The organism is Aquimarina sediminis (assembly GCF_002895435.1).
Taxonomy (GTDB): Bacteria; Bacteroidota; Bacteroidia; order Flavobacteriales; family Flavobacteriaceae; genus Aquimarina; species Aquimarina sediminis.
In genome coordinates this window covers 57,672-115,342 of the sequence record NZ_POYJ01000003.1, presented here as the reverse complement: position 1 = coordinate 115,342, position 57,671 = coordinate 57,672, and the positions used below count along the sequence as shown (strand labels likewise).

Genomic DNA, 57,671 nt, shown 5'->3' with positions numbered 1-57,671 from the left:
ATATCCAATTGATATTCTTTTACCAAAAACACTAATAAGTCCTGAACAGTAACATCGTTAAACCCGTTTACAACAGTAATATTATTAAGTTCATTCGACAGATTAATATTAATCTTATGTACCTGAGATACTGCTCGCAAAAAATTAAGTAATGAGGTATTTGATATATTTACATTTACTTTTTCTGTTAACCCGGGGATATCTACATTAAGAAGCTGCAACTTGTTCTCTATGGTAGAAACCCTGGTATTATTTTGCCCTTGATTCTGAAAATTTTCTTGTGCAGAAATTTGCATCCCTACCGCAAGAGCAAAAATTAGTATCAGTTGTTTTATTTTCATCTTTATTTTCTTAGTCCTTTTTAATTCTCTGATATGATTTGCTATCCATTTTGATGACATAGTCGATTTCATACTATTTAATTATCTGCCAGCAAAGCATACACCTCTTCTACCGAAGTTTCTCCATCGGCGACCATGCGTATGGCGTTATCTTGTAATGTGTTTATTTTTCGTTTTTCTATATAGGCATCTATCTGCAATTCATTATGTCGAATTGCTGTTTCTAATTCTTTGGTAATAGGCAGTATTTCATATATCGCTTTACGCCCCATATACCCCGTATGATAACAATGATTACATCCTACTGCGACATAGTGTTGTTCCATTTTTTTGGGGATTTCGAAACCCTGAGGAAAATCTCTTGTTTCTGCATGTTTCTTTGTTTTACAATGTGGACAAAGTTGTCTTACTAATCGTTGGGCGATACTCATGGCTATCGTATTAGCCAGTAAAAAAGCAGGTACTTTCATATCAATCAATCTGGAAATCGTTGCCCATGCAGAATTGGTATGTATAGTAGAAAGCACCAAATGTCCTGTTAATGCCGCTTTTATGGCCATCCCTGCTGTACGGTCATCTCTGATCTCTCCTACCATAATAATATCAGGATCCTGGCGTAAAAATGCTCGTAATGCTGCCGGAAAATCAAACTCGATATCTTCTCTAAGCTGTACCTGATTGATCCCTTGCAGTGTATATTCTATAGGATCTTCGATCGTAAGAATATTAGTAGTTTCTTTATTTAGTTCTTTTAAGGTAGCATAAAGAGTGGTCGTTTTACCCGATCCTGTAGGTCCAGAAATCAATATAATCCCTTGTGGTTTTTTTATGGCTTCACGATATTCTTCTATTTCTTCTTCTGTAAAACCTAAATCGTTTAGTGATACCTCCTGAGTATTGCGATTAAGCAATCTAAGTACAATTTTTTCTCCATACAAGGTAGGCATGGTAGATACCCTGATATCAAACTCGTCTGTTCCTTCTTTAAATGTGATTCGCCCATCTTGTGCTAATCGTTTTTGTGAAATATCAAGACCTGATTGTATTTTAATCTGGTTAACCAGCTGTGGATATTCGGTATTAGAGATGGTATACTGCTCTTTTAGTTTTCCATCTAATCGAAAGCGCACTCTACATAACTTCTCGTAGGGCTCCATATGGATATCACTACTGCCAAAATCCTTGGCTGTAGCAATCAGTTTTTGTAAAAACTGATCTTCGTATTGCAATTTTTCGCTAGAAGAAACAGTAGTTTTTCTATAATTAAAGGTTAAATAGGATTGTATCTCTTCTTTGGTTTCTAGCGCAATATCTACAGGACAACCTAAAATAATAGTCAACTCATTTTGTAAACCTTTTATATCCTGATTATCTGTTTTTAACTTAAGTACTCCTTCTTCTTTAGCAACAGGTACTATCCTATAATGAAATGCTTGATTGGATGTAATCAATTGCTTTAAATCTACAGGTATTTCATATGTTTTTACATTACTCATATCAGATATAAAGTTAAAATGTTAGTACTCCAATATGCTATACATATTACGCCTAAGAACACCGACATATACCCAGCGAGTGGAATTGTATTGTGTTTTGCACTTTTTTTTACCACTAACCATGCAACAAGTGAAAAAAGCAACGAAAACACCAATAGGATTATAAAGGTAACTGTTGGAAACCCCACTCCCAGAGCCAGAAAAAACAAAAGATCCCCCACTCCAAATACTTCTTCAAAAAAAGGTCGTTTTATTTTTATCAAAGTATATAAGTATAATATTCCCATAATAACAATAAGAACTCCCAGATTGATCAACACGGCATACAGAAAATTAATATGATTTACATTTTGATAATGTAAAAGACCTAGTAAGCCGATCAAAACAGGAAAGACAAAGCCATAGACTTTTCTATCTTTAAAATCTTGATAGGCAATTATCCCCAGAATACCTATGATTATTATTTTGACTAGAAGCATTAGTCCTTTATAATTTGTTTTGGACTACCGTCTTCACTGATTTCCCACACATTAAATACACCATCACCATCAAAATCCACTACAGCAGTTGCTCTAGCCTTAAAATTAGATATGGTAGCTTCTAATACCTCATAACTATAATTGGCAGTTCCGCCAGATTTTACTGTTTTTGGAGCCTCGTAATTAAGCTCTGTAAAATCCATAGAATATTTAGAATTAAGGTAACGATATTGGGTTTGCATATTACTGATCGTCTTAAGCTGAATTTTTGCTTCTTGCGCTTTGGTTTGCGCGATCAAAGGCAAAAAATTAGGCAATGCTATTAATAGCAATATTCCTATAATTGCCAGTACCAATAACATCTCTTGCAGGTTAAAGGCCTTTATTTTGGCGGGTAGGACTTTTTTCATTTATTTTTATTGTTTTTAGAGCCCGATAGGGCCTTTACATTTTTATTGGTTTACTAAATCTAATCATTTGCTTTATGAGCGCATTTTTAGGATGTATTCTAAAACATCTTCCATTCTAAAAAATGGTTGTAAAAATAAGGTTTAAAAAAAAATATAGTTCCATAAATCTTTATGACATCCTCTATTTATAAGCTTTAATTATTATTCAATCTCTGTCTTCTTCCCATGTTAATGATTCATTCTTTGGCTTTAATAACAGGTTAGCAACTATACTTATTTTAATATTGCTACTCTCGCATACTCTATATCATTAATAATAGTACTATCTCTTAATGTTACAACCTCTATATATGTTACCATAAATGTTGTTAAAATTTGTTCTGCATGTGTTTTTACACTCTAATATGAACACTATTGCTATTGATTTATGTGGCAATGATAAAACATATGAGTTTCATTTTTCAGGACTGAGCGAAAAAATTGAAAAAAAATTAGAGTTAAACCCAAATTATGCACATAATAGTGAGAATATAAATTTTCAAAACATTACTATCCATAAAACTCAATCCTTGTCATTCCTTGATATAATTGCATTCGCAAAGGTTATTCATTTTTGGCACGGCAATTGTTTATATGATAACCAAAGAAATTAATAATCTAAAAATAATACGATATGAAAACCGAATACACGATTAGAGTAACCTTAAATTTTAAACCTTTTATTAACTTTTTAAAAGAACTTCCGGCTTCTTCGAGTTATGCAATACACCGATAGGCCATGAGAAGACATAAAGCTACACTCACCTCACGAAGGTGGGTATATAAAACCTAAAAAGCGAGATCAATAGTTGACTCGCTTTTTTGTTACCCTTATCTTTTTAACTTATTATAATAGTACCATCTTAATAGCTATCAAGACTATGATTTAGTTTACTATTCTTCTGATTGGCTACAACTAATCCTTTCTCGACTCAAAAGTGCAGTTAGCATACTCGCCACTACCAATTTATGTTCAGGTAATACGTCTTCTTTTATCCAGATATAAGTTGAGAATGCGGTCCAGTTCTTTTCGAATACTCCGCTTTGATATCCGGCAATGATTTTATCTTCCAACCTAAAAGTATTGCCCTCTAGCGTCATTTTATTTCCTTTTTGATCTGTAATCTGCAACTCATGATTATAGTTTGCTACATCCTGAATAAAACTCCATTTATTACCCAAACTATCCTGCGGAGTGATGGTTCCCATAAAAAAGTGAGTTCCATTTGTATTATCTATTTCAAAAATATCTCCAAGTTGTAATTCAAATCCTTTTCGGGTACATATCTCCAAAAGATGAACATCTGCCATTTTTCCATCTGCCGTTTTTTGAGTAAATCTGGTTTTTTGGCTTTTTTCGGTATTTACGTTTATATCGGGAAATAACAAAGCTTCACTTCCTTTGGTCCATCCTCTTTTTATTTTAAGTGCTTCATATTCTCCATAGGTAACATTTCTATTAGGCATCCACCCATCTAGCCCTTTAACTTTCATTTTTATGGCGTCATATTCATCTGGTACTTTATTGGGATACATTTTTGCATTTAAACCTTTACATGCTGTTAGTTGTATTAAGATTCCTATCAGAATCATCATATATACGTATTTCATTCTTTTTAAAATTTTAGTTATACCCCCAGTATGAAACGAATAGGATCACATTTCTTACTTCGAGATTGACGCTCAAAGTTTATGCCACAAAAAAGTATAGCTAACTCATTTTTTTGGCGTAGACCCAAATGTCTAAATAGTTTGATATAAAAACTAAATACTGTTTAACACGCCCTACAGACCGTCTACCTACACTCATCAGGGTGTCATGAACGGGTTTTAGGGCATTGGACACCCCCTACAGGGTGTTAAGAACGGGGTAACACCCGTCTCAAAGCCCCTATAACCACAAGGACAACGACCTACGAGGCGTCTTTTACTACCTACTGACCGTTATGATACAGGTTCTTGGGCGTTTTACCCCAGAATTGATCTGTTTTAAGGATATATTTGCTCACAATGGAAATTCATAAGTGTGATTATTGTTTTGGTACAAGTCTAAGCTAAAACAGCCATAACCTATTTCACAAGATCATGACTGTCTTTTTTATTTTCTTACTCTTGCACTACCAATCTGATATGGTACTAGTTGCAAACTAGCACAAGCGATCACTCTTACGGGAGTTGGAGAATTCATAATCTAACATTTTCATATTCTTCGAATTCATCAAGTCTTTCATTAAACTTTTTAAAGATAATACTCCTAAATACTTTAGAGTAATTCGTTGATAGATACTTTATAAATTCATTTTTAATAGATAATGAAATTTCTCCTTTTTCAAGACAAAAACAGAATCCATTATCTACATTACCCCCTATAGATACGTGAGAACTTTCAGCAAAGGAAATGAAATCATCAATCATATAATCTTCATCTATTACTACTTCATCTCTAATAATTAAACTAAAACAAATTTCATTCATCCTTTTCTTATTTATTCCATATCGTTATCTATTCTTGAAATTTTTGTAGAGTCTACATAAACTTTAATATTATCAGAATGAGAGCTTGTAGTAGGATAATAATAATAAACCACAAGTTTTTTATCGGAAGACATACTATCTATGTATGTACCATTAGGTTTCCCCATAATTCTTATTAAACTATCAATAGGCATTCCTTCCTTTAGCTTCAATGATTTTTCATAGTTATCATTATCTTTCTGGCAAGAAACTAAAAGTAAAAAAATGAATAAATAAAAAAAGGGTTTAATCATATGTTATAATAAAGCAATTGTGATATTGACAAAATACAACCCAGGCTTGTTATGAAACTTATAATTTCTACTCATACTGCCAAAATACAAACAGTAAGTTTCATTTTTTAAAACTATATACTTTATCTTAAAAATAAAACAGCCATAACTTATTTTACAAAATCATGACTGTATTTTTTTCCTTATATTTCAAGATTAAAAATCCTCCCATACCGAAGTATGGGAGAATCTTGGGAATTGCAAAAAATCAGCAAATAGCTGAAAACAAAAACGGGGTAACCGTACCCTACACAATCCAAAATTTTATCCCGACATAGTCCTACCCTGGTCAGGATTAAAAAATTGGATGTTTTATTGATACTGTTATTATGTTTTAGCATATCGATGTTGTGTTTTTTGACAATTCTGTAATCATTTACTTTGCAATAATAATGCACGCCAGTTTCAAAAATTGAAACTGGCGAATTTTTTTTTATTTTTTTTCTAATCCCTAAAAAAAGCTCCAAACACTGGTTTTTAAAGCCTATACTTATCTATTTATTTGCTGTTTTTAATAAGTTTTCTGATATTTTTCCTCCAAACCTTATAGAATTAAGATTCTTTTAACCTCTATGTCTTTTATTTTACTTTCCTTAATAAATACCTTTACAAAGGTGAGATCGTAATATTTACTTTCTCTTTTTTTACAGTATATTTTCAAATAGCACATACATGCAACATCAAAAACACCTCTTTGATCTCTCTGATGACATCACCTATTTAAATGGTGCTTATATGGCTCCTCAATTAAAATCAGTAACCCAAATTGGTCTTGCTGCAGTTACCCAAAAAGCGAGACCTAACGAAATTGTTGCTGAAGATTTTTTTTCTAAAAGAGAAGTGTTAAAACAACGATTTGCTACTTTGATAGATGCACCTGATCATAATAATATAGCGATCATCCCCTCTGCTTCCTACGGTATTGCCAATGCTGCTCAGAACACTCCAATACAACAAGGAGATGAAATCATACTGGTAGATGAGCAATTTCCAAGTAATGTATATGTATGGCAGGAAGTTGCAAAAAAGAAGGGGGCAAGGATTACCGTGGTCAAACCTCCCAAAAATTTTAAAGACAGAGGTAAACTCTGGAATAAAAATATCCTGAATGCCATTACCAAAAAAACTGCAGTAGTCGCCATGCCGAATATACATTGGGCTGATGGCACTTTATTTGATCTAAAGGCTATACGCGAAAAAACCAACGCAATAAATGCTTTTTTGATTATTGATGGTACCCAAAGTATCGGGGCTCTTCCTTTTTCTATCTCAGAAATAGCCCCAGACGCCCTAATCTGTGCAGGTTATAAATGGCTATTAGGTCCTTATTCCACTGGCGTAGCCTACTACAGTGATTCTTTTAACAACGGCACCCCTATAGAGCATAACTGGATGAATCGTTATAATAGCGAAGATTTTGCAGGGCTAACCCAATATGAAGATCGCTATCAGGAGAAAGCAGCCCGATATTCTGTTGGCGAATCCAGCAACTTTGTATTAACTCCCATGTTAATTCGTGCTATCGAACAATTGATAGAATGGTCTCCCTTGGCAATCCAGAAATATTGCAAAACAATATCTACAACCGCTGTACAACAATTAAAAGAATTAGGTTGTTTTATAGAAGATGACCCTTACAGGGCGCATCATCTTTTTGGTATCTATCTGCCGGATCATATCAATTTAGAAAAGCTGAAGTCTACTTTAAAACAAGAAAATGTTTTTGTCTCTTTTCGAGGGACGGCTATGCGTGTTTCTTCTAATGTATATAATTCTTCGGCTGATTTTGATAAATTAATTAAACAATTCGGCTAAGAATTTTATGATCCTTTTGCCAGAAATTGATATAGCACTTATATTTGTTACAAAATCTGCTACGTGAGTGCAACTTCAATCTCGCAAACTTTTTTACAGTCTCTGCAACTGCAGAAACTAGGAAAAGCTATTGCCCAAACCGAAACAAAAACACATATTCAAGGTCTTATTGGATCATCATTATCCTTTGTGATAGAAAATAGTTTTAGACAAAGTGAAAAGCCATTTCTATGTATTTTTAATGACAAAGAAGAGGCTGCCTATTATCTTAATGATCTAGAGCAATTACTTGGTGATAAAAATGTATTGTTCTATCCAGGTAGTTATCGCCGTCCTTATCAAATCGAAGAAACTGATAATGCTAATGTCTTACTTAGAGCAGAAGTACTTAATCGTATTAACTCGCGAAAAAAACCAGCACTAATTATCACGTATCCAGATGCATTATTTGAAAAAGTGGTGACCCGAAAGGAACTCGAAAAAAACACTTTAAAAATCAATGTAAATGATACGCTCTCGCTCGACTTTGTAAATGAAGTACTGTTCGAATATCAATTTCAGCGAGTTGATTTTGTTACCGAACCAGGTGAGTTTTCGGTTCGTGGAGGGATTGTCGATGTATTCTCTTTTAGTAATGACGAACCCTATAGAATTGAATTTTTTGGAGATGAAGTAGATAGTATCAGAACTTTTGATGTAGAAACTCAACTGTCTACCGATCAAATCAAAAAAATCTCAATCATCCCAAATGTAGAGAATAAAGCCCTGCAAGAAACCCGTGAGAGTTTCCTGAAATACATCGCTTCAAAAACAGTCATTTTTGCAAAAGATATCGACCTACTTTCTGCTAGAATTGATAAAAATTTTCAAAAAGCAGAAGAAGCCTTCACTACACTATCCAAGGATATTAAACATAGTACTCCCACAGAACTTTTTGCCACTTCGGCACTTATAAAAAAGCAGTTATTGGATTTTACATTGGTCGAAATCGGCGCCCGCCCATTGACCAAAGCTGACTATGCTATTAAGTTTGAAACCAAACCTCAGCCATCATTCAATAAACAATTTGATTTGTTAATTCAAAACCTGAATGAAAATCATGAGGCTGGTTATAAGAATTATATCTTTTGTGTAAGTGAACAGCAAGCCAAACGTTTTCATGATATTTTTGATGATGCCGACCTCGATGTAAAACAATATGAAACAATTGTTTTTTCGGCATTTCAAGGGTTTATAGATCACGACCATCAGATCGTTTGTTATACGGATCATCAGATTTTTGAGCGTTATCATAAGTTTAATCTTAAAAATGGATATGCAAAAAAACAAGCAATAACCCTAAAAGAACTCACCAATCTCGAAGTTGGTGATTATGTAACTCATATCGATCATGGGATTGGAAAATTTGGTGGATTGCAAAAAATAGACGTCGAAGGTAAAAAGCAAGAAGCCATTAAGTTAATCTACGGAGAAAGAGATGTATTATATCTAAGTATTCATTCGCTTCATAAGGTTTCTAAATACAATGGTAAAGATGGTAAGCCACCGCATATTTATAAACTAGGTTCTAAAGCCTGGAAAACTTTAAAACAAAAGACCAAGGCTAGAGTAAAACACATTGCTTTTAATCTGATTCAGTTATATGCCAAGCGAAAATTACAAAAGGGATTTCAGTATAATCCTGACAGCTATTTGCAACATGAGCTAGAAGCATCTTTTATCTATGAGGATACGCCTGATCAGAGTACTGCCACCGAAGCTGTAAAAACAGACATGGAGAGCGAACGCCCAATGGATCGTCTGATTTGCGGTGATGTCGGTTTTGGTAAAACTGAGGTAGCCATCCGCGCTGCTTTTAAAGCTGTTGACAACGGAAAACAGGTAGCAGTCTTAGTACCAACCACTATTCTGGCCTTTCAGCATGCAAAAACCTTTAGAGAACGTCTTAAAGATTTTCCGGTTACGGTAGAATATATCAATCGTTTCCGTACAGCAAAACAAAAGAAAGAAACGCTAGAAGATCTCGCTACTGGCAAAGTAGATATCATTATTGGCACACATCAATTAGTGAATAAGAATGTAAAATTTAAAGATCTTGGTTTATTAGTAATTGATGAAGAACAAAAGTTTGGAGTCTCTGTAAAAGATAAACTCAAAACCATAAAAGAAAATGTAGATACACTCACTCTAACAGCTACACCTATACCAAGAACATTGCAATTTAGTTTGATGGCAGCTCGGGATTTATCTACAATTACCACTCCACCACCCAATAGGTATCCTATTGAAACTAATGTCATACGATTTACCGAAGAAACAATAAGAGATGCCGTAAGCTATGAAATCCAACGTGGGGGTCAGGTATATTTTATTCATAACCGAATCGAAAATATTAAAGAAGTGGCAGGAATGGTACAACGATTGGTGCCTGATGCCAAAGTAGCTGTGGGTCACGGACAGATGGAAGGGAAAAAACTAGAAAGCCTTATGCTTTCTTTTATGAACGGAGAATTTGATGTTCTGATATCGACCACAATTGTAGAAAGCGGTCTGGATGTCCCTAATGCAAATACTATCTTTATTAATAATGCCAATAATTTTGGGCTTTCTGATCTACACCAAATGAGAGGACGTGTAGGTCGAAGCAACAAAAAGGCATTTTGCTATTTTATAACTCCTCCCTATTCTGCAATGACCGACGATGCCCGAAAACGAATTACCGCACTAGAGCAGTTCTCTGAGCTAGGAAGTGGTTTTAATATCGCCATGAAAGATCTCGAAATACGAGGAGCGGGTGATTTATTAGGAGGAGAACAAAGTGGTTTTATTAATGAAATTGGTTTTGAGACTTATCAAAAAATTCTAAATGAAGCTATAGACGAGCTTAAAGAAAATGAATTTGCAGAATTATATAAGGAAGAAGCTACAGAAAAAGTATACCTAAAAGACACACAAATAGATACTGATTTTGAATTACTGTTCCCTGATGACTATATCAATAACATTACTGAAAGACTTAGTTTGTATACCGAGCTTAATGCAATTAAAACAGAACCAGAATTACAAGCCTATGAAAAACGACTGGTTGATCGATTTGGAGAATTGCCAGATCAGGCTATCGATTTATTAAATTCTGTTAGGATCAAATGGATCGCTACTTCTATCGGAATCGAAAAAATTATTATGAAGCAAGGTAAATTGATTGGATATTTTATTAGCGATCAACAGTCTGGTTTTTACCAGAGTCCTGCATTTACCTATGTGCTTCATTTTGTACAGAAAAATACTGCATTATGCAAAATGAAGGAAAAAAATACCCGAAACGGATTGCGACTATTACTAACTTTTGAAAATATCAAAACAGTAGATAAAGCATTACAAGCACTACAACCTTTTAACACCCAAACAGAAACCAATAATTAATGGTATAACTACAAATAAACAAGTCAGAAAAAGCATATTAAAACTTATACTCCATAACTCCAATAATAAAGAGTCTACCACAATAGTTGTCAATAATTTACGCTATATTTAAGCTACACAAACTAAACTTTTACACAAATGAAACAAGGTAGCTTATTTTTAGTATTAGGAATTATGATGGCTTTCTTTATCTCTTGCGAGAATGAAACCAATCGTTTTAAAAATGACATTCCCACCGAACAGAGTATCGAAAACACAGATCAGAAATCTCATTATGGTAATCAGGAATATTTTCTGGTTGCTAATCGAGGGGCATCTACAATTAGTGTCTTTAATGCCAAAACCACTGATTACATAACAGATATTGCACTACCAGATCTAGGAGCGCAACCCACCTATCTAGCGCATAGTAAGAGAAACAATGCGATATATGTTGGAGATTTTGCAAATAAAAAGATTGTTTACTATGATGCACGTTCCTTTGCATTAAAAGGAGAGATTGCAATCGAAGAAGGTGCTTTTCATCTATGGATTAATAATCGGGTAAACCAACTGTGGGTAAACAATATTGTCTCTAAGGCAACTTCGGTAATTGATTTAAATTCTAACACTGTTATTAAAACTCTTCCGCTCCCTAAGGATGAAATCCCTGAGCTAACAGAAAATGCAGTACAACACGATGTAACCATTTCTCCCAGTGGCTATGCAGCTTATGTAACTATCTTGGATGGTCCAAAAAGTTATGTAGTAATGTACGCTACACATAATCAAAAATATATAAAGCATGAAGTTGTAGGAGGAGATGCCCATTTATTACCGGTAGGAACTAAATTATACGTACCTGCTCAGGAAGAAAATAAAATAACTGTTTTTAGTAGATTCAATTTAGAGAAGCTGGGAGAAATTCCTTTTAGCTCTACACATGGTGTAGCCCACAGTCGTCGATTTGTATTTACTACAGGAATCGCAGATAACAAAGTAGGTGTAATCGACAGGTACACCAATACAATTGTTTCAGAAATTAATACCAATTACAATGTGCCTCATAATTTGGCAACTAACAGAAAGGGAAACATTCTGTTTTTATCGCATTCTGGAGGTTCTGCTACTCAGGTTGTTTTTTATAAAGTAAAAAGAAATGGTACTTTACAAAAAATATCAGAATATGACTCGGGATTAAATCCTTTTGGAGTACTTAGGTACTAAACTACACATTCTGAGACTTTAAATTCTATACAACAATTTTGCTAAGGATTTTTGGGTACGCAAACCCCAAAAATCCTTATTTTTATACATCTGTCGGGTAAATGTCGGGTCAAATACAAATCAAAAAATTTGAGAATTAATTTCTGAAAACTAATATTGCTGAACAAAATGAAAATCAATCAGATTATGAAACAGCCAGAATTAGGTCAGAAAATATCTGAACTCAGAAAATCCAAAGGACTCACTCAAGAAGAACTGGTAGAACAATGTAATATTAGTGTGCGCACCATTCAACGTATCGAAGCTGGAGAGGTAACTCCGAGAAGTTATACTATAAAAACAATCCTGTCTGCTTTGGACTATGATCTGGAACAAATTCAAACAGAAGACTCCAGAGTTACTAAAGAATTTAAAAAACTATTTCTTCTCGAAATTGATGACAGTAAAGAGATTGGGTTTCTAACAAAACAACTCTCTATTGCCTGGATCAGTGGTATTGTCTATTTTATTGTTGGGTTTGCAGAATTTGCAGTAGATTTTTCTCGGTTTACAAAAGATACTATGATCACAAATGATAGTGTTTACATATTGCTAAAGCTCGTCATGCTAGCTTCCATTATCTTATATACCCGAGGATTCATCCTTACAGGAAAAATCTTTAAAAACTACCTCTTACGAATAACCGCCTTCATTTTTATTTTTATTAGTGTTCTATTTTATTCCTTTGATGTTTTATCATTATACATCATAGATTTTAACTACCAATTTATCCTTGGTGCCGAAGCCATTACCTATGGTGTAATCGGGATACTATTTGGGATATCAGTATTACGTCTCCAAAATGGACTTGGAACATTAGCCAAAATAACCGGTATTTTTGAGATTGTCACCTATGGTTTTATGGTTACTGTAGTTCTATCTTTGGTGGGGATGGTATTGCTTACCCCCACAATTATCTTAGAAATTATTTTACTCTACAAAGTTTCTGAAATCTTAAAAGAGAAACAACAAGAAATGACCTCTAATTAACCTTTACTAACACTTCTAAACATACAATATCATTGAGTAGTCTATTCAATGACAGAGATTCTTATATCAAATTTTAAAATACTGTACAGCATGAAAAAATTATGTATACTTTCTATTTTACTCATACTCCTTCCATTACTTTATTATTTACTGGAACCTATTTTTACATATAATATCGGGAGGTCTACTTTCCCTCAAATCAAAAATCTACAAACTGTAGTCACACATCAAGATTCGATCTCCAAAAAAGCGGATAGTCTTTTGACAGATATATTTGCTCGTGCCAAAACACCGGCAATCTCTGTAGCAATTGGTCAAAATGGCAAAATAGTGTGGGCAAATGCCATTGGGTATGAAGATTTAAAAAAGAATAAAAAAGTAAGTCTGAAAACAAAATTCAGAATCGGAAGCACCTCAAAAGCAGTAACCTCTGTAGGGTTGGGGCTTTTACTTGAAAATAAGAAACTACGACTAGATTCTAAAGTCAAGGAATTTGTACCCTATGCCAATGCAACTCTTTCTGAAATAACCTTGAAGCAACTAGCTTCTCATACTTCGGGAATACGAAATTATAGAGTTTGCTTTTGTTTCCCCATATGGGAATATTATAACAATGACGAATATGCCTCCATCAAAGAAAGTGTTGAAATCTTCAATAATGATGAGCTGCTATTCTCTCCAGGCACTGATTTTAGCTATAGCTCTTATAACTATACCATGCTTAGTGCTATGATCGAAGGCGCTACACAAATGAGCTATAATGAATTTATGAAAACTGCACTATTTAAACCTTTAAGCATCGATATTGCTATCGAAAAACAGGCTGAAAACATAAAACATTTGTCAAAATTTTATGAAATCGAGGATAATACATACAAAGAAGTATATAAAGTTGATAACAGTTACAAGTGGGCTGGAGGAGGTCTTATCGCAACTCCAACGGCTCTTGCCACTCTCGGCAATACATTCTTAAACCATACTTTGCTTAACAAAGAAACCATGCAATCTCTAACGCAACCCGTTACCTTGCAAAATGGTGAAATAAACGAGCAGTATTATGCTATTGGCTGGAGAAACCATGTTTCTGAGGTTTTTGAAAAAAACAGAGCCAAAGTTCAAATCATTCATCATGGTGGTACGGCAAATGGTTCTACTTCGGTATTAATATTGTTTCCAGAATATAATACATCAATATCGTTATTAGTTAATAAAAGTGCTTCTTCTAGCGATTTATTTGAGTATTCGTATGAGCTTTCAAAATTATTTATTTAAAACTCTAAGCAACAACAATATATTCTGATCAATACCACTGTATTCTAATCATCTACAATATATTCAGATTATTCACAATCAGCTCAGATCATCCACACAAAGCTCAAATTCTTATCAACAAATTCTAGTAATCCATAAAAACTTCTATCAACTAATAATTAGTACAAATAATCCACAAAGAAGATTTATTATCAACAAATATTTTTGCTCTGACACTACAATATTTTTATAATACTAATAGTTACATAGTATTAACATCACTTCTGATATTGACAAAATTATATCAGAAGTGTTATACCAGTTATATTTTGAATTTAGCGTAAAAGAGAATTTTATTGCGGTAAATCCAAAGTATAAATGGTGTTATAATACCATTTAGAACACCAACTATCCTACCTATTTGGTTCTGTGGTTTTTCATATAGATAATTTACCATATAAAACCATTACTTATGGCACACAGAAAGTATGCAATGAGCGATGCTGTTTTACTAGAGACAGCAGATGTAATTACAGGGTATCTGAAAGAAGATATTGGTCAATTTACAACCTTTGATTCAGAGGAGTTTCCTGACATACTTCCTGATATTATAAAAGAGCAAGTAACCCAGGCTTTTGTAGAAGGAGGAGACAAAACAAATATCACCCAAATTAGTATTAAAACGGATATCGTAAACCAGGAAATCAAAAATTGTAGAATTTATCTCGAAGATATTAAGTACTGGGTAAAAAAATCATTTGCTGATTCTCCTGCCATACAAAAGCAGTTTGGGATTAATCAAGTAAAACAAATATTCGGCACCCAATTACAGCTCATTCAATTTATGGAAAACCTACCTGAAATCATCGCGCTACATCGACAACAACTTGATGCAAGTGGCACGCCATCGGAGTTATTGGATCGAGCAGAAGTTTTAGCTAAAACACTTCGTGAAGCTAATATAGCACAGGAGTATCAAAAAGGAAATCGCCGTATCGATACCGAATTCAGAATTTTACATCTCAACAATTTGTATGACTTATTAAGAAAAATAGATCAGGCTGCACTATCTATTTATAGAAACCAACCCACAAAACGGCTACTCTACAAAATATCCAGAGCAAAAAACTCTGGTGTAGACCATTAGTCGTTCTTGTTTTTCAAGTATAAACAAAAAAGACCTGAAAAGTAACCTTTTTGTCAATCTAAGCTGTTGCCCCGATTATGCCGAACAGCTTAGATTGACGATTTAGTTTTGAACATACTTTGCAGGTCTCTATAAGACTTTAAAATAAAGTTACTATGACTATGTTATATGTAGTATACTCACCTTTTTCACATTGGTCTTAATAAAACTTAATTTTTCGTACTGCACCAACACCTCCAAACTCTGATATATATAGCGCTTTATTATATGGATCTGATGTAATCCCGTTAGGATGGCTAAATGATGCTTCGTCAAGTGGTCCATCAATTACGGCAGACTCTCCGGTACCCGCAAATTCTTTCACTTCGCCATTTGAAGAAACTTTGAATATTTTATTCACTCCGATTCCTGTTGCAAAAACAGTATTACCTATTACAGTAATGTATCCAATACCAAAACCATTGATTACAATATTCGGGATATTGGCTAACAAAGATACATCACCATCTGGATTGATTGATAAGATATCTGCAGTAGAATAGTTTCCTACAATCAGATTTCCTCTACGGTCAAAATCAATCCCTACTCCTCCTGCCAATCTAGAATCTGTTGCATAAACCGTTATATCTCCATCTGCCGAGATCTTATGTACAGTAGGTGTTAAAAAATTAGACACATAAACATTATTCTCATGATCCAGAGCGAGACCTGCCGGCCACCCATCAATTGTTGCCAATACAGTTCGGGTTCCATCAGGTGCAATTTTTAGCACTTCTCCGGTAACAGTATTATTGGCATGTGCTACATAAAAATTCCCCTGGGGGTCAATCGCATTTCCTAACGGTCCTGATAGATCAGTTATAAATTCAGAGACATCTCCATCAGGTGTTACTTTGAAGATTCTGGTTCCGTTTCCTCCGGTATTTACAAATTGTCCAAATTCTGACACATAAATATTTCCTCTTCTATCTACTGTCACTGCATCATTTCCTTCAAATTCTGTGATTAGGGTTTCTACCTCTAGTTCTGGATCAAAGACATCCCCGTCACATGAAGATAGTGCTATTAGTAATCCTGATACAGCAAAAATTTTAATCAGTTTTTTAGTAATGTTCTTAATAGATGTTTTCATTTTTGTGATTTTTAAGTTTTGCCCCAAAGTAGTGGGACAATTGTCAAAAATCGACCGTTTGGATATACTCATACCTATTTTTAACCTGGATTAGGCATTAGAACTTGATCATGAAACTCAAAAATGTAATGCTATATAATGTTTATCAAATTCAGTATAAAGGTATTAGGATTAATTTGAGAAATAAAAGAAATACAAAACTGTAGAGTAAAAAATTTTAAATGATAAAGTGGAATCATGACAATATACAGGACTTTGTCCTTTTTGATTTTACACCTAGTATTTGATAATTTATGACAAAGTGATATGTTTTGAAGCCGTTTCAAGCTGTAATAGATTTTCCTATATCTATTTCAGGTTTAAGCTACTTCTAGTTGTTTGATATAATTTCTGGGAGTATCATTCATTTCTAATTTGAATGCTTTATTAAATGTAGACTTCGAATTAAACCCTACTTCAATAGAAATTGCCAGTATAGTATGCTGCAGATGCTCATTATTTTCTATACGTCTTAAAAACTCTTTGATTCTATAATGATTAATATAATCATAAAAACTACTTTGTATAACATTATTAAGATACCAGGAGATATTATGTGTTGAGGTATCCAAACGTTCAGACAACTTGCGAAGAGTAAGATTGGGATTCAGAAATATTTTTTCTTCTTCCATAATACATTGAAGCTTCTTTTCAAGAGTACTTATCGTATCTTGCGACATGCGTTTTTGCGAATTTGGTTTTTCTTTTTGAAAAGGCACTCTAAACAATTCTGGTTCTTTAAGACTGTAATACCCAACCACAAATATGAAAATAGAAATGGTTCCCCAAACTGCATCATAACCTAGATAGTTCATCGAATGATCAAAAGCGTTTTTGGATATAAAACTCACTGCCCATAAAATCATAAAGACTCCGATAGCGATTTGAAACAGTTTTAAAAACGAAACCAGATTTTGTTGATAGGAGATCGTATTTTTTTCTTCTTTTATATATGCTTTTAAAAGCATGGCGTTGCATATCATATAATAAAAATTAGAGATGATTCCCGCACCCTCTATGCATAAAAAAGGAATACTAAAGTATCCTGAAGAAATTCTGGTCATAAACTCCTCTGAGTTGAAGGATACCACATACAAGAAAAACAAAAGATGAATTAGTATTGGAATGTAATGATACCATGGCAATCTAAAATTATCATTTTTAGAAAATGACAATCTTCTAAAATATATATAACATAATGGTCCAAAAATAAAAATAATACCATCCACAAATATGGTCCATTGAAACAATACAGGGGTCAAATACCTGTAATACACCATTCTACCCAACAGCATCAGCACAGACAGCATCAAAATGATTGATAACATCTTGTTTGCAGATCTATTCTTGTTTTTAATACTTTGCAAAGTAATAGCAAGAAAGATTCCCTGACTAATACCTAAAAAAAGAATAAGATCAATTAGCTCAAAAGACTGCATCAAAAAGTAAATTAGTTTTTAGACAAACATGGTATTAGGAGTAAACATATCTACAATAGTATTATGACTAAATAACAAAAAAGAATTTCACTCCACTTAGACATATAATTATAGCCCCTTCAGGCTGTATCATATTTGATTCTAAATATATAAAGAATTATCCCTTCCTCTTTATTTTTAACTCCTTTATCTGACACGACAGAAATCTCACACATTCTGATATTTACAGGTAAAATGCTACATAATCACACAGTAGATTTTGACTGATACAGCTGAAAAAATAGGTGTTTTTTGACGAAAACGCCCCCCTATTCTTAAAGACAATTAATACATCTTTACACTATACAAACAACAACTACTAATTATGAGAAACACACTACTTATTTTTATTTTTATGATCCTATCAGGGTCATTATTTGCACAAAATTCTGCACCATCATCTCATCTAAGAGCTAATGACAATGCTTCTGGTGATATCCTTATGAAAACTGTACGATCTACCATTACAACTGATGCCACCTATTATTCTACAATGGGATGGAATGCTGGTAGCGAAGGAGGTGCCTATTGCGGATTTCAGGATTCTCCTGATAAAGGGCATACCTTTATTTATTCGATTTGGGATCCTAGTAACGGGCAGACCATTACTGCTGACTATGTTGGTTCTGGTACGGTTGTCGAAAATTTTGGTGGAGAAGGAACGGGATTAAAATCCATGAATAACACTATTGGCTGGAGTCTAAATGAGTGGAATACCGTGGTAACACGCCGTTGGGATGTAGGATCTCACACTTTTTTTGGTTTTTGGATTCGCAGAGGTTCTCAAAACAAATGGTATCATATGGTAACAATGAATTACCCGGTAGCCGGAGTTACCTTTAACGGAAGTACAAATGCTTTTTTAGAAGATTGGTTAAGTACCGGGTCTAATAAAAGGCGATTCGAAATGAAAGATGGTTTTAAAAGAAAAACAAATGGAACCTGGTTACCAATGAGCCAAGGTACTTATAATAGAAATGATGAACCTAGGTCATCAAATTACACCAATGCAGTAGATGCTGGAGTAAGTAATGGGGTATATTTTATGCAGAGTGGAGGAAATACATCTCCAAGTTTTTCTGGCAATCCTCCTCTTACTTTTACCACTAGTACAAGTGCCACACCATCAAATCCCACAATTTCATTTTCTATACAATCTGTTTCTTCTTCTACTATTTCTTGGAGTGTACCCCTATCTTCAACACCGCAATTTCAATACACTATCAAAGTAAATGGTACTACGGTAAAATCAAAGATTGCTCCCGAAGCTAGATCTACCTCTATTTCTGCCGCTTCGGGAAGCACCGTAGAAGTTATACTAGAAGATATCCTAGGAAGAACAAGTAAAAAATCGGTTACTATTAATAGTACCACTCTAGCAAATGGTACTTATAAGATCACTTTTGAAAATAGCGGAAAAGCATTAACCGCCCAAGGAAACACTAATGGATCTAATATACAAATCAACGACTATAATGGTTCAAGTTTACAAAAATGGCAGGTTACCAATTTGGGCAATAGTGTTTACAAAATTACAAACGCCAATAGTGGAAAATCTATAGATGCTTTTGGGCAAAATAATGGTGATAATATAGGATCATATGTTTATCACGGGGGTTCAAACCAACAATGGAAGTTAAGTGCGCTTGGCACAAACATCTATAAAGTTATGGATTCTAGAAGTCAAAGATGTATAGATGCCTTTGGATCAAACAACGGATCAAATGTTGGTATTTATGAATATCATGGAGGTAACAACCAAAGATTGAAATTTACTTCTGTTTCGACTGCAAAAACTAAAAACACCTTACCTCCGTATTTTTCAACATACATAGACCATAAATCTGACATCTTGCATGTTAAACTAAGTAATACTATAGATAAAAAAGCAATGATAGATATATATACCATACAAGGGGTAAAGGTTATTAGTACAGAAATCCCAACAAAAACTGAATTTCAAATTAATACTTCTGATTTGTCAAAAGGCATATACATCCTTAAATCAGCAAGTCTAATAAAGAAGTTTGTAGTTAAATAGATAAACTGCCTCAAAGTAAAGCTGACGAGACATATGACAAAGTACTGCTTTACTTAATGAATCAAGAGACAAGATTAATTCTTGTAGTGCTCCCTCACATCTATTCTTGGTTCTTGAGGCAGCTTTATATCGACTCCTTTGAATAGAGCTTAGAGAGTTTTTTTTGAGTAACGGAGCCCTAAAAAGCTCCGTTATTTTTTTAACTTCTTTATCCCACATAGGTCGTACTTTACTTGCAACAGACTAAATACGCACATCAAAAGTGGTAGAATGCATTCTCTAAGTGTTCTATCTTGGTTCCAATTTTGTTTTTAACGATTGCTATAATATCAAAACGCACTTCTGCATCCAGGTCATGTTCAGTAACATAATGATGAACTGCTTTTACCAATGACTGTATCTGTTTTGGTTTTACAAAATCCTGAGGGTTTCCAAACTCTGGGGTACTTCTAGTCTTCACTTCTACTGCGACAATAGTGTTTTCTTTTTGGGCAATGATATCAACTTCAGACTTTAGGTATCTATAATTTCTTTCCAAAATATGATATCCTTTTTCGACAAGAAAATCAACTGCTAGTTTCTCTCCTTTTTTACCAAGAGTATTATGTTCTGCCATAGTTATATATATTCTAATGTAACTTGATCTTGAGCAACATTCATGGCTACCTTTGCACCAAGAATCACCGCTCTATTATCTTCAATATGCCCCAAAGGAAATTTAAACACCACAGGAAAATCATACTCTGCCACGCTATCCAAAATGATTCTCTTTACTTTCTTACCAAAAGGAATATTATTGTCATGCATTTTAGTCATTCCACCAACAATCAAACCTGATAATTTATCAAAATACCCATTGCGTTTAAGGTTTTGTAACATCCTATCGATATGATAAAGATATTCATCTAAATCTTCAATGCACAAAATTTTACCTGTAGTATCTAATGAAGAAGCTGAACCGCAAAGTGAGTATAAAATAGATAAATTACCTCCTATTAACTGTCCTTCGCAATTTCCCATAATATTCTTTTTTGAAGAAGGAACTATATACATCTGTTCTTTTCCAAAAATGATTTCTTTAAGAGAATCTATGGATTCTTTAGTCCCTTTATAAATATCTATTGGCATAGGCGCATGTATTGAGCAGATTCCCATATTATGAATATGCGAATGCAGTACCGTAATATCAGAATATCCTATTATCCATTTTGGTTTTTTTATAAAACCGGAGAAATCAATCTGATCAATAATCCTAACAGTACCATAGCCTCCACGAGCACACCATATTGCTTTTATTTCTTTATCATCCAGCATCTCCTGAAAATCTAATGTTCTTTCCTGATCAGATCCTGCAAATTGGTTGTTTTCTTTTCCGATTGTTGATCCAATTACAGGTTCAAGCCCCCATTTTTTTAGTAAATAAACAGCTTCTCTTACTTCTTTTTCATTTATTTTTCTGGCAGTAGAAACTATTGCAATTTTATCCCCTTTGGTCACAAAGTCAGGTTTTAACATTTTTTTTATGATTTTTTTATTTTTTAGATACTAATTAACAAATACTTTCGTTATAATCTATTATAGTGTATAGAAATTTGTCCCTTCTACTCTACTTAATAAACCTTATTGCCTATGTTGTCAGATACTACATGTAATCTTGCTGCTTTAGCAGAATACGTGCCTACTCCAGATAATCCCTGGAATGTAAGTAAAATAAACCACTTATACCGCAGGGTTGCTTTTGGAGCTTCAAAAGCCGAAGTACTAGCTGCTTTAGCTCAGAATGATCCTTCTGCGTTGGTTGACCAGCTCATTAACGATGCTATTGCTTTAAACGTTACACCTCCACCGATATGGGGTTTTTGGAACGGAGATCAATTTGATAATGCACCTTTAGAAGTCTCTGAATATAGACAAGAAGGAAAAAATCAAATGGTCACTGATTTGCTTAAAAACAAAGTACGAGAACGTCTCACACTATTCTGGAGTAATCATTTTGTTACCGAAGATGATACTTATCGTAGCCCTGCATATCAATCTCAATACTACAACCTTCTACAAATGCATGCGTTGGGTAATTTTAGAGATTTTGTGTATGATATTGGGATATCCAACGCCATGTTGGTATATCTTAATGGTGATGAAAATGTAAGTGATAGACCTAACGAAAATTATGCTAGAGAACTTTATGAATTATTTACACTTGGTGTAGATAATGGATATACAGAAGATGATATACAGGAAACTGCCAAAGCTCTAACAGGTTATGTGAATACCAATAGTATTTCATGGGGAGATATCCTTTTTGATCCTGGAGAATTTAGTAATGAAACAAAGAATATTTTTGGGCAGACGGGTAACTGGGGGTATGACGATGTGATTAACATTTTGTTTCAACAAAGAAGCAATGAGGTTGCTACGTTTATATGCGGAAAACTATACACCTATTTTGTAAGCCCAACTTGTAGTGATGCTATCGTAGCACAGATGGCTCAAACTTTTATAACAAGTGGTTATAGTATCGAAGCCGTGCTCAGACAACTTTTTAAAAGCGAACATTTTTTCAACATAGAAGCCATTGGGACTATTATCAAAAGCCCATGTGATTTAACCTTAAGTTTTTTTAATGAACTGGGATTCGCCTTACCGGGAGGTATCGATCATATCAATTTCTTTGTAAACGCAACCAGAACACTGGGGCAGGACGTATTAAACCCCGTAGATGTTGAAGGCTGGCAAGGTGACGAGGATTGGATTAGCCCTGACCTATTACTTGGTAGATGGGAAAGTATTCGATACATTTTAGGGCAAACTTGGAGTCATAACCAAAGTCAATTTGGTGATTTTATTATAGGAATGCCCATTGGTGAGCCTGGAGATGGAAATCTGGATGTTACCGTAGATGATGTAAATTTTGTGGTACAAACCATTCTTAATTATTTTTTCCCTAGAGGAATTAACGACACGGTTACTTTTGCAGAGGCGCTGGGGGTTTTCAAAATTGACGGTATTCCCGACAATTATTTCGAAGACGGAACCTGGACTCTCGGTTATCCCGAGTTACCACAACAATTTGCTGCACTGCTAAATTATATAGCAGAAATCCCAGAATTCCAACTTAAATAAAAACTCTATGTGCGAAAATAATCACACCAAAAACATAAAAAAAGAAGGTTCTTGTAATACAGAGGATCATATAAAATGGAATAGAAGATCCTTTCTTCAGGCCTTAGGTCTAGTAGGTGGAGGGTCTATGATGCTAGCCAATACACCTTTATCGGTTTCACGACCATCGCCATTATCTATAGCGCTTAGTCAATCTACAAACGAAAACATTTTAATTCTATGTCGATTAAGTGGTGGTAACGATGGTTTTAATACCATTATCCCAGTTTATGACTATGATATTTATGCCAATGCCAGACCTCTCATAAAAATTCCTCCAAGTGAGTTTATAACACTCAATGATGATTATGCGATGCCAAAACCCATGAACAAACTCGAAAGTGTTTGGGGTGATGGTCAAATGAAAGTTGTACACGGTGTGGGATATGAAGACTCTTCTTTATCTCATTTCAAAGGATCAGACATCTACGCCAACACCAATTTGCTCGAAGAAGACAGAACTGGATTTATGGGTAGGTATTTTCAGGAGATTTATCCAGATTATATTTTTAACCCTCCGGCAAGCCCTCCTTCGATCCAAATCGGAAGTATCGGTAATTTAATTTTCAAAGGTCCCGAAAATGACTTTTCTTTTGCTGTTTCTGACCCTACTAGGCTATTACAAATCGCCGAAAATGGAACTTCTTACAATATCGATGGCTTAGGAGACTGTACTTATGATGATAAAGTAAGACACCTAAGAGAGGTTACCAATACAACATTTACATATGCAGATGTTATTAGTGCTGCTTATGAAAGATCGGGACCTACAGATTTTAGTGGTTATCTCGATGATAGCTTAGGAAGGCAACTAAGTATTATTTCAAGATTAATAAAAGGAGGATTAGGAACCAAAGTGTATCTGGTAACACTAGGTGGTTTTGACACTCATAATAACCAAACACAAAGACATCAGGAGTTACTTAATTCATTTTCTGAAGCCATTAGTACTTTTTACAAAGACCTTACTGCGGCAGGATGGGATGACAAAGTATTAACTATGACCATGTCAGAATTTGGACGAAGATTTAAAGAAAATGGATCTCTGGGAACAGATCATGGTACTGCTGCTCCAACTATGTTTTTTGGTTCTGCACTAAACGGAAGTGGCTTTGCAGGAGAACACCCAGATTTATCCAATCTAACCAGAGGTGGTAATGTGTTCAACACTACTGATTTTAGACAAGTCTATGCTACAGTTATGAAAGATTGGTTATGTATTGATGAAAACACGGTAGGACGAGTGCTACTAGGAAGTTCTTTTGAGTCGTTAGATTTAGGTTTTAACTGCTCTGGTATTAATCCTAATATACCAACTGATGGTGAAGGCATAGCTCATATTGTAACCTATAGTGATAATCAAACATATATTAACATAGCAAATCCTGAGACAACTCATGTAGATATTGCATTGTATAATGTAATAGGGCAAAAAGTAGCCACATTGAGAAATGAGATTCTTATGGAAGGACAACATGTTATTGATGTAAAACAATCTGCCAATACAAGACTAAGTACAGGCCCCTATGTATATCAGATTCAAACCAATAGTGGCAACTATAGCAAATCAATTTTAATCTCATAAAACATACTTATAGCACCACTGTAATCATTCAAAATAATTGGATGATGCAGTGGTCATATTTTGCAAGTGTTTTTATTACCTTTGTGCCTTATTTTTAAGCATTATGAGCACAGAGGGAAGATATACAATTACAGCAGCTTTACCATATACCAATGGACCTATTCATATAGGTCATCTGGCAGGGGTTTATGTACCCGCAGATATTTATTCGCGATACCTTAGAATGACTGGCAATGATGTTGCCTTTATTTGTGGTAGTGATGAGCATGGTGCTGCTATCCCTATGCGTGCCAAAAAAGAAGGCGTTTCTCCTCAGGTTATTATTGATAAATACCATGCCATCATAAAGAAGTCCTTTAATGACTTCGGAATTTCATTTGACAATTACTCCAGAACCTCTGCTCCTATTCATCATGAAACGGCTTCAGAGTTTTTTAAAAAATTATATGACGATGATAAATTTATAGAAGAAACATCAAAGCAACTGTTCGACCCTGAAGCTGAGCAATTCCTTGCAGATCGATTTGTCACAGGAACATGCCCAAAATGTGGTCATGAAGAAGCCTATGGAGATCAGTGCGAAAATTGTGGCAGCACACTTAATGCCACGGATCTTATCAACCCTAAATCAACAATTTCTGGCGCAGAACCAATCTTGAAGCAAACCAAGCATTGGTTCTTACCTCTGGATCAGTATGATGAATTCCTAAAAGAATGGGTACTCGTAGGTCATAAAAAGGATTGGAAAGCAAATGTATATGGGCAGATTAAATCCTGGCTTGATGATGGTCTTCGTCCTAGAGCAGTAACTCGTGATCTGGACTGGGGTATTCCGGTGCCTGTAGAGGGTGCAGAAGGAAAAGTATTATATGTATGGTTTGATGCCCCTATTGGATACATTTCCTCTACCAAAGAATGGGCTACACGAGAAGGAAAAGACTGGGAACCTTATTGGAAAGACAAAAACACTAAACTTGTTCATTTTATAGGAAAAGACAACATTGTTTTTCATTGTATCATTTTTCCAAGTATGCTAAAGGCCGAAGGAAGTTACATACTACCCGAAAATGTTCCTGCTAACGAATTTCTGAATCTAGAAGGTAATAAGTTATCTACTTCAAAAAACTGGGCGGTCTGGTTACATGAATATCTTGAAGAATTCCCTGACAAGCAGGATGTATTGCGATATGCATTAACCGCTAATGCCCCAGAGACCAAGGATAATGATTTTACCTGGAAAGATTTTCAGGCACGTAATAATAATGAATTAGTAGCTGTTTTTGGAAACTTTATCAATCGAGTAGTCGTACTCACTAATAAATATTATAACGGTATAGTTCCTACACCTGCTGCCTTTTCTGAGGTTGACAAGCAAACTCTAGCAGAACTCAAAGCTTATCCCGCGGTAATCTCAAGCTCTATTGAGCGATATAGATTTAGAGAAGCCAGTCAGGAACTTCTTAATGTTGCTCGATTAGGAAATAAATATTTAGCAGACGAGGAGCCATGGAAATTGATTAAAACAGACGAAGAACGTACCCAAACTATAATGTATGTAGCACTGCAAATTGCGGGAGCCTTAGCTACATTATCAGAGCCGTTCTTGCCTTTTACCAGTGGTAAATTAAAAACTATTCTGAATCTTTCTTCATCAGAAGTAGCATCTACCTGGAATGACATTTCTACAAAAGAGATTTTAATTCCTACGGGACATCAAATTGAAAAAGGAGAGCTATTGTTTTCTAAAATTGAAGATGCTGAAATCCAAAAACAACTAGAAAAACTAGAAGCGACAAAGAAAGCAAATGAGGCAGAAAATAAAGAAATAGAACCACAAAAAGATATTGCCGCATTTGAAGATTTCACTAAACTAGATATTCGTATTGGAACGATCATTGAAGCCGAAAAGATGCCTAAAGCCAAGAAACTTCTTGTACTTAAGGTAGATACAGGGATCAATATAAGAACGATCGTTTCGGGGATTGCAGAGCATTTTAGCCCAGAAGACATTGTAGGAAAAAAGGTAACTGTATTTGTGAATCTTGCTCCAAGAAAATTACGTGGCGTAGAAAGCGAAGGAATGATTTTAATGACCGAAACACCTGAAGGAAAGCTAGTATTCCTAAATCCTGATGAAGATGGGGTGGATCCTGGGGCTGTGGTTAATTAAGATTCTATTTTAACTCTTTTTTTGAAAAGTACATTTTATTATTTTTTTTACAATAAAATAAATCTGCGAAGATTGGGTAACATTTTAGTTAGTTCTAACATATACTAATAATGATCCTAATAAAAACCTGAAATATCACTAAAATAAGTATAATTATTCTTTACAAAGGAAAAGTCATATACCATTGACCCCATAACAAGAATAAAATTGTATGAAGGTTTTAGCTAATATTAAAAAAATGTTTACTTATGAAAAAGTTGTTGCTATTTTGCTTCCTAGGAGGTATATTATTTAATTGCTCAAGTGATGATGATTCTAACATCCAATATACTATAATTCCAGACCCAAAGTTTGAGCTTGCTTTGTCACAATATGATGATATATCTAATGACGGAAAAGTTCCCACGAATGAGATTAATAGACTAAAAACATTAGACCTATCCTCAAAGGGTATAACATCACTAACTGGAATCAAACACTTTACTGAACTAAATGTGTTAATCTGTGCTAACAATTTACTAACAAAAATAGATATCTCCTCTAATCAAAAAATCAAGGAACTAGATCTATCAAACAATCCTATAATTAGTATTGATGTTTCAAAAAATACAGGTCTTAAAAAAATAACTTGTTCAAAAACTAGTATTAATGTTTTAGATTTAAAAAACAACAACCAGTTATTAAGCTTGGTAGCCCTCAATAACAACAAACTTACCTCTATCGATCTTAGAAACAACGCCAACTCTTTTTTATCAGAAATGCACGTTAATTCTAACACCCTGTTAAGGTGTATTGCTGTTGATGACACTAACGCTCCCATTCTTTCAAGTTGGAGTAAAGATAATAGCGCACGTTACATTGCAGATGATTGTAATAATCTTCCTCCATTTGATTATACTAAAATCGTAGATCCAAACTTTGAGATTGCCCTATCCCAATATGATGACATTCCAAATGATAATCAAGTTCCAACTCAACTTATTAATACATTAACATCATTATTTATTGCCGATAAAAAAATTGAGGACCTCACAGGAATTGAGGACTTCGTAGCTCTCAAGTTTCTTGTATGCAGTCAAAATAAAATCAAAAGACTTAATCTTTCAAAGAACATAAACCTACAAGAATTACAATGCGGAAACAACTTACTTGAGCATCTAAATCTTGGGTCTATTTCATCTAATCTTCATCTTATTCACACAAAACCTAATCCAAACCTAAGTTGTATACAAGTTGACAATGTAGAAGAAGCATTATCCAAAAGTATGAATAATACAATTCCATGGGTGATCGAATCCCACACTATCTTCTCAGAAGATTGCAGTACCCCTGTAACATATACCTCTATACCTGACCTAAATTTTGAGAAAAAATTAGCCAATTACGACAATATTCCCGAAGACGGGAAAATACCAATGCATTATGCTAAATTAATAACAAATCTTATAATTGGAGCAGATGGGATAAGTCAAACAGGAATTAGCGAATATACTGGAATTGAATCATTTATTAATTTAAAACATTTCGAAACTTATAGAAATTTTAATCTTAAAAAATTAGATCTCTCAAACAATACAAATTTAGAAAAGTTAGTTTGTTACTCTAACCCTCAACTAGTTATAGTAAATATTAATAATAATTCTAATTTAACAGAACTACAGATTGATAGTGATAATAACATGTTATGCGTTCAAGTTGATAATGTAACAGATGCAAATAATAATGTGGATTGGAGCATTCCTTCTACAGCAACGTATTCAACAAACTGTCTATAAGAAACGCCTTTAATCATAAAGAATAACATTTTGTAAATAAAGCAAAAACTATATTACTAAACCCTAATCCAAATTGGCAAAATATTGAGATATGGATCAATTAATATTATTGCCTTGTTAACACACTCATTCTTGTATGAAAAAAATCATCGTCCTACTTCTACTTTCTTTTTCTATTACCTCAATTTTTTCGCAGGAAAAAGTTTTCGAAATTGATAACGCATTTTTAAAACCAAATAGTAACAGAAATGAAACTTTTGCTTTACCGGATCAAAAGAATGAGGATTTGATGTTAATTCTAGCTGAAAGAAAATCCGTGCAAGGAATCTTAATGGACAGTTTGTATCAAGAAAAAGCTAGAATAAAAGGAGAGCCATTACCTGCAAAATACAGGCATCTTTTGGGGTATCAGATTAAGGAAAACACATACTCTATACTTTTCACAAATTACAACGAGTCTAAATTCGGGGTTTTACAATTTAATATTAAAAACAAAAAGGTCTCTGAGAAAAAACTGGATTTTAAGTTAAAAAAAGAATTGCTTATTGATGGCATTGTTTACAATAACGAAATCTATTTGTTTTCAATAACCAAAAGGTCTTCTCTTCTTAATATTTATAAATTTGACACGAGCTTTAACCCACAAAGACACACCTTATCTTTAAAGGAGGTAGAATTTCCAAGAATTCCTGGATCTTCAATCATATCTACAGTCTACTCCCTTCTTACCAGAAATAACAACTCATATAGTGATTACATTCAGGGAGTTACCAAAATAGAATCTAAAAATCCAAACGTAATAGAAACAACATCCGAGAAAATAAAAATTTATCAAATAGATAATAAGGTTATTTTTAGCTTTGACAATAACCCCAGTAAAACGGATTTAGTCTATATCAACTTAGACACTTTTAAGATGTTATACAAATTCTATAATAAAGTATCAACGGAAAGAAAGGTGTACAAAAAAAATAACTCCTATTTATTCGATAGTAAACTCTTCCAAATAGCCAGTTCTAGTAAGATAATGAATTTTAAAATTATTGATCTTGAAACTGACACAACTATTAGAGATTATACCATAGAAAAAGAAGACTCAATCCTTTTTAAAAACTCTTCAATAATCCAAGAAAAAATTGGTATTGGCTCCTTTGGTGTTAAAATTGATAATACTAGAGAACTAAAAAAAACTTCTCAGTTTTTGAAGAAGATTTCATTTGCTAATCTTGGAATCTCAGTGTATAAAACAAATGATTTATACTCTGTTGTCCTAGGAGGTACAAAAGAATACAATCCAACTACAGGTATGGCAATTGCTGCTGGAGTTATTGGAGGAGTTCCACTAGGAGCAGGAGTGGTAGCTGTTAACCCTACACCAACATTTACTCATTTTAATCCTACGTACTATAATTATTACTCCTATAGCGCCACTAAATCCATCTACATCAATTGTCTTTTTGATCAAGATTTTGAACATGTCGAGGGCGAAATCCCGCTTAATAAATTTGATATAATTAATGATTTTGAAGATTCTTTAGAAAATCCCAGAGCAGTAAACATTTTTACTCACAATAATAAACTCCATTACAATTTCTTAAACGCAAAAGAAGGTAAGCTTTTATTATTTAAATTTGAAGAATAACTACTGATTAATGCTCAAAATAGCATACCATCCAATCTATACACATCCTTTGCCCGAAAGGCACAGATTCCCAATGATCAAATATGAATTGTTACCCAAACAGTTACTTCATGAAGGCACTTGTATAGAAGAGAACTTCTTTACACCTCAAATCCCAGATATAGCTCCCATTCTAGCAGTTCATACCCAAAGTTATTACAAAAGTCTTCGTGAACTATCGTTAGACGCCAAATCAGTAAGAAAAATAGGCTTTCCCTTATCAAAAGAACTTGTTGATCGCGAAGTGATTATTGCAGACGGCACCATTAAAGCTTCAGAATATGCATTAAAATACGGTATTGCAATGAATATTGCAGGTGGTACCCATCATGCATACACTAACCGTGGAGAGGCCTTTTGTCTGCTAAATGATCAGGCTATCGGCGCACGACATCTTTTACGGCAAGGTTTAGCAAAAAAGATATTGATCATCGATCTTGATGTGCATCAAGGCAACGGAACTGCAGAAATTTTTAAAGACCAGAATACAGTCTTTACCTTCTCTATGCATGGAGCAAATAATTACCCTTTCAAAAAAGAAAAATCGAACCTAGATATTGAACTTGCTAATCATACTGAAGATCAAGAATATCTGAACATCCTAAAAGAGACACTTCCTCGGCTCGTTAAAGATCAAAAACCCGATTTTATATATTACTTATCAGGTGTAGACGTATTAGGTACTGATAAATTAGGGAAACTTGGATGTACAATAGCCGGTTGTGAAGAAAGAGATCGTTTTGTGCTACAAACAGCAAAAGATCAGAATATACCCATAATGTGTTCTATGGGAGGTGGCTACTCTCCAGATATCAAAATTATTATAGATGCACATGCCAATACCTTTAGATTAGCCCAGGATATTTTCTTTTAACATTTGATGTTAATCATTTGTAAACGGATAATATTGTATCTTTCATACATCTAACGTCAAATTAAACAATAAAGCAGTAGTTAATGCAAAAAGAATGCCCGGTATGTAGTGATAAAATCGTTGGTAGAGCAGATAAAAGGTTCTGTAGTGATTACTGCCGTAATGCATACAACAATCAACTCAATAAGGATAGTAAAAACCTAATACGCAATATCAACAACCTATTACGTAAAAACTATCGTATTCTTGAAGAACTAAATCCAAAAGGAAAAACAAAAACTACCAAAACCAAATTAATGGCAAAGGGTTTTGACTTTCAACATTTCACCAGTATATATGTAACCAAAACAGGCAATACCTATTATTTTATATATGACCAGGGATATCTCAAACTAGAGAATGACTTCTATGCAGTTGTAAAAAGAGATTAGCAGAACTTCTTAGACACGCACAAAGATTAAACTAAATCTTACTTAAAAATGGGAAAAATAGTATCAGAAATTAACTCAGACTTAAAAGCATTTATTGAAAATCAAAAGATTTTCTTCGTAGGAACAGCAGCTACTGAAGGACAAGTCAATATATCCCCTAAAGGAATGGATACATTTCGGGTACTGGAGGCTAATAAGGTAGTTTGGCTCAACCTAACAGGAAGTGGAAATGAAACAGCAGCTCATCTTCTAAAAAACAATAGAATGACCATTCTATTTTGTGCTTTTGAAGGAAAACCCATGATATTACGACTTTATGGTAAAGCCAGCATATTTCATCAACGAGATAAAGAATACCAGAACTATATTGATTTGTTTCCAAAAATTACTGGCTCTCGACAAATTATAGAAATGCAAGTAGACATGGTACAAACATCTTGTGGATACGCAGTACCTTTTATGGATTTTAAAGAAGAAAGAATACAACTAAAGTCATGGTCAGAAAAACAGGGAGAAGAGCGTTTAGAAAATTACCGGAAGGAGAAAAATGCTCTTAGTATTGATGGTTTTGAAACAAAAATAGTGGACTCTCCTAACCATAACTAAGAGAGCCTATTTATTTAAAGATGGACACTTTTACACATCTCTCCAGTGTTGGCTATTCATTTTTAATGCCGCTTTCATCACATCCTTTTGACTTATTTGTCCAACCAATTTACCATCTTCCAAAATTGGAAAACGCCTCCTTTTGGTCTGAATAAACTTATTTGCAGCATCAAAAATATTCAAATTACCATCAATAGTTTCTACATCCTTAACCATAAATTTTTCTACTCTGGCATCTTCAATAGGCATATTATAATAACGGCTTTCATTTAGTTGCTTTATACAATCTCCTTCAGATATAATACCCAGTAATTGGTTATTATTATCAACTACAGGTCCTCCTGATATTTTATGCTTTACTAAAGTCTCTATAACCTCCATAACCGACTGAGTGGGACTAAATGTTATCAAGTCTTTTGTCATATAATCCGAAACCTTTATTGGTGTCTCATCCTGCTTCTTTGTCTTGGAGCGAGCTCCCTGAAAACTGATTATTCCCATAATATTTAGCAATTTAGTGATTCTTAAATATAATGATTTACAATAACTTATTCAAGCAAGACTCTTACTTTTATTCAATTAAAGTCCTATTTTTATACTTTAATAAGTATCATTTTTGATTGTTGGTTGCAACCAGCAATTGTCATTTTGGAAAGGATCTGTTTAATAATTGTAGCTTATTTCTTACCTTTAACCTAAACCAATACACACATATGCGAAAGTTTCCCTCACTGCTTACGTTTCTTCTTATTATAGCCTCATTATTATATACATTTTACAGCAGCAAACCACAACGAATCACTGATCTCGAAACGCCAAAACAAGAGTTTTCCACATTTCGAGCATTAGAACATGTAAAAAATATCTCTAAAGAATCTCATTATGTAGGTAGTCTGGCACACGAGGATGTCAGAACATACATTCTCAATGAGTTTAAAAAATTAGGGTTGCAACCTGAGGTACAAGAAGGTATTTCTGTGTCCAAAAGTGGAGCCATTAGCAAACCACAAAATATTATTGCTAAAATCAAAGGTAGTACTAATGCAAAATCCTTAGTACTTATGTCTCACTACGACAGTTCACCGCATTCCTCTTATGGTGCCAGTGATGCAGGAAGTGGTGTCGCTACTATTATTGAAGGAATAAGAGCATATTTAGCTACCAATAAAGTTCCTAAAAATGATATTATTATTTGCATAACCGATGGAGAAGAACTAGGTCTTAATGGTGCCGATTTATTTGTAAAAAACCATTCTTGGGCAAAAAATGTCGGACTTACGCTTAATTTTGAAGCTAGAGGAAGTGGAGGTAATTCTTATATGCTTATTGAGACCAATGGGAAAAATGGGAAAATGATTGAGGAATTCTCTAAATCGGGAGTGAAATACCCGGTTACTAATTCTTTAGCATACAGCATATATAAAATGCTTCCTAACGACACTGATCTTACAGTTCTAAGAGAACAAGGAGACATTGATGGGTTTAATTTTGCTTTTATAGATGATCATTTTGATTATCACACAGCAAATGATACTTGGCAAAACCTGGACCTAAATACACTACAACACCAAGGTAGTTATCTTATGCCCCTACTCACACATTTCTCTAACATAGATCTAAATAATCTTAAATCTGATCAGGATTACATATACTTCAATGCTCCCATTTTTAACCTTATTAAATACCCGTTTAGCTGGATATATTCCTTATTAATTATTACAATTATCCTATTTATAGTATTAATTCTTTTTGGAAAATTTGCTTATCAAATTAATTTTAAAGAAGTCATTACAGGCTTTGGTGCTTTTCTTTTATGTCTTGTACTTGCAGGAGGACTAACTTTCGGAAGTTGGCAATTACTTAATATTATCTACCCTCATTATAGTGAGATACAACATGGATTTACTTATAATGGATATCAATACATTGCGGTTTTTGTTCTATTATCTACGGGAATTTGCTTTAAAGTATATGCCAAATTTAATAAAAGTAAAAACCAAGCAAGCTTATTAATAGCCCCTTTATCTATATGGTTAGTTATTTGCACCATGGCAGCCCTATACCTCAAAGGTGCTAGTTACTTTATAATAATTGTAGTATTTGGGTTAATATCTTTATTTGTATTGATAAGACAAAAAAGACCTAATTCACTATTAATGGTTCTATTGGCTTTGCCAGCTATCTTTATCCTGTCTCCTTTTATTGCATCTTTCCCTGTAGCACTTGGCTTGAAGATTCTTTTTGTATCCTCTGTATTAACAGTTTTATTATTTGGTGCGCTAGTGCCCGTATTTGGATTTTATAAAAGGAAAAGTTTATATGGTAACTTTTGTTTTTTGCTAAGTCTAGTTTTTCTAATTGCTGCACATATAAAATCGGATTTTGCAGAGAAACGACAAAAACCCAACAGTTTAGTTTACATACTAGATACAGACCAAAATAAAGCCGTTTGGGCTACTTATGATCATACTCTTGATTCCTGGAATAAAAACTACATCAATCCAGAAGAAAACATTGCAGAAACCTACAACACTAATACCCTATACAGCAAATACCGAAGACCATTCGCTTATGCCAATCAAGCACCTATTAAAAACATTCAACAACCTAGATTAGATATTAGTAAAGATACAATTATAGGTAATCTACGATACCTCGATCTATGTATTGCTCCTCAACGAGATATCCAAAGAGTGGATTTGTATACAGAAACCTTATTTAATTTTAATACACTAAAAGCAAACGGAAAGACAGCTACTGATTTTGATTATTCTAACGATACTTACAATGCTTTTACAAAAAGGTGGAACCACAACCTGCTCACCTATCACGTGAGCAAAAATGAACCCTTAGAGTTGCAAATGGAATTTCATAAAGATTCATTGCCAAAATTTATCTTATACGAATCTTCTTACGACTTGCTAAAAAATGAACATTTCTCTATCCCAGTTAGAGAAAAATACATGATGCCAAAACCTTTTGTTATAAATGATGCTATAGTGATTAAAAAGAGTTTTGCTATTGAAGAATATCAAGAAAAGGAGGTTCGTACGGACACCATTAAATCTCTTGACAATGCCTCTGCCGCAATTCAAAGTAATTAACAAGATAAAGATAGGTTACACAAAGTTTTTTCTTTTAAAAACAAGAAACCTGCTTATGCCACACTTTGAAATAATCTTAACAACACAACAGCATCATTTTTAGAATTCAATAAATTAACATTAGTATCATCTAAAAAATTCTTCATGCATTTAGTTAATTAAACATTGTAACAAAACATTAACATATATATTAACAATTAAGAAATGAAAATCGCGTTGTTTTTTAAGTTTTACTAAAAACCGACCCCAAATTATGAATCGATTTTCTTTTTTATTAGGAATTCTTTTTAGTCTTCCTTTATCAAATGTCTATGCGCAAAATAGTGTAACCCCAAAATCTATTACATCTGAAACCACTTATGAAAACATTGGAATAGTATGGGCTATTGATGGCGACAACAACTTTGACAGCCAATTAACCATTGAGTATAAAGCATCCAATTCGTCAACATACTTACCAGCTTACCGTACTATGCGGGCGAACCCTAACAGCAATGTTGACGGAAGCTTACTTTCTTTAAATCATCACGCAGGATCAATTGTAGGGCTTTCTCCAGGTACAAGTTATGATATTAGACTAACACTTGCAGATCCAGATGGAGGCGGAAAAACAGAAATTATTACCGTAAAAACAAAATCCGAAATTCCCAGTGATTATACTGGAACGACCTATTATGTGATTCCAGGTACTGGTGGAGGAACCGGTACGCTTTCAGATCCATACCGTGGACTACAAGAGGCTGCAAACAATGCAGCACCAGGATCTGTTTTTCATCTGGCATCAGGAACTTATACCAATTTTACAATTACAGCTTCTGGAACTGCTGATGCTCCTATTGTTTTTACAGCAAATCTCTCAGAATCGGCTATAATTGATGGAGAAAACACTAATTCTGGAATTATCACCTTAGGATCTTTTAGTGATATTATACAACATATTGTAATAGAAAACATAACCATAAAAAATGGTAAATGGGGTATTGATGCCCAAAACACCCAATATGTAACTGTTAGGCACTGTACATTTAGAGATGTTGATTACGGGTATATTAATCGACGTGAAAATGGTCATGAACACGATCAAACAATATCAGATAATTATTTTTACGGGAGAACGGCGTGGCCAGTACCAACAGGGTCAATTCCTTCAGAAAGATGTATTGACCTAAGAGGGAATAGAAATGTCATACGATATAATTTGATTAGAAATTTTGGTGACGGCATCTCTACTGATGGTCTTCCATACAAAAAATCGTATGCACTAGATATTCATAACAACGATATTTCATACATAGGAGACGATATCATAGAAGTAGACGGAATGGTAGCAAACACCCGGATATGGAGAAATAAAGGTTCTAATGGTCGAATGGGAGTTAGTCTGGCACCTGTTTTTGGAGGTCCCTGTTATATATACCGAAATGAATTTAACAATATGGAAACCTCTACTTATAAAATGAATCGTAAGCCTGCCGGGCTTATTATCATTCATAACTCTGCAATCAAAGCAGGAAGAGGAACGACTTCGGATTCTGGATGGCATAATACAATTCTAAGAAACAACGTATTGATTTCTAGTCACTATGTTTTTGAAGAATATACCATACCAGCTACTTCACTAATAGAAGACTGGGATTATAATGCGTATTCTACAATTAGAAATGGAACATCTGGAGAACCATGGTTCAAATGGAATAATATCAAATATGCACAAATTTCAGATTTACGTAGTGGTAGCGGACTAGAAATGCATGGATTACAGTTTGACTATACTACTGCAATAGCGAATGTAAGTTTGCCTACTTCGTACGAAAATGGTGTAGTTCTAGGAAGTTATGACTTCTCCCTTTCTTCCTCTAGCCCTCTAATTGACAAGGGAGAAAATATACCCAACATTAATGATAATTTTGTTACAGACGGGTCGCCAGATATTGGTGCTTATGAATTCGGGCAACCATTACCTCATTATGGCCCTAGAACAGCCGTTCCAGATGATGTTACACCACCAATAATCACTCTAAAAGGAGATAATCCGCAGGTTATACAACAAGGCAATGGATACACAGAGCTTGGAGCAACTACCGATGACGGTAGTGAGATAGTCATAGACAGCTCTAGTTTTGAAGATCGTATAGGAGCCTATACCATTACGTACAACGCCACCGACAACTCAGGAAATTCTGCGTTAGAGGTCACAAGAACCGTCAATGTTGTAGATCAGGTTACACCACCAATAATTACTCTAAAAGGAGATAATCCACAGATTATACAACAAGGCGATGGATATACAGAGCTCGGAGCTACAACAAATGATGGTAGTGAGATTATCATAGACAGTTCTAATTTTGAAGATAGTATAGGAACCTATGCCATTACATACAATGCCACTGACAACTCTGGAAATCCTGCTTTAGAAGTTACCAGAACGGTAAATGTAGTAGATCAGGCTATTCCTCCTACTCCAATTACCGAAACTCCGTTTATGATTACCTATGACCCAGAAACTAATGTTCTGGATATTCAGACAGAGGAGGATATTCAAAAACTAAAAGTATATTGTTTTTCTGGCAAACAAGTAATAGAGTTATCTCCTAATCAAAAAGAGTTCGAGATAAATCTCGAAAACCTTGCAGATGGAGCTTATATCTTAAAAATTGATTACGCTAATCACAATAATACTTTCGAAACTAAAATCGTAAAGTTTTAGATTTTATCGTCTACGTCCAACTTTAGTAAAAAAACCAAATCATCCGTAATGATTTGGTTTTTTTTATTTCTTAAACCTTTATGGCGAAATCAAAACATTACAAATCGTCGTAAATGATTTAATATAATATCTTTCCTTTAGCCATTTCTCTTCCATAATGTCTATAATCCAAACTTGTATTAATCTCAGGATTTACACCTTCCTGAAACAACACAATGATATCAGATCCTCCAAACAGAAAATACCCAAACTCATCGCCTTTGAGGCATTGTCTATTTGGTGTAGCAATCATATTAACTGAAGAAACCTGACACATACCAATCGGAATCACTGCAACAATCCCCACATTACCATAATCAGAATTTGTAGTATCAATTGTGATTACACCTCTTGCCTGAGTAAATTCATACCCTCCCTGAGATTGATCCGGAGCATTAAATTGATTCTCTGTTATATGAACATCTAGGTACACAAGTCCCTGTATAGGATAACATTCTCGTATAAAACCAGCTACTGGAGTATGAAATCGATGATAAGAGTAGGGACCCAAAAAATAATGCACAAAAGTACCGTTAGCAAATGCATCCTTATACTGACTTCCTTCCAGTAGTTTTTCGACACTTGCATACTCATGAGTCTTTTTCATTTTTATTTTTGGGATTTTAGAATCAGCATCTATAGCATAGGTTTGCTTATAAGTACAATCTGCAGGACATGTTATAATTGTATTATCTGTTGGATTTTCTATTGGACGTAAACCAGGGTTTAGTTCTCTTGCAAAGAACTGATTAAACGTCAACCATCCACTAGGATTGTTAGGCTTTCCATCAACCATAGAATCTTCTACCCTATACTTCGGAGAATATTTGATAAATGATTCCAGAATTTCTTCATTAAAAGATTCTGTTGTATTCAGAAAACTTCCCCAATATTTGGCATACTCGACTAACCACTTACTGAACCATGGAATATTTTCTACTATGGTATTTCCATCATTTCCGACTCTTTGATCAATTAGCCAATAAAAATGGCATAACCTATCATACACTTCCTGGCTTTGCCCATCTTCAGGATTTTTCCAAGCCTTCTCTCCACTCTGTTGAGGTGCCCATTTACTAAAAGAATACAAATATTCTATATAATCATCTACATTTGTCGGCCAATCCAATGCAGCATATAAATCAGCATCTAGATTCTTTTTTGCAGAACTACTCGCTTTTTCTAATGATTCTATCAAAAGATCAAAGAAGTTACTATCAATTCTACATTTTTCGTTTAAAAATTCTATATGAACCTTTGATGATCCTATAGAAGCAGTTACATTTTCCATTTTTTAGGTTTTAAAAGATTAGTGAGTGAGTGGTTTTCTTACAAAAACATCAATGATTTGAAAACACATACTAATATACTGATTATCAACACACAGTACTCATTTTAAAATCATAAAAAACGAAGCTAATCTCATATTTTTTTTAAATCCAAAATCCAGAAATACTATAGACATATAAAACAAAAAACCGAAGCAACATATACTTCGGTTTTTTTATGTATTGAGAAAGGTTTTTATTATCCTTTTGTACTCGCTTTTAAGTATTCACGGTTCATACGAGCAATATTTTCCAAAGAAATTCCTTTAGGGCATTCTATTTCGCAAGCACCTGTATTTGTACAGTTACCGAACCCTTCTTCATCCATTTGATTTACCATTGCCAGCACTCGTTCTGTTGCTTCTACCTGTCCTTGTGGTAATAATGCAAACTGTGAAACTTTGGCTGAAGTAAACAACATTGCAGAAGCATTTTTACATGCTGCAACACATGCTCCACAACCAATACAGGTTGCTGCATCCATTGCCTCATCTGCATCTTTTTTGGGAATTGGGATTGCATTTGCATCCTGAGTATTACCAGAAGTATTTACAGATATATACCCTCCTGACTGTTGGATACGCTCAAAAGAAGAACGATCAACCATTAAATCTTTAACTACCGGAAATGCTTTAGCTCTAAATGGTTCTATATAAATGGTATCTCCATCCTTAAATTTACGCATATGTAACTGACAGGTTGTAACTAATCGGTCAGGTCCATGAGGTTCTCCATTAATTTGTAGCGAACAAGCACCACAAATACCTTCTCTACAGTCATGATCAAAAACTACAGGGTCTTCACCTTTATTAATCAGTTGCTCATTTAACACGTCTAACATTTCTAAGAAAGACATGTCTCCCTCAATTCCTTTTACTTGATAGTCTACTATCTTTCCTTGTGACTTGGCATCTTTTTGACGCCATATTTTTAGTGTAAGATTCATAGCTTTTTATTTATAAGAACGTGTTTTTAATTCAATGTTATCGAAGACAAGATCTTCTTTATGTAATTCGGCATCTTTAGGCTCTCCCTTATACTCCCAGGCGGCTACATACTTATAGTTTTTGTCATCTCTAAGGGCTTCTCCTTTTTGTTCTCCGGATTGTTCTACAGATTCTTCTCTAAAGTGTCCTCCACAAGATTCATTACGATGTAATGCATCTTTTGCAAATAACTCTCCTAATTCTAAGAAATCAGCTACTCTTCCAGCTTTTTCTAATTCAGGATTCATACTATCTGTAGTTCCTGGTACTTTAACATTTTTCCAGAAATCTGCACGCAATTCTGCTATTTCGCCTATTGCTTCTTTTAGATCTTTCTCGTTACGAGACATTCCACATTTATTCCACATGATCTTACCTAACTTCTTATGGTAATAATCCACAGAATGCTGCCCAGATCCGTTCATTAACTTCTCTATTCTTTCTTTTACTTCTTTTTCGGCTTGGTCAAACTCCGGGGTATCTGTTGGTATTTTTCCTGTACGAATATCATGAGACAAATAATCTCCAATTGTATATGGTAATACAAAATATCCATCTGCCAAACCTTGCATCAAAGCAGATGCTCCCAAACGATTTGCTCCATGGTCAGAGAAATTCGCTTCTCCTGCAGCATAACAACCCGGTACTGTAGTTTGTAAATTATAATCTACCCAAAGACCACCCATAGTGTAATGTACAGCCGGATAGATCATCATTGGTGTTATGTATGGATTTTCATCTACAATTTTCTCATACATTTGAAACAGGTTACCGTATTTACTTTCGATAACGCCTTCACCTAGTTTAGTAATTTCATCTTTAGAAGGGTTATGGATTCCAGAAGTCAATGCTTTTTCCTTTCCGTATCGTTGAATTGCAGATGCAAAATCAAGATAAACAGCTTCTCCTGTTTTATTAACTCCAAAACCAGCATCACAACGTTCTTTTGCAGCTCTAGAGGCTACATCTCGAGGTACCAGGTTACCAAATGCAGGATAACGACGCTCTAAGTAATAATCTCTCTCTTCTTCAGAAAGTTGTGTTGGTTTTAACTTACCTTCTCGTATTGCTACGGCATCTTCAATTCTTTTTGGTACCCATATACGACCATCATTACGAAGTGATTCAGACATCAACGTTAATTTAGACTGATGATCTCCCGAAACAGGTATACATGTAGGATGAATCTGCGTATAACAAGGATTTGCAAAGTAAGCTCCTCTTCTGTGCGCTCTCCATGCTGCCATCACATTACTTCCCATTGCATTAGTACTCAAAAAGAATACATTTCCATATCCTCCAGATGCTAATACTACGGCATGAGCAGAATGTCTTTCGATTTCTCCTGTAACCAAATTTCGAGCGATGATCCCTCTCGCTTTTCCGTCAACTTTAACCAAGTCTAGCATTTCATGACGGTTAAATGGCTGTATTTTCCCTCGATTAATCTGTCTATTCATAGCAGAATAGGCTCCCAGAAGTAATTGTTGCCCTGTTTGCCCTTTTGCATAAAATGTACGGGATACTAATACCCCACCAAAAGAACGATTATCTAATAATCCACCATATTCACGTGCAAAAGGTACTCCTTGTGCTACACATTGGTCGATTATATTTCCTGAAACTTCTGCTAATCTATATACGTTAGCCTCACGAGATCTATAATCTCCTCCTTTTACCGTATCATAAAATAATCGGTAATTAGAATCCCCATCTCCTTGATAGTTCTTTGCGGCATTAATACCTCCTTGCGCTGCGATTGAATGAGCCCTTCTAGGAGAATCAGAATAGCAAAAAGTTTTTACATTATATCCCAGTTCAGCCAATGAAGCAGCTGCACTTCCTCCTGCTAATCCTGTACCTACAACGATAATATCAATATTTCTCTTGTTGGCTGGATTAACCAGGTTAATTGTATTTTTATGTTTTGTCCACTTATCTGCCAGTGGACCTTCAGGTATTTTAGAATCTAAAATTGACATAATAGTGGTGTTTTTAATGAGTAAAATGAAGCACTAAAGCAACAATAACAAATCCTAGAGGAACTCCTATTGCAAAAACTTTAGCAAATTTGGTTGCTGCTACCGAGTACTTATTATTAAATCCTACAGATTGAAACGAAGATGCAAACCCATGCCACAAGTGCAATGCTAAAAACACAAACGAAACTACATATAGTCCTGTACGAATAGGACTCTCAAATTTATGAAGTAATTCTGTATAATATCGTGTAGGATCTTCTGGTGCAAACTCTATATATTTATGAACTATTTCTGGAACCCAAAAGTCATAAAAGTGAAGTCCCAAAAAGGCAAGAACTACTAATCCAGAATAAATCATATTTCTAGACATCCAAGAAGAATTAGCTCCTCCATTATATTTTGCATATTTAACAGCTCTGGCATTTCTGTTTTTGATCTCTAATACAAACCCCATTATAAAGTGAAAAACTACTCCAAAAATCAATACAGGCTGTAGTGCAAATTGCACTAACGGATTTGTACCCATAAAATGAGACAACTCGTTAAATGTATCTGCGCTGAAAATTGAAGTTAAATTGATGGTAAAGTGTTGTAATAAGAAAAAAACTAAGAAAAGTCCGGATAGTGCCATGGCTACTTTTCTAGCTATTGAAGATTTTATCAATCCACCCATTATATAAAAACGTTTAGTTAATTGGAAAACAAAAATAGGACTCACTACTGTTTTTGCCAAGCTTTAACTTGGGTTTGTTCCACTATTTATAATGAATATAAAAAAGGAATTAGCTTTGTTGAACATTACCCACTAAAACGTTTGAAATCAATAATCAACTTTAAACAAAAAACAGTGCCTTTTTTTACAAATATGCTAATTTTACATTATGCAAAATATCAATTCCAAACTTCCAGAGGTTTCTACCACCATATTTACGGTAATGAGTCAGCTCGCTTCTCAATACGAGGCGATTAATCTTTCTCAGGGTTTTCCTAATTTTGAGGTAAGTCCAGAACTTATTAATCTGGTCTCAACTGCCATGCAAAAAGGGTATAATCAATATGCCCCTATGCCAGGACTCTTGTCATTAAGAGAAGTAATCGCACAAAAAACGTATAGCCTCTACAATCGGGGATACCATCCCGAATCCGAAATCACGATTACCTCTGGTGCAACCCAAGCTATCTTTACTATTATTGCCACATTTATAAATCCAGGAGATGAGGTAATCATTTTTAAACCAGCATATGATTCTTATGAGCCTTCTATCAAATTGTTTGGAGGAACGATCGTTCCTATACAATTGTCTGCTCCAAGTTTTAAAGTGGATTGGCAGGAAGTAGCATCAAAAATCACTTCAAAAACCAAAATGGTGATTATCAATTCTCCTCACAACCCAAGTGGAAGCATTTTATCTAATGATGATATGCTTCAATTAGAAAAATTACTTAAGAATACAGATATTATCTTATTAAGTGATGAAGTGTATGAGCATATCGTCTTTGATGGACAACCCCATCAAAGTGCTGCATTATTTCCTGGTTTGGCAGAACGTGCGTTTATCACTGCTTCGTTTGGAAAAACTTTTCATATTACTGGATGGAAAACAGGATATTGTCTTGCACCTTCAGACCTTATGAAAGAATTTAGAAAAGTGCATCAGTTTAACATTTTTTGCAGTAATCACCCTACCCAATATGCATTGTCTGAATATATCAAAACTCCCGAAAATTATCTCTCGCTACCAGATTTATACCAAGCCAAACGCGATCTGTTTTTATCTTTGATTAAAGATTCTCGTTTTAAATTCACACCAGCTTCCGGAACTTACTTTCAGGTATTGAATTATTCTGATATTACTAATGAAGGTGATGTTGCTTTTGCCCAAAGACTAACAAAAGAATACAAAATAGCTTCAATTCCTGTTTCTGTCTTTAACTTGAATAATCAGGATGATAAAGTGCTTCGTTTTTGTTTTGCTAAAACAGAAGATACCTTGAAACGTGCAGCAGAAGTATTGTGTAGGATCTAATCAGAAATCAAATCGTAATTGTATAATCTCTACTTCTTCTCTTTCTTTTTTCTTTTCTGTACTTGTATTAAGGTTAGAGAGTGAAATCCCAAGCAATCGCACAGAATTTTTCATCTTCTCTTGATACAGAAGTTCCTTTGCTGTTTCTAATAAAATAGTAGCATCATTTATAAAATAAGGCAAGGTTTTACTTCTTGTTTGTAACGTAAAATCACTGTACTTAATCTTTAGTGTAACTGTTCTTCCGGCTACTTTACTTTTTTTAAGGCGCTTTTGCAACTCCTCGGCTATGCTTTCTAATCGCTCGAGCATATATATCTCTGAGGCGATATTCTCACTAAAAGTACGTTCTGCCGCCAACGATTTACGTTCACGATTTGGTTTTACCTCACTTAAATGAATTCCTCTTACAATACGGTAATAATGCCCTCCTGATTTGCCAAAGTTTTGAGTAAGAAACTCCTCTGATTTCGACTTTAAATCCTTACCTGTATAGATCCCCATCTGATACATTTTAGTCTTAGTAACCTTACCTACTCCATAGAATTTTTTGACATCCAGAGCTTCCAAAAACTCAATTACCTCTTCAGGATTAACAGTTTTTTGTCCATTAGGCTTATTATAATCGCTTGCAATTTTGGCGATAAACTTATTAATCGATATTCCTGCTGAAGCTGTGAGCCCAACTTCCTTAAAAATTTGTTGTCTAATTTCTTGTGCAATTAAGGTTGCACTAGGGTTTCCTTTTTTATTCTCGGTAACATCAAGATACGCTTCGTCTAGAGACAATGGCTCTACCAAATCCGTATACTGATGAAATATTTTTCTTATTTGAGAGGAGATTTCCTGATATCGATCAAATCTAGGCCGAACAAACGTCAGATCTGGACAAAGTTGTCTTGCTGTAAATCCAGGCATAGCCGATCGAACACCAAAAACACGAGCTTCATAACTGGCTGCACTAACTACACCCCGTTTCCCTCCTCCTCCTACAGCAAGAGGTTTGCCTTTGAGTTCTGGATTGTCCATCTGTTCTACAGAGGCATAAAACGCATCCATATCTACATGTATAATTTTCCTATATGTTTCCTGCCCTTCCACACTACAAAAATAATAGATAATTATAATACCTTTGAACTAGGTTAACCATCAAAGAATAGGAACAAAAAACAATCATGGTAGAAATAGAACGTAAATTCCTGGTTACTTCAGATACTTATAAGCATGAAGCTCATAAAAGTACACGTATTATTCAAGGCTATCTTAATTCTGATCCAGAACGTGCGGTACGTATTCGAATAAAAGGTGACATTGGTTTTTTAACCATCAAAGGAAAAAGTAATCAAGCAGGAACTTCTCGTTTTGAATGGGAAAAAGAAATTGAAGTTACTGAAGCTAAGGAACTTCTAAAACTATGTGAAAAAGGAATGATTGAAAAAGTACGGTACGAGATTTCTTCTGAAAACCATACTTATGAAGTTGATGAGTTTTTTGGAAAAAATAAGGGACTCATTGTGGCCGAGATCGAATTAGATAATGAAAATGAAACATTCTTGAAACCTGATTGGCTAGGAAAAGAAGTTACTGGTGATCAAAAATACTACAACTCTCAACTTAGCAAAAAACCATATATGTTATGGTAAAAAAGTAATGCCATTAGGTGTTTAGCTTTAATTAACAAACTTTTAAAAAACCTTAACAAAAGAGTAACAGATTTGGTTAGTAAGACTCCTTTTTTGATTGCGTCTAAGCAATCTTATTATTAACCAAAATTATAATCATGTTACACAAATCTAAGAGTTCCCTACTTGGGATCTTATTGTTATTCACTCCTTTCTTTTTTGTTTTCTCACAGACTCCGGTAAATGGTTTCTATCCCAAGAAAAACACCTTTACGCTAGCTACCAGTTATGTATATAAAAGTTTTGACCAGTTTTACAGGGGAGAGCAACTTGCTGAAGGAAATCCTGCAGGTTTAGGAGAAATTTCATCATCAATTATATCTTTTTATGGTCAATATGCTTTTACAAACTGGTTATCATCCACAGTAACCCTGCCCTATATTAGTACTCAAAGTGAGGATGGAGTTCTAGATCCTATACAACAAGTTGATCAAATTGAAGGCGTACAAGATTTAGGAATTTATCTAAAATCAAAAATATTCGATAAGAAATTTGATGATTCTTCTAAGATATCTCTTGGAGGAACTACAGGTGTCACTTTTCCTATTGGAGATTATGATGGAGCAGGTGTATTATCTCTAGGAAATCAGGCAACGACTATAAATGGCGCTGCTATATTTCAATACAATACCCCATTTAACATCTTTAGTGAACTTCAATTAGGATATAGCATTCGCAACAGTGATAATTTTGATATTCCTGACGCTATGTTGTACAGTGCCAAAATCGGATATTATAATGAATTCCTTTATTTACATGCAAAGCTCGAAATGCAAAACTCTACATCTGGATATGATATTGGAACTGCCGAATTTGGAAATGCAGGAGGAGCTGCTATCTTGCCAGAAACTGAGGTAGATTTTACAAATTTGGCTTTTGATTTTTATGTGCCTGTCTACAAAGATACTATTGGTATTTCTGCGGGTTATGGCACTACTCTGGATGGTAGAAATTATAATAAAGAGTCGGGGTTCTCATTTGGACTGGTATATACGGTACGATAATATCATATTAAACAATCATCATCAAATACTATTATAGATTCGATGGTGATTGTATGACTAAAATTGAGCTCATACATTTTCTAATAAAAATTCTAATTGATCTTCATTAATCGGTTTAATTATGTAACCCGAAACTAACTCGTATTCTTTGGCTTTTTCTGCATCCGTTGGGTTATCAGACGATGAAAGGATATAAATAATAATATCTTTTTTTATTTCTGGAGTAATCGTAATGAATTCTTCCAAAAAGCCCCAACCATCCATAATAGGCATATTAATATCCAGCAAAATTAAATCTGGTAATTTCTCGATCTTTCCTATAGTTGATTTTATAAAATTAATACCTTCTTCTCCATTAGAAAACGTAAGTAACTTTTGATTAGGACTGAGTTTTTTTATTATTTTTCTTATAATAAATTGATGAATGTTATCGTCATCAATAAGACATAAAATATGGTTACCTTTAATCATATCACAATATTTATCGTAAATTTTGTTCCTTTGTTCAGCTCACTATCAACAGTTATTGTTCCCTTTAAGGCTTCAATCTGGGATTTAACAATAAAAAGACCTAGTCCTCTGGCATCACCATTATTATGAAAAGTTTTTCTAAACCCAAATACTTTGTCTTTATACTTTTTTAAATCAATACCTAGACCATTATCTTCAAATAAGAGCTGAATTCTATTATCAATTTTTTTTGAAGAAATTTGAATTTCAGGAACTCTTGCAGGTGATCTATATTTTAGAGAATTAGAAATAAGGTTTAGAAAAACACTGGTGATATATGCAATCGAATAAGAAATCTCATCTACTTCAAAGTTAGTAATAATCTTTGCACCAGTCTCCATAATTAATGCACTTAATTGTCTTTCTACTTTTGTGCATATTTCTTGAAGCGAAATGCTCTGAATAACCATATCTGTGGACTGATTAATCTGTACTACATTTATCAAATCCTTCATGGTATTATTCAAAATTTCGGCAGAATTTTTGATCATATCAATATACCCCATCTGCTCTTCATTAAGATTACTTTCTTCCAAAAACTTGGCAAGCATAAAAATATTAGCAACTGGAGACCTTAAGTTATGAGATGTGATATAAGCATAATCTTCTAATTGCTTATTTTTTGCCATTAATTCTTGTAAAGTAGCTTCAATTTTTTGCTCCTGTTTAATTGCATTTGTAATATTTCGAGCGATTCCAAACACCTCTCCAGTATGATCTAATGCAGTAGCGTTCCAATCCAACCAAACAACTTCTCCTTCTTTAGTGATGTACCTATTCCTAAAATTAAATATTGTAGTCCCATCAAATTGTTTTGCAGCTTCGGCAATAGTATCGTTCCGATCATCAGGATGAACAAATGTTAAGTAAGGATTATCCATTAATTCCTTTTCGCTATACCCCAAAGTTTTACTCCATTGGGGGTTTAACTTAGTAAAATAACCTTCCGGTTTAGAAATAGTAATTAAATCCTGGCTCAAATTAAACAAATCCTCTAATTGTCTATTTTTTAGTTTTAGTGCTATCAACTCTGCCTCTATCAAGGACTCTTCTGGCTCATGCTCAGTAACATTTTTTGCAATTAACAAGAATTCTCCTTCATAGTTAATCTTAGTCATGATCCACTCAAACCAAATGACATCGCCAACTTTACTAATAAGCCTTCCTTTTATAGGTCTAGAGCTGGGGTTTTGTATACAATTTTCTATCTCTTCACGAGTTCTATTTCTATCTTCATAATGAACCAAAGTCAAAAAAGGAATAGTTAATAGTTCTTTTGTAGTATACCCTAATAGAACCGACCATTGAGGGTTTGACTCAACAAAGTATCCTTTTTCATTAACAATAGTAATGAGATCATTATTCAACACTTTTTTTTTAATATACACAGAACTTGTTTTCATAATATTATTAGAATTACAGAATATTGACACACAACTTGCGTTATGAATAAACCTAATCTAGTGACAGGTTAATCCATTAAGTCTTTTTATTATTATGCTTGAACATTAAAAAGGAGGGCATATTAAACATAAGAATCAGATCATCATGATGTTTGTATTAAAGTTACTACAATTAAACCACATAAACAACTGAAAATCAACAATAAAAAAATAAAATTTATACGCAAAACCAATAACATTTCTGGTAATTATTATTATCTTTAAATTACTTTATCAAGAATTTGGGGTATGTGTTTTTTTTTAAATGATACAGAAATTACTCCATTTTTAATATCACAAAAAAATTCATTAAGCCCCAAAAAAACATGAAAAGAAAACAATATTATTTAAAATCCCTTATTGATTCTAAATATTGTATTCCTATTATCTGGATAATTGGTTTGGCTTTTTCAGTAGTTACATCTGGCTTTTATTATCAACTGGAGTCAAAAAAAATTGAGATAAAGTTCAAAAATGAAGTAAATCAGTTTGCCTCATCTTTGCATAGAGAATTTGAACTCAATCTAGAATCTCTCTACACACTAGCTACCCTCTTCAAATCAAATGAAGAGCCTGGCTATCAAAGATTTATTGAAGAATCCAAATCCATACGCAAAAGAAACCCTGGTTTCTTAGCCTTGGAGTGGATTCCGTGGGTCAAACATGAAATGAGGTCATTTTATGAAAAAAAACATCAACAAGAGTTTCCTGGTTTTAAATTTATAGAAAAAAACAGCACCAATAATTTGGTAAATGCAAGATTTAGAGAAGAATACTTCCCTGTTTATTATGTTGATCCTTATATAAAAAATAAAAATGCTTTTGGGTATGACTTAGCATCAGAAAAAAAGCGATATAACACACTGAAATCATCTCAACTATTAGGAGAACCTCTTATTAGTGACAATATAAAATTAGTACAGGAAAAAACAAACCCAGAAGGGTGCCTGGCATTTTTACCAATTTTTGACAAAAAAAAGCAAAAAAAAAAGCATAATCCCGAATCCCTAAAGGGATATGTCCTAGGTGTATTCAAGTTTTCTAAAATATTCGAAGCCGCCCACAATACCAACTTCTCTCAAGAGATACAAATCCAACTATTTAACAAAAAAGAAGAAACCTCAAATGATATTTTGTTTACCTATCAACCTATACAAATTAATAAGTATAAAGATGTTGTGCATCAATTTGATTTGCCATTATTATGGGGAAAAGAATGGAAGTTAATTGCACATCCAACCAACAAGTATGTTAAACGAGAAAGAAGTTTTTACCCTCAACTCATTCTAATTGCTGGAATCATATTTACCTCATTGATTGCATTGCTCTTCTATTCCTTCTCTAAAAGAAATACACAACTCACACAGCTAAACATCATGAAATCAAAGTTCTTATCCCTAATATCTCATGATGTAAGAGGAGGAATTGGAACTATGGATGTCCTTTTGAAACTTGTATTAGAAGATTTTGAAGGTTATAATAAAAATCAACTAAAAGAAGTCATAACTTCTATTGAGCAAAACACAAACTCTATTCATCTTACGTTAGAAAACTTAATCAGTTGGTCCAAAAATGAATTACTGGCATTAAAACCAAAAAAGTCCTTATTCGATATTACTGAGTTGTTTGATAATATTAACGAATATTTTAAGCCCTTAATTCTTTTAAAAAACTTAAAATTCTCTATCCATTATGGTACCAAGAACACCTATATTCATGCTGATAAAAACATGATTTTAGCCAGTTTACGAAATATTATTTCTAATGCCATAAAATACACCCAAAAAGGAGGGGAAATCCAGATTAGATTGCTCCAACACAAAACCAAGCATCACATTGAAATTGAGGATACGGGTATGGGAATGGACTCTATAGAATTACAAAAACTTTTTGAATACAATATTACACACAAAAAAAGGGGTACTAACGGAGAAAGTAGTACCGGAATCGGTTTAATGATCACCAAAGATTTTTTGGACATGAACAACGCCAAAGTTCAAGTAGAAAGCCACTTAGGAAAAGGAACTATCTTTAAAATACAGATATAGCGTCTGTTTACTATTTAGCATTATATCTGCATAAAAAAACGACTGGTTGTATTCTTAATTACGTTTATCACATTATTTGGCAACATAAATACACCCCTGGTAAGAGCATAATAGAATTTATTTTTCAGATAAAGAATACAAGCGGTTGTAACCCAGAAACACTTTAATATAAAGTTTACAACATTTCTCATATGAATATTCTTTATAAAAACTCAAAGCTCTTTAAACCAGGGGCATAAATCTATAATTATTTTATATCTTACTTTTTAAGTTATTCTTTGATTATTTTTCTTGAAAATGACAATCCATTTTCAAATTTAAATTTTAACAAATACGCTCCTTTAGAGATACTACTTGTATCTATATTAATTATATCATTGACATTAGTGACATCTTTTGAGATTAGGGTTTTTCCCAGAAAATCTACAATCTTAACACTAAAACTTTCTTTGTTCTCTGTTCCTAATTGAATAGATAAAAAGTCTTTGGCAGGATTAGGAAAAATACTAAATTCTACACGCTCGTCAATAGTATCAACATCTCCATCATGAAGCGTAATATTCCACAATACGGCATTAAAATGTATTGTCTCGTGATTGTTTACTCTTAACAAAGATGTATTATCGGTAACAATAACCTGTAATTCATTGTTACCTTCAATCAATTCTCCCTTAGTAATTTTTATAGAAGTTTGATTTCCAACTACCTCCTGATTCAATTGCCAGCTCACATTCAATGTATTTGGTATTGGGTTTATAAGAGATACTTCAAAGTCCATTGCTCCTAAGTCTTCGATAGGACTAGTATTATCAGGGGAATAAGAAACTATTGGCGAGGTCAGAGAATGTATCTTCTCGATAGTCCCTTCAACGCATACGGCGCAAAAAGGAGCGTTTAAAAACCGCATTTTACAATTCTCATGTGGGCGATACCAGCTAGCCGATTCTCCTCCACAGCAATGTTGATATATCCCGATTTCCTTTTGACCTATCCAATTTTTCCATTTCACTAAAGCGGGATTAGTTTCTTTTGTTATGTTTATATTTTCTGCAGCATAGATATCGCCTGCGTAATACTCATCACTCAATCCTCCAAAAGAATGTCCTAGCTCATGAATCATTATTTGTTCTGCAGATGCTTCTAATGAAGATACGGCATATGCCCCACCACTACCCCCATAATAAGGACTATTGGCCAAAATCATAACCGCGTCATAATTTGGAAAATTATTTGCTAAAACAGTAGTTATTGCTGTTTGATTGGTTGCTACTAACAACCTATGAATATTATAATAATCGAACGTAGACCCAAAATAATTATCTACCGATGATACGGGATGATCAGGTTCTGTAACATCGGTAGCCGTACCAGGGTGAGTAACTCCACTTTCATTTGAAGGAACTTTTATAGCATATACATTAAAATACTCTTTGTATTCTTTGTAGGGCGACTCAGAGAATAACGAATTAGTCATGTTGCTAGCATCTGTAATAAACTTAGCAAGTTCACTGCTTTGATACCCATCTCCCAAAATAACTATGTTTATTCTGTCTTCTATAGCTCCCGAAGAAAAAATCACTTCCTGATCAAAAACCTGTGAAAAAATCATTTGTGAACACAGTATCAAAAATAGTAGTACATTTTTCATAGCTCATCTATTGTAATTAATTTATTGATATTATCTAATTGTTTGATCATTATAAATTTGGACTTAGGGTTTAATTGAATTCTTACAGAAAATTTGGCACTATCAAGTTTTACTTCTTTTTTCACAAATTCTTTTAATTTGTTAGTGTACTCAATTCTTCTTACCAAAGGATTCTGAATATTTATCTCTTCAATAGGCTCAAGTTTTTCATCTACTTGTATTAAATAAAAATCTCCTGATCTTGGTTGTTCTTTTCCTAACATTCTTTTTTTAAGTTTCCCTTCCACTATTATTTTATTGATAAGTTTTATATCAATTTCATCATCTGTTTTCTTAGCCTCATAATTTAGAAAAGCTATCTTATGAGTAGTTGTGTTTTTCTCTTCACCTATTGCCATGGATTCGCTTACAACACTTTTGTGAGGTGCACAGGATATCATCTGGAACACTATAACCAATCCCAAATATTTTATTTTTGGGAAAGCTTGTGTGGTTATTCTTTTCATCTTGAATGCCATTATCTTTCTATTTGAGTGTACAACATAGAATGCACATATTTTGGATAATACTGCTCCCTGCATGTAGAATGCAGGGCACAGTATTAAAATGAGAAATCTCCAGCGCATATTCATGTAATACTTCAACTTCTCTCTTATGTATTTCACTCTTTAACAAATCATTATAAGCTATTTACAAAAGCAAAGACATTACTTAAAACCATTATAATTACAATTCAATACTTTATAGCGGTAATGATCATTAAAACCGAATGAATTACATAGGCTTTCTTATCGTTTAAATACTTTTCGAGTGATTTTTCTATGAGAATTTACAAACTGAATAAAATATATCCCTGCTTCTAAACTACTCATATCAATCCCTATTTCATTTTTACCATTTTGAGGGTTTATATTGACGTTTTTCAATATTCTTTTGTTTCCATGAATATCCTTGACCATAATGAATCCCTGCTCCACCAAAGATCTGTTCATTCGAATATTAAGTTTATCTTTTACCGGATTAGGATAGACTCTAAAATCAAAATTCAAACTTTCAGAAACTAAATTAGCAGTTGCCTGATTACAAGAAGTTACATACTCCCATCTACCAGAATTATACTGATATAAGTTTCCTTGGTACACCATTCTATCTCCATTCTGATAATTGGTTCCAGAATTCCAATCTGCTACATTATGACATGGGTTATTAGAATTTCCTCCGCAAACATCAATTTTCACCCATCCATTTTCTGTTAATTGATATAAACTCCCTTGATAAGTAGCCTTATCTCCAACAGAATAACTTGAGTTAGAGGACCATTCGGATATACCATGGCAAGGATCGCCCCCAGAAGAAGTACAGACTACCTTGGTAGTATATGTTGATTGATTACATGTAATCTGAAAATTATCTACCTCTTGGTCTGAAGTATCTGTTACGGACCACTTATCCCCTACTATTGCTTCTGACTGAAGGCTAGCTCCTGTATCAACTGTAAATTGATAAGAACTGTTTAGGCTATATTTCAAGGGGCAATCAGAATTATTAGCAAAAGTTGCCGTTACAGTATCGCCAACAGAACATCCTCCAGTTGAGTTACAAACAACACTTGTTGTATAAGTCGTTTGGTTACAAGAAATCTGAAAACTATCTACTGCTTGGTCTGAAGTATCAGTTACAGACCAGTTATCCCCAACAATCGTTGAAGACTGGACACTCGCTCCTACATCAGCTGTAAATTGATATGAATTATTAACACTATATTTTAGCGGGCAATCCGAATTATTGGTAAAAGTTGCAGTTATAGAATCTCCTGTAGAGCAGCCACCTCCTGTAGAGCAAGAAGTAAGACAATTACTTGAAGAAGCAATATGATTTCTCATTACATTACTCGGTTGCGCTCCAAAACCTTTAGAAAAATCAATTCCGGCACTAGTAAGATGGCAATAACTCATAATGGTACCTCCTCCTGAAGGCAATCCAGGATCATCACATCCTCCAGAGACCGAATAACACCCATCAATAGCGGTATTATTTCCATTCCACACACAATCATGAGTGTGATTAGATCCCATATTATGTCCAAGTTCGTGAGCAAGGACCTCCACATCCCAGGAAAAAGTTGGGACATTACTAAAACTTCCATTTATACCTGATATCCCGGTATTATACGAGCTACACAATCCTGATAACCAAGCTATTCCTCCATTTCTAGCATAAGTAACATAATGTGCTAAATTTCCATTAAAATTATTTTGATTTCTGTAGCTGGTATAAGAATCCAAAGAATCACTAAAATCGGTTCCCGATGTCCACATTTTAAAACCCGAAAGTTTAATTGTCATTCCGTCATTAGCATACAATGTAGCTACCTGATTAAATAGCGATTGCAAATAATTACTAGCTCCCTGCTCTCCTCCTTTGTCCTGAATAATATCAGAATTCACATCAAAGAACACTTTTACACATTGAGACGAAGCTTTGGTATTCTTGGTTGAAAATAATTCTTCTTCAGTATATCCACTAAAAGTATCACTGATTCTTGACTGACACTCAAACTCCCTTAGGTGATTGATCTCTTTATCTTCATAGGCAATCATTTGATTTGATTTACCCAATTTTCCTATAACAATATTAGCTCCTTTTTCTGGGGCACTAATGATACCGGACAGCTGACCATCATAAAAACTAATAGCTGCTAATGATCTTGTTGCACCTTTAATTCTTCCTCTATAATGCAGAATATTACTTTTTTGTTTTAGCACTTTTCCAGAATTTGCTTGGATAACTTCAAAATCGTCACTTAGTATTTCTACTTTTATTAACTCCAGCGTCATTTCAGAGTTCTGAAACGGTATTTTCAAATTAATAGAGCTTAATTTCTCGGTTTCAAAAGCTTTATACTTTTGATTTTCCATCTCAAACACAGTGTATTTCCTTAGTTCTTTAGGAATCTTTTCTTTTATCTTTTTATCCTTGGTCGAGGTAAAAAGACCTACTTCTTTAAAAGTAGTTCCACTTGCTTTTGCTTTTTCAATCAATTCTCCTGGTCTTTTTGTATTTTGAGCAAAAGAGATTGCTGTAATAAACAATGCCAGCATTAAACATTTTGTTTTCATTGTGTTTATTTAAAGTAATGAGGTTCTAAATAGAAATTGTATTCCCCTCTGAACACACCTCATTAGGGGTTATATGATTTAAATTCAGTTACATTTGTTTTATCAGGCTTGACTCACTTTTTTAATTATTCTGGAAAAAGACTATGCTTTATCTTGTCCAAAGCAACTCAGTTGGCAAAGTGATCACTGATTCATAATAAATTAAAAATGAATGATTAACGGATTTGATCTGAAGAATTAAAGGTTCTCTTATGGCATGAAAATTTAAGAAACATCCATTAACACGAATAAGTAAAAAATGTCTTTAGAATCATTGATTAAAGATAATCTTTAGATTCTCTGATATATTTTCTAGCACCAAACTAAAATAAACCGGATTTTTATAATATCGTAAAATTGATTGCTCATCTTTAATTTTTAAAAAATCAAAGATTTGCCAAATATTACTGTTTATAAAATCTTAATGAATTTTTTAATTCTGGTCTATCCAATTTAGATATCTATTTCAAAATTACTTATTTCTGGATTACCATTTTTGGCTCCTTCACTAAGCAAATAGACTCTTCTACATTCTCATTAGCAATAAGGCTTCTTTTTTCTTCAGTTCTAAATACTGAACAGCCGTTCATTGGTTTGAATAAAGTTGCGTTTGGTTTTTTTTGAAGTTAAAAACATTAAACTATTAGGTTCAAAAGTAATTACAATTGATTTCAAATATTCAACAAAATTACTTGGTCTTGTGATTTCACTTGGGGTAAAACCAATTGCCCTATAAAGGGCAATCTTAAACATAAGGATGTTTTTCATCTTAGTTAGGTTAATACTTAAGATTTTATTGATTCTGAAATATTTGATCAAAATATTCCTTCAATAAAACCTTAGTTGAGTTTGTTATGTCAAATATATATAATTTATATAATCGTCAAAAATACATGCTCTTTTTTTTCATATTCGCAATAAGTGTATAATATTTAACAAAATATTTAGATATTTATAACTAAGACAAGGTTTATGATTGTCAAAAAAAAAGTTTTATATATATAAAAACTCTAGAAAAAAGAAACCCAATAATCTTTTTCTATGGCAAAAATCGGTTTTTACTATTATAAATCTATAGAATAAGTAGGAAAATAAGAATAATTCAGTATTTCTACTATTATTTGTTCGATTTTAAGCTTATGATACTAATAGCCTTAAAGTGGTTTTTTCAAGAAAAAAAAGTCGAGTGTACTTCTTATTGTATTCCAAAAATTATTCTTTTATTTCTATTTTTCTTTTTAACTCATTCCCTTTTTCATCCAAAACTGTAATCATATGAACTCCAGGTTTGGGAGAGACTGCCATTTCATGAAATTGTTTTGTAGTACCTACATAAAGGTTATCAATATACCAGAATACACGTATTTCTGGATTGGTATGTGCTATCTTCAAAATTACCTCATTAGTCTCTCCATCAAATCCTTTGGGTAAATAGACGCTACTACTGGCTTTTGGAAAAATGAAGTCCATCTGCTCCTGAGTATCTTTTACACAATCTGGTCGATATGGAGGCAACGTACGATAATCAGCATTATTAGATTTATAAAAATACTCCTGTAATGGTGGTAATACAAACCAGGGTTCGTGTA

At 33.8% G+C, this 57,671-nt stretch carries 45 protein-coding genes (2 of these 45 cut by a window edge); 22 read left to right on the top strand and 23 right to left on the bottom strand.

The features are described 5' to 3' along the window. The 4 genes in view from C1X07_RS09145 to C1X07_RS09130 are tightly spaced (at most 5 nt apart) and all read right to left on the bottom strand, a layout consistent with a single transcriptional unit that may run on beyond the window. Positions 1–413, bottom strand: the 5' portion of a protein-coding gene (locus tag C1X07_RS09145; RefSeq protein ID WP_241507223.1) for a type II secretion system protein GspD. It extends 1,855 nt beyond the left edge of the window; 413 of the gene's 2,268 nt are visible here — the first part of the coding sequence; it begins with the start codon at positions 411–413; the stop codon falls past the left edge of the window. 5 nt (positions 414–418) lie between these two features. Then, complete coding sequence (locus C1X07_RS09140) at positions 419–1,837, bottom strand: GspE/PulE family protein (protein WP_103069707.1); 1,419 nt, start codon at positions 1,835–1,837, stop codon at positions 419–421. Continuing rightward, complete coding sequence (locus tag C1X07_RS09135) at positions 1,834–2,316, bottom strand: hypothetical protein (RefSeq protein ID WP_103069706.1); 483 nt, start codon at positions 2,314–2,316, stop codon at positions 1,834–1,836. Before C1X07_RS09135 ends, C1X07_RS09140 begins: the two co-directional genes overlap by 4 nt. After that, entirely contained in the window at positions 2,316–2,726 is a 411-nt protein-coding gene (locus C1X07_RS09130; RefSeq protein ID WP_103069705.1) for a prepilin-type N-terminal cleavage/methylation domain-containing protein, read from the bottom strand. The genes C1X07_RS09135 and C1X07_RS09130 overlap by 1 nt, the downstream gene beginning before the upstream one ends. 404 nt (positions 2,727–3,130) lie before the next feature. On the opposite strand from C1X07_RS09130, the gene C1X07_RS09125 reads away from it, so the two are divergent. After that, the gene (locus C1X07_RS09125) at positions 3,131–3,379 is read left to right on the top strand and encodes a hypothetical protein (protein ID WP_103069704.1); all 249 of its coding nucleotides are present in this window, start codon (positions 3,131–3,133) and stop codon (positions 3,377–3,379) included. Positions 3,380–3,659: 280 nt separating this feature from the next. Here C1X07_RS09125 and C1X07_RS09120 read toward each other — a convergent pair whose 3' ends face one another. From C1X07_RS09120 to C1X07_RS09110, 3 genes are all read right to left on the bottom strand, one after another. Next, entirely contained in the window at positions 3,660–4,376 is a 717-nt protein-coding gene (locus tag C1X07_RS09120; RefSeq protein ID WP_128755232.1) for a hypothetical protein, read from the bottom strand. Positions 4,377–4,949: 573 nt separating this feature from the next. Further along, positions 4,950–5,240 carry a hypothetical protein gene (locus C1X07_RS09115; RefSeq protein ID WP_103069702.1) on the bottom strand — a complete coding sequence of 97 codons (291 nt, stop codon included), beginning with the start codon at positions 5,238–5,240 and terminating at the stop codon, positions 4,950–4,952. 11 nt (positions 5,241–5,251) lie between these two features. After that, positions 5,252–5,452: a hypothetical protein gene (locus C1X07_RS09110; RefSeq protein ID WP_128755231.1), complete on the bottom strand. Its 201-nt coding sequence runs from the start codon at positions 5,450–5,452 to the stop codon at positions 5,252–5,254. A gap of 792 nt (positions 5,453–6,244) precedes the next feature. Here C1X07_RS09110 and C1X07_RS09105 point away from each other — a divergent pair. The 6 genes from C1X07_RS09105 (at position 6,245) to C1X07_RS09080 (ending at position 15,443) form a co-directional block, all read left to right on the top strand. Then, positions 6,245–7,387: an aminotransferase class V-fold PLP-dependent enzyme gene (locus tag C1X07_RS09105; RefSeq protein ID WP_103069700.1), complete on the top strand. Its 1,143-nt coding sequence runs from the start codon at positions 6,245–6,247 to the stop codon at positions 7,385–7,387. 63 nt (positions 7,388–7,450) lie between these two features. Further along, a complete protein-coding gene (gene mfd / locus C1X07_RS09100; RefSeq protein WP_103069699.1) occupies positions 7,451–10,810 on the top strand; it encodes a transcription-repair coupling factor in 3,360 nt (1,119 codons plus the stop codon). A gap of 138 nt (positions 10,811–10,948) precedes the next feature. Continuing rightward, on the top strand, positions 10,949–12,016 hold the full coding sequence (locus tag C1X07_RS09095; protein WP_103069698.1) for a YncE family protein: 1,068 nt from the start codon (positions 10,949–10,951) through the stop codon (positions 12,014–12,016). Positions 12,017–12,202: 186 nt separating this feature from the next. After that, positions 12,203–13,045 (top strand): helix-turn-helix domain-containing protein, encoded by an 843-nt coding sequence (locus tag C1X07_RS09090; protein ID WP_103069697.1) that lies wholly within the window; start codon positions 12,203–12,205, stop codon positions 13,043–13,045. Positions 13,046–13,135: 90 nt separating this feature from the next. Next, positions 13,136–14,317, top strand: a complete 1,182-nt coding sequence (locus C1X07_RS09085; RefSeq protein ID WP_164914128.1) for a serine hydrolase domain-containing protein — start codon at positions 13,136–13,138, stop codon at positions 14,315–14,317. A 451-nt stretch (positions 14,318–14,768) separates the two neighbouring features. Beyond that, positions 14,769–15,443, top strand: a complete 675-nt coding sequence (locus C1X07_RS09080; protein ID WP_103069695.1) for a hypothetical protein — start codon at positions 14,769–14,771, stop codon at positions 15,441–15,443. A gap of 199 nt (positions 15,444–15,642) precedes the next feature. Here the strand turns inward: C1X07_RS09080 and C1X07_RS09075 are convergent, their stop codons facing one another. Next, complete coding sequence (locus tag C1X07_RS09075) at positions 15,643–16,575, bottom strand: SMP-30/gluconolactonase/LRE family protein (protein ID WP_164914127.1); 933 nt, start codon at positions 16,573–16,575, stop codon at positions 15,643–15,645. A 359-nt stretch (positions 16,576–16,934) separates the two neighbouring features. After that, positions 16,935–18,053 (bottom strand): helix-turn-helix domain-containing protein, encoded by a 1,119-nt coding sequence (locus C1X07_RS09070; RefSeq protein ID WP_103069693.1) that lies wholly within the window; start codon positions 18,051–18,053, stop codon positions 16,935–16,937. A gap of 364 nt (positions 18,054–18,417) precedes the next feature. Here C1X07_RS09070 and C1X07_RS09065 point away from each other — a divergent pair, with 364 nt between their 5' ends. Further along, a complete protein-coding gene (locus C1X07_RS09065) occupies positions 18,418–20,133 on the top strand; it encodes a DUF3472 domain-containing protein (RefSeq protein ID WP_103069692.1) in 1,716 nt (571 codons plus the stop codon). 256 nt (positions 20,134–20,389) lie between these two features. Here C1X07_RS09065 and C1X07_RS09055 read toward each other — a convergent pair whose 3' ends face one another. Both C1X07_RS09055 and C1X07_RS09050 read right to left on the bottom strand, forming a co-directional pair. Then, entirely contained in the window at positions 20,390–20,749 is a 360-nt protein-coding gene (locus C1X07_RS09055; RefSeq protein ID WP_103069690.1) for a YraN family protein, read from the bottom strand. Between the two features lie 2 nt (positions 20,750–20,751). After that, on the bottom strand, positions 20,752–21,648 hold the full coding sequence (locus C1X07_RS09050; protein ID WP_103069689.1) for a S66 peptidase family protein: 897 nt from the start codon (positions 21,646–21,648) through the stop codon (positions 20,752–20,754). Positions 21,649–21,762: 114 nt separating this feature from the next. Here C1X07_RS09050 and C1X07_RS09045 point away from each other — a divergent pair, with 114 nt between their 5' ends. From C1X07_RS09045 to C1X07_RS09010, 8 genes are all read left to right on the top strand, one after another. After that, positions 21,763–23,256 (top strand): DUF1800 domain-containing protein, encoded by a 1,494-nt coding sequence (locus C1X07_RS09045; RefSeq protein WP_103069688.1) that lies wholly within the window; start codon positions 21,763–21,765, stop codon positions 23,254–23,256. Positions 23,257–23,263: 7 nt separating this feature from the next. Continuing rightward, the gene (locus C1X07_RS09040; protein ID WP_103069687.1) at positions 23,264–24,880 is read left to right on the top strand and encodes a DUF1501 domain-containing protein; all 1,617 of its coding nucleotides are present in this window, start codon (positions 23,264–23,266) and stop codon (positions 24,878–24,880) included. 103 nt (positions 24,881–24,983) lie between these two features. After that, positions 24,984–27,050, top strand: coding sequence for a methionine--tRNA ligase (gene metG / locus C1X07_RS09035; protein WP_103069686.1), 2,067 nt, complete (start codon positions 24,984–24,986; stop codon positions 27,048–27,050). Positions 27,051–27,298: 248 nt separating this feature from the next. Continuing rightward, positions 27,299–28,825 carry a leucine-rich repeat domain-containing protein gene (locus C1X07_RS09030; RefSeq protein ID WP_103069685.1) on the top strand — a complete coding sequence of 509 codons (1,527 nt, stop codon included), beginning with the start codon at positions 27,299–27,301 and terminating at the stop codon, positions 28,823–28,825. A 136-nt stretch (positions 28,826–28,961) separates the two neighbouring features. Beyond that, complete coding sequence (locus C1X07_RS09025) at positions 28,962–30,467, top strand: hypothetical protein (protein WP_103069684.1); 1,506 nt, start codon at positions 28,962–28,964, stop codon at positions 30,465–30,467. A 10-nt stretch (positions 30,468–30,477) separates the two neighbouring features. Further along, positions 30,478–31,380, top strand: a complete 903-nt coding sequence (locus C1X07_RS09020; RefSeq protein ID WP_103069683.1) for a histone deacetylase family protein — start codon at positions 30,478–30,480, stop codon at positions 31,378–31,380. Between the two features lie 83 nt (positions 31,381–31,463). After that, on the top strand, positions 31,464–31,811 hold the full coding sequence (locus C1X07_RS09015) for a DUF2116 family Zn-ribbon domain-containing protein (RefSeq protein WP_103069682.1): 348 nt from the start codon (positions 31,464–31,466) through the stop codon (positions 31,809–31,811). Between the two features lie 48 nt (positions 31,812–31,859). Continuing rightward, positions 31,860–32,417 carry a pyridoxamine 5'-phosphate oxidase family protein gene (locus C1X07_RS09010; RefSeq protein WP_103069681.1) on the top strand — a complete coding sequence of 186 codons (558 nt, stop codon included), beginning with the start codon at positions 31,860–31,862 and terminating at the stop codon, positions 32,415–32,417. Between the two features lie 30 nt (positions 32,418–32,447). Here the strand turns inward: C1X07_RS09010 and C1X07_RS09005 are convergent, their stop codons facing one another. Then, on the bottom strand, positions 32,448–32,918 hold the full coding sequence (locus C1X07_RS09005) for a CBS domain-containing protein (RefSeq protein ID WP_103069680.1): 471 nt from the start codon (positions 32,916–32,918) through the stop codon (positions 32,448–32,450). A gap of 212 nt (positions 32,919–33,130) precedes the next feature. Here C1X07_RS09005 and C1X07_RS09000 point away from each other — a divergent pair, with 212 nt between their 5' ends. Continuing rightward, entirely contained in the window at positions 33,131–35,521 is a 2,391-nt protein-coding gene (locus C1X07_RS09000) for a M28 family peptidase (RefSeq protein ID WP_103069679.1), read from the top strand. A 253-nt stretch (positions 35,522–35,774) separates the two neighbouring features. Next, on the top strand, positions 35,775–38,228 hold the full coding sequence (locus tag C1X07_RS08995; RefSeq protein WP_103069678.1) for an immunoglobulin-like domain-containing protein: 2,454 nt from the start codon (positions 35,775–35,777) through the stop codon (positions 38,226–38,228). Between the two features lie 118 nt (positions 38,229–38,346). Here the strand turns inward: C1X07_RS08995 and C1X07_RS08990 are convergent, their stop codons facing one another. From C1X07_RS08990 to C1X07_RS08975, 4 genes are all read right to left on the bottom strand, one after another. Further along, complete coding sequence (locus C1X07_RS08990; RefSeq protein WP_103069677.1) at positions 38,347–39,558, bottom strand: phosphatidylserine decarboxylase; 1,212 nt, start codon at positions 39,556–39,558, stop codon at positions 38,347–38,349. A 236-nt stretch (positions 39,559–39,794) separates the two neighbouring features. Continuing rightward, complete coding sequence (locus C1X07_RS08985) at positions 39,795–40,541, bottom strand: succinate dehydrogenase/fumarate reductase iron-sulfur subunit (RefSeq protein ID WP_103069676.1); 747 nt, start codon at positions 40,539–40,541, stop codon at positions 39,795–39,797. A 6-nt stretch (positions 40,542–40,547) separates the two neighbouring features. Next, positions 40,548–42,563: a fumarate reductase/succinate dehydrogenase flavoprotein subunit gene (locus C1X07_RS08980; protein ID WP_103069675.1), complete on the bottom strand. Its 2,016-nt coding sequence runs from the start codon at positions 42,561–42,563 to the stop codon at positions 40,548–40,550. Between the two features lie 13 nt (positions 42,564–42,576). Then, positions 42,577–43,236, bottom strand: coding sequence for a succinate dehydrogenase cytochrome b subunit (locus tag C1X07_RS08975; RefSeq protein WP_103069674.1), 660 nt, complete (start codon positions 43,234–43,236; stop codon positions 42,577–42,579). 208 nt (positions 43,237–43,444) lie between these two features. Here C1X07_RS08975 and C1X07_RS08970 point away from each other — a divergent pair, with 208 nt between their 5' ends. Beyond that, complete coding sequence (locus C1X07_RS08970; RefSeq protein WP_103069673.1) at positions 43,445–44,590, top strand: methionine aminotransferase; 1,146 nt, start codon at positions 43,445–43,447, stop codon at positions 44,588–44,590. Here the strand turns inward: C1X07_RS08970 and dinB are convergent, their stop codons facing one another. Next, on the bottom strand, positions 44,591–45,691 hold the full coding sequence (gene dinB, locus C1X07_RS08965) for a DNA polymerase IV (protein WP_262494908.1): 1,101 nt from the start codon (positions 45,689–45,691) through the stop codon (positions 44,591–44,593). It lies immediately after the preceding gene. 74 nt (positions 45,692–45,765) lie between these two features. On the opposite strand from dinB, the gene C1X07_RS08960 reads away from it, so the two are divergent. Both C1X07_RS08960 and C1X07_RS08955 read left to right on the top strand, forming a co-directional pair. Next, positions 45,766–46,233: a CYTH domain-containing protein gene (locus tag C1X07_RS08960; RefSeq protein WP_103069672.1), complete on the top strand. Its 468-nt coding sequence runs from the start codon at positions 45,766–45,768 to the stop codon at positions 46,231–46,233. A 137-nt stretch (positions 46,234–46,370) separates the two neighbouring features. Next, complete coding sequence (locus tag C1X07_RS08955; RefSeq protein WP_103069671.1) at positions 46,371–47,276, top strand: hypothetical protein; 906 nt, start codon at positions 46,371–46,373, stop codon at positions 47,274–47,276. A gap of 69 nt (positions 47,277–47,345) precedes the next feature. Here the strand turns inward: C1X07_RS08955 and C1X07_RS08950 are convergent, their stop codons facing one another. Beyond that, the gene (locus tag C1X07_RS08950; protein WP_103069670.1) at positions 47,346–47,747 is read right to left on the bottom strand and encodes a response regulator; all 402 of its coding nucleotides are present in this window, start codon (positions 47,745–47,747) and stop codon (positions 47,346–47,348) included. After that, a complete protein-coding gene (locus tag C1X07_RS08945) occupies positions 47,744–49,189 on the bottom strand; it encodes a sensor histidine kinase (RefSeq protein ID WP_103069669.1) in 1,446 nt (481 codons plus the stop codon). The genes C1X07_RS08950 and C1X07_RS08945 overlap by 4 nt, the downstream gene beginning before the upstream one ends. A 365-nt stretch (positions 49,190–49,554) precedes the next feature. On the opposite strand from C1X07_RS08945, the gene C1X07_RS08940 reads away from it, so the two are divergent. After that, positions 49,555–51,276: a CHASE domain-containing sensor histidine kinase gene (locus C1X07_RS08940; RefSeq protein WP_103069668.1), complete on the top strand. Its 1,722-nt coding sequence runs from the start codon at positions 49,555–49,557 to the stop codon at positions 51,274–51,276. 271 nt (positions 51,277–51,547) lie between these two features. Here the strand turns inward: C1X07_RS08940 and C1X07_RS08935 are convergent, their stop codons facing one another. The 4 genes from C1X07_RS08935 to pbpC all read right to left on the bottom strand — a co-directional run. Beyond that, positions 51,548–52,924 (bottom strand): T9SS type A sorting domain-containing protein, encoded by a 1,377-nt coding sequence (locus C1X07_RS08935; protein ID WP_103069667.1) that lies wholly within the window; start codon positions 52,922–52,924, stop codon positions 51,548–51,550. After that, complete coding sequence (locus tag C1X07_RS08930; protein WP_128755229.1) at positions 52,921–53,589, bottom strand: hypothetical protein; 669 nt, start codon at positions 53,587–53,589, stop codon at positions 52,921–52,923. Before C1X07_RS08930 ends, C1X07_RS08935 begins: the two co-directional genes overlap by 4 nt. A 123-nt stretch (positions 53,590–53,712) precedes the next feature. Next, on the bottom strand, positions 53,713–56,043 hold the full coding sequence (locus tag C1X07_RS08925) for a M12 family metallo-peptidase (RefSeq protein ID WP_103069665.1): 2,331 nt from the start codon (positions 56,041–56,043) through the stop codon (positions 53,713–53,715). A 1,251-nt stretch (positions 56,044–57,294) separates the two neighbouring features. Beyond that, positions 57,295–57,671: the 3' portion of a penicillin-binding protein 1C gene (pbpC, locus tag C1X07_RS08915; RefSeq protein WP_241507222.1), read on the bottom strand. 1,993 nt of this gene lie beyond the right edge of the window; only the last 377 of its 2,370 coding nucleotides appear in the window; its start codon lies off the right edge, out of view; it ends in the stop codon at positions 57,295–57,297.

Coding starts and splice junctions, on each gene's coding strand:
- C1X07_RS08985 (WP_103069676.1), bottom strand. CDS start 40,541: ATGAATCTTACACTAAAAATATGGCGTCAAAAAGATGCCAAGTCACAA.
- C1X07_RS09015 (WP_103069682.1), top strand. CDS start 31,464: ATGCAAAAAGAATGCCCGGTATGTAGTGATAAAATCGTTGGTAGAGCA.
- C1X07_RS09070 (WP_103069693.1), bottom strand. CDS start 18,053: ATGCAGTCTTTTGAGCTAATTGATCTTATTCTTTTTTTAGGTATTAGT.
- C1X07_RS08975 (WP_103069674.1), bottom strand. CDS start 43,236: ATGGGTGGATTGATAAAATCTTCAATAGCTAGAAAAGTAGCCATGGCA.
- C1X07_RS08925 (WP_103069665.1), bottom strand. CDS start 56,043: ATGAAAACAAAATGTTTAATGCTGGCATTGTTTATTACAGCAATCTCT.
- C1X07_RS09105 (WP_103069700.1), top strand. CDS start 6,245: ATGCAACATCAAAAACACCTCTTTGATCTCTCTGATGACATCACCTAT.
- C1X07_RS09135 (WP_103069706.1), bottom strand. CDS start 2,316: ATGCTTCTAGTCAAAATAATAATCATAGGTATTCTGGGGATAATTGCC.
- C1X07_RS09130 (WP_103069705.1), bottom strand. CDS start 2,726: ATGAAAAAAGTCCTACCCGCCAAAATAAAGGCCTTTAACCTGCAAGAG.
- C1X07_RS08935 (WP_103069667.1), bottom strand. CDS start 52,924: ATGAAAAATGTACTACTATTTTTGATACTGTGTTCACAAATGATTTTT.
- C1X07_RS09005 (WP_103069680.1), bottom strand. CDS start 32,918: ATGGGAATAATCAGTTTTCAGGGAGCTCGCTCCAAGACAAAGAAGCAG.
- C1X07_RS08940 (WP_103069668.1), top strand. CDS start 49,555: ATGAAAAGAAAACAATATTATTTAAAATCCCTTATTGATTCTAAATAT.
- C1X07_RS08945 (WP_103069669.1), bottom strand. CDS start 49,189: ATGAAAACAAGTTCTGTGTATATTAAAAAAAAAGTGTTGAATAATGAT.
- C1X07_RS09055 (WP_103069690.1), bottom strand. CDS start 20,749: ATGGCAGAACATAATACTCTTGGTAAAAAAGGAGAGAAACTAGCAGTT.
- C1X07_RS08950 (WP_103069670.1), bottom strand. CDS start 47,747: ATGATTAAAGGTAACCATATTTTATGTCTTATTGATGACGATAACATT.
- C1X07_RS09115 (WP_103069702.1), bottom strand. CDS start 5,240: ATGAATGAAATTTGTTTTAGTTTAATTATTAGAGATGAAGTAGTAATA.
- C1X07_RS08960 (WP_103069672.1), top strand. CDS start 45,766: ATGGTAGAAATAGAACGTAAATTCCTGGTTACTTCAGATACTTATAAG.
- C1X07_RS08955 (WP_103069671.1), top strand. CDS start 46,371: ATGTTACACAAATCTAAGAGTTCCCTACTTGGGATCTTATTGTTATTC.
- C1X07_RS09080 (WP_103069695.1), top strand. CDS start 14,769: ATGGCACACAGAAAGTATGCAATGAGCGATGCTGTTTTACTAGAGACA.
- C1X07_RS09065 (WP_103069692.1), top strand. CDS start 18,418: ATGAGAAACACACTACTTATTTTTATTTTTATGATCCTATCAGGGTCA.
- C1X07_RS09050 (WP_103069689.1), bottom strand. CDS start 21,648: ATGTTAAAACCTGACTTTGTGACCAAAGGGGATAAAATTGCAATAGTT.
- C1X07_RS09075 (WP_164914127.1), bottom strand. CDS start 16,575: ATGAAAACATCTATTAAGAACATTACTAAAAAACTGATTAAAATTTTT.
- C1X07_RS09025 (WP_103069684.1), top strand. CDS start 28,962: ATGAAAAAAATCATCGTCCTACTTCTACTTTCTTTTTCTATTACCTCA.
- C1X07_RS09030 (WP_103069685.1), top strand. CDS start 27,299: ATGAAAAAGTTGTTGCTATTTTGCTTCCTAGGAGGTATATTATTTAAT.
- C1X07_RS09000 (WP_103069679.1), top strand. CDS start 33,131: ATGCGAAAGTTTCCCTCACTGCTTACGTTTCTTCTTATTATAGCCTCA.
- C1X07_RS08980 (WP_103069675.1), bottom strand. CDS start 42,563: ATGTCAATTTTAGATTCTAAAATACCTGAAGGTCCACTGGCAGATAAG.
- C1X07_RS09045 (WP_103069688.1), top strand. CDS start 21,763: ATGTTGTCAGATACTACATGTAATCTTGCTGCTTTAGCAGAATACGTG.
- C1X07_RS09085 (WP_164914128.1), top strand. CDS start 13,136: ATGAAAAAATTATGTATACTTTCTATTTTACTCATACTCCTTCCATTA.
- C1X07_RS09095 (WP_103069698.1), top strand. CDS start 10,949: ATGAAACAAGGTAGCTTATTTTTAGTATTAGGAATTATGATGGCTTTC.
- metG (WP_103069686.1), top strand. CDS start 24,984: ATGAGCACAGAGGGAAGATATACAATTACAGCAGCTTTACCATATACC.
- C1X07_RS09140 (WP_103069707.1), bottom strand. CDS start 1,837: ATGAGTAATGTAAAAACATATGAAATACCTGTAGATTTAAAGCAATTG.
- C1X07_RS08995 (WP_103069678.1), top strand. CDS start 35,775: ATGAATCGATTTTCTTTTTTATTAGGAATTCTTTTTAGTCTTCCTTTA.
- C1X07_RS09125 (WP_103069704.1), top strand. CDS start 3,131: ATGAACACTATTGCTATTGATTTATGTGGCAATGATAAAACATATGAG.
- C1X07_RS09040 (WP_103069687.1), top strand. CDS start 23,264: ATGTGCGAAAATAATCACACCAAAAACATAAAAAAAGAAGGTTCTTGT.
- C1X07_RS09120 (WP_128755232.1), bottom strand. CDS start 4,376: ATGAAATACGTATATATGATGATTCTGATAGGAATCTTAATACAACTA.
- C1X07_RS09010 (WP_103069681.1), top strand. CDS start 31,860: ATGGGAAAAATAGTATCAGAAATTAACTCAGACTTAAAAGCATTTATT.
- C1X07_RS09020 (WP_103069683.1), top strand. CDS start 30,478: ATGCTCAAAATAGCATACCATCCAATCTATACACATCCTTTGCCCGAA.
- C1X07_RS08990 (WP_103069677.1), bottom strand. CDS start 39,558: ATGGAAAATGTAACTGCTTCTATAGGATCATCAAAGGTTCATATAGAA.
- C1X07_RS09090 (WP_103069697.1), top strand. CDS start 12,203: ATGAAACAGCCAGAATTAGGTCAGAAAATATCTGAACTCAGAAAATCC.
- C1X07_RS08970 (WP_103069673.1), top strand. CDS start 43,445: ATGCAAAATATCAATTCCAAACTTCCAGAGGTTTCTACCACCATATTT.